Origin of the sequence: Sphingobacterium sp. UBA1897 (assembly GCF_002337775.1) — a bacterium.
GTDB classification, from domain to species: Bacteria; Bacteroidota; Bacteroidia; order Sphingobacteriales; family Sphingobacteriaceae; genus Sphingobacterium; species Sphingobacterium siyangense.
Genome location: NZ_DDGR01000021.1, coordinates 1 through 57,671 on the forward strand (window position 1 = coordinate 1; position 57,671 = coordinate 57,671).

Annotated in this window: 48 protein-coding genes, 1 tRNA gene and 2 pseudogenes (1 of these 51 running past the window's edge); 30 read left to right on the forward strand and 21 right to left on the reverse strand. The window is 40.1% G+C overall.

The annotated features are described in order from the left end of the window. Nucleotides 1-656: class I SAM-dependent methyltransferase (locus tag B4N43_RS12310; protein ID WP_286734981.1), on the reverse strand; the 656-nt coding region annotated here is incomplete at its 3' end. Nucleotides 657-1,043: 387 nt separating this feature from the next. Next, a complete protein-coding gene (locus B4N43_RS12315; RefSeq protein WP_157625828.1) occupies nucleotides 1,044-1,394 on the reverse strand; it encodes a hypothetical protein in 351 nt (116 codons plus the stop codon). 638 nt (nucleotides 1,395-2,032) lie between these two features. Between B4N43_RS12315 and B4N43_RS12320 the strand changes: the two genes are divergently transcribed. The 9 genes from B4N43_RS12320 (at nucleotide 2,033) to B4N43_RS12355 (ending at nucleotide 12,419) form a co-directional block, all read left to right on the forward strand. After that, nucleotides 2,033-3,490, forward strand: coding sequence for an IPT/TIG domain-containing protein (locus B4N43_RS12320; RefSeq protein ID WP_286734985.1), 1,458 nt, complete (start codon nucleotides 2,033-2,035; stop codon nucleotides 3,488-3,490). Nucleotides 3,491-3,508: 18 nt separating this feature from the next. Continuing rightward, on the forward strand, nucleotides 3,509-6,634 hold the full coding sequence (locus B4N43_RS12325) for a SusC/RagA family TonB-linked outer membrane protein (RefSeq protein ID WP_286734986.1): 3,126 nt from the start codon (nucleotides 3,509-3,511) through the stop codon (nucleotides 6,632-6,634). Nucleotides 6,635-6,646: 12 nt separating this feature from the next. Continuing rightward, the gene (locus B4N43_RS12330; RefSeq protein WP_286734987.1) at nucleotides 6,647-8,704 is read left to right on the forward strand and encodes a RagB/SusD family nutrient uptake outer membrane protein; all 2,058 of its coding nucleotides are present in this window, start codon (nucleotides 6,647-6,649) and stop codon (nucleotides 8,702-8,704) included. A gap of 85 nt (nucleotides 8,705-8,789) precedes the next feature. After that, complete coding sequence (locus B4N43_RS12335) at nucleotides 8,790-9,773, forward strand: DUF4973 domain-containing protein (RefSeq protein ID WP_286734988.1); 984 nt, start codon at nucleotides 8,790-8,792, stop codon at nucleotides 9,771-9,773. 56 nt (nucleotides 9,774-9,829) lie between these two features. After that, complete coding sequence (locus B4N43_RS12340) at nucleotides 9,830-10,576, forward strand: aspartate/glutamate racemase family protein (protein ID WP_286734990.1); 747 nt, start codon at nucleotides 9,830-9,832, stop codon at nucleotides 10,574-10,576. Between the two features lie 98 nt (nucleotides 10,577-10,674). Then, on the forward strand, nucleotides 10,675-10,911 hold the full coding sequence (locus B4N43_RS25435; RefSeq protein WP_312461475.1) for a pirin family protein: 237 nt from the start codon (nucleotides 10,675-10,677) through the stop codon (nucleotides 10,909-10,911). Then, nucleotides 10,847-11,389 (forward strand): pirin family protein, encoded by a 543-nt coding sequence (locus tag B4N43_RS12345; protein WP_312461476.1) that lies wholly within the window; start codon nucleotides 10,847-10,849, stop codon nucleotides 11,387-11,389. The genes B4N43_RS25435 and B4N43_RS12345 overlap by 65 nt, the downstream gene beginning before the upstream one ends. Before the next feature lie 85 nt (nucleotides 11,390-11,474). Further along, nucleotides 11,475-12,119 (forward strand): MgtC/SapB family protein, encoded by a 645-nt coding sequence (locus B4N43_RS12350; RefSeq protein ID WP_088159788.1) that lies wholly within the window; start codon nucleotides 11,475-11,477, stop codon nucleotides 12,117-12,119. 105 nt (nucleotides 12,120-12,224) lie between these two features. Continuing rightward, nucleotides 12,225-12,419: a hypothetical protein gene (locus B4N43_RS12355; RefSeq protein WP_286734992.1), complete on the forward strand. Its 195-nt coding sequence runs from the start codon at nucleotides 12,225-12,227 to the stop codon at nucleotides 12,417-12,419. Here B4N43_RS12355 and xseB read toward each other — a convergent pair whose 3' ends face one another. Both xseB and xseA read right to left on the reverse strand, forming a co-directional pair. Continuing rightward, the gene (gene xseB / locus B4N43_RS12360) at nucleotides 12,420-12,641 is read right to left on the reverse strand and encodes an exodeoxyribonuclease VII small subunit (protein WP_075990493.1); all 222 of its coding nucleotides are present in this window, start codon (nucleotides 12,639-12,641) and stop codon (nucleotides 12,420-12,422) included. A 42-nt stretch (nucleotides 12,642-12,683) separates the two neighbouring features. Further along, nucleotides 12,684-13,970 carry an exodeoxyribonuclease VII large subunit gene (xseA, locus tag B4N43_RS12365; RefSeq protein WP_286734994.1) on the reverse strand — a complete coding sequence of 429 codons (1,287 nt, stop codon included), beginning with the start codon at nucleotides 13,968-13,970 and terminating at the stop codon, nucleotides 12,684-12,686. A gap of 196 nt (nucleotides 13,971-14,166) precedes the next feature. On the opposite strand from xseA, the gene B4N43_RS12370 reads away from it, so the two are divergent. The 3 genes from B4N43_RS12370 to radA all read left to right on the forward strand — a co-directional run bounded on the left by B4N43_RS12370 (nucleotide 14,167) and on the right by radA (nucleotide 18,672). Continuing rightward, on the forward strand, nucleotides 14,167-15,891 hold the full coding sequence (locus tag B4N43_RS12370) for a serine hydrolase domain-containing protein (RefSeq protein ID WP_286734997.1): 1,725 nt from the start codon (nucleotides 14,167-14,169) through the stop codon (nucleotides 15,889-15,891). Further along, a complete protein-coding gene (locus tag B4N43_RS12375; RefSeq protein ID WP_286735000.1) occupies nucleotides 15,888-17,048 on the forward strand; it encodes a dipeptidase in 1,161 nt (386 codons plus the stop codon). The genes B4N43_RS12370 and B4N43_RS12375 overlap by 4 nt, the downstream gene beginning before the upstream one ends. A 238-nt stretch (nucleotides 17,049-17,286) precedes the next feature. Then, a complete protein-coding gene (radA, locus tag B4N43_RS12380; RefSeq protein WP_075990497.1) occupies nucleotides 17,287-18,672 on the forward strand; it encodes a DNA repair protein RadA in 1,386 nt (461 codons plus the stop codon). A 153-nt stretch (nucleotides 18,673-18,825) separates the two neighbouring features. Here the strand turns inward: radA and B4N43_RS12385 are convergent, their stop codons facing one another. Further along, nucleotides 18,826-19,509 (reverse strand): peroxiredoxin family protein, encoded by a 684-nt coding sequence (locus B4N43_RS12385; protein WP_286735004.1) that lies wholly within the window; start codon nucleotides 19,507-19,509, stop codon nucleotides 18,826-18,828. Between the two features lie 72 nt (nucleotides 19,510-19,581). Between B4N43_RS12385 and B4N43_RS12390 the strand changes: the two genes are divergently transcribed. The 3 genes from B4N43_RS12390 (at nucleotide 19,582) to B4N43_RS12400 (ending at nucleotide 25,452) form a co-directional block, all read left to right on the forward strand. After that, on the forward strand, nucleotides 19,582-20,730 hold the full coding sequence (locus B4N43_RS12390) for a methionine aminotransferase (protein WP_286735007.1): 1,149 nt from the start codon (nucleotides 19,582-19,584) through the stop codon (nucleotides 20,728-20,730). Nucleotides 20,731-20,871: 141 nt separating this feature from the next. Further along, nucleotides 20,872-22,800, forward strand: a complete 1,929-nt coding sequence (gene nagB / locus B4N43_RS12395; RefSeq protein ID WP_376749062.1) for a glucosamine-6-phosphate deaminase — start codon at nucleotides 20,872-20,874, stop codon at nucleotides 22,798-22,800. Between the two features lie 162 nt (nucleotides 22,801-22,962). Continuing rightward, nucleotides 22,963-25,452 (forward strand): TonB-dependent receptor, encoded by a 2,490-nt coding sequence (locus B4N43_RS12400; protein ID WP_286735009.1) that lies wholly within the window; start codon nucleotides 22,963-22,965, stop codon nucleotides 25,450-25,452. Between the two features lie 189 nt (nucleotides 25,453-25,641). Here B4N43_RS12400 and B4N43_RS12405 read toward each other — a convergent pair whose 3' ends face one another. Further along, nucleotides 25,642-28,158, reverse strand: a complete 2,517-nt coding sequence (locus tag B4N43_RS12405) for a family 20 glycosylhydrolase (RefSeq protein ID WP_286735011.1) — start codon at nucleotides 28,156-28,158, stop codon at nucleotides 25,642-25,644. Between the two features lie 140 nt (nucleotides 28,159-28,298). On the opposite strand from B4N43_RS12405, the gene B4N43_RS12410 reads away from it, so the two are divergent. Together B4N43_RS12410 and B4N43_RS12415 are read left to right on the forward strand one after the other, a co-directional pair. Continuing rightward, nucleotides 28,299-28,370 (forward strand) — tRNA-Glu (locus B4N43_RS12410). 308 nt (nucleotides 28,371-28,678) lie between these two features. Then, a complete protein-coding gene (locus tag B4N43_RS12415) occupies nucleotides 28,679-29,989 on the forward strand; it encodes a site-specific integrase (protein WP_084825397.1) in 1,311 nt (436 codons plus the stop codon). A 320-nt stretch (nucleotides 29,990-30,309) separates the two neighbouring features. Here B4N43_RS12415 and B4N43_RS12420 read toward each other — a convergent pair whose 3' ends face one another. Both B4N43_RS12420 and B4N43_RS12425 read right to left on the reverse strand, forming a co-directional pair. After that, nucleotides 30,310-30,978 (reverse strand): tetratricopeptide repeat protein, encoded by a 669-nt coding sequence (locus B4N43_RS12420; protein ID WP_286735023.1) that lies wholly within the window; start codon nucleotides 30,976-30,978, stop codon nucleotides 30,310-30,312. A 312-nt stretch (nucleotides 30,979-31,290) separates the two neighbouring features. Beyond that, nucleotides 31,291-31,986, reverse strand: a complete 696-nt coding sequence (locus tag B4N43_RS12425) for a hypothetical protein (RefSeq protein WP_286735029.1) — start codon at nucleotides 31,984-31,986, stop codon at nucleotides 31,291-31,293. A 410-nt stretch (nucleotides 31,987-32,396) separates the two neighbouring features. Here B4N43_RS12425 and B4N43_RS12430 point away from each other — a divergent pair, with 410 nt between their 5' ends. From B4N43_RS12430 to B4N43_RS12445, 4 genes are all read left to right on the forward strand, one after another. Further along, a complete protein-coding gene (locus B4N43_RS12430) occupies nucleotides 32,397-32,783 on the forward strand; it encodes a DNA-directed RNA polymerase subunit alpha C-terminal domain-containing protein (protein WP_286735031.1) in 387 nt (128 codons plus the stop codon). Nucleotides 32,784-32,908: 125 nt separating this feature from the next. Continuing rightward, complete coding sequence (locus tag B4N43_RS12435) at nucleotides 32,909-33,841, forward strand: helix-turn-helix domain-containing protein (protein ID WP_286735034.1); 933 nt, start codon at nucleotides 32,909-32,911, stop codon at nucleotides 33,839-33,841. Between the two features lie 230 nt (nucleotides 33,842-34,071). Continuing rightward, on the forward strand, nucleotides 34,072-34,542 hold the full coding sequence (locus B4N43_RS12440) for a MauE/DoxX family redox-associated membrane protein (protein WP_286735036.1): 471 nt from the start codon (nucleotides 34,072-34,074) through the stop codon (nucleotides 34,540-34,542). A 116-nt stretch (nucleotides 34,543-34,658) separates the two neighbouring features. Beyond that, nucleotides 34,659-35,021 (forward strand): hypothetical protein, encoded by a 363-nt coding sequence (locus B4N43_RS12445; RefSeq protein WP_286735039.1) that lies wholly within the window; start codon nucleotides 34,659-34,661, stop codon nucleotides 35,019-35,021. 71 nt (nucleotides 35,022-35,092) lie between these two features. Here the strand turns inward: B4N43_RS12445 and B4N43_RS12450 are convergent, their stop codons facing one another. Genes B4N43_RS12450 through B4N43_RS12460 form a run of 3 tightly spaced genes read right to left on the reverse strand, consistent with a single transcriptional unit; the run spans nucleotide 35,093 to nucleotide 40,502 of the window. After that, nucleotides 35,093-36,487 (reverse strand): RagB/SusD family nutrient uptake outer membrane protein, encoded by a 1,395-nt coding sequence (locus B4N43_RS12450; protein ID WP_286735041.1) that lies wholly within the window; start codon nucleotides 36,485-36,487, stop codon nucleotides 35,093-35,095. Between the two features lie 10 nt (nucleotides 36,488-36,497). After that, nucleotides 36,498-39,698, reverse strand: coding sequence for a SusC/RagA family TonB-linked outer membrane protein (locus B4N43_RS12455; protein ID WP_286735042.1), 3,201 nt, complete (start codon nucleotides 39,696-39,698; stop codon nucleotides 36,498-36,500). Nucleotides 39,699-39,710: 12 nt separating this feature from the next. Then, nucleotides 39,711-40,502, reverse strand: a complete 792-nt coding sequence (locus B4N43_RS12460) for a TlpA family protein disulfide reductase (RefSeq protein WP_286735044.1) — start codon at nucleotides 40,500-40,502, stop codon at nucleotides 39,711-39,713. Nucleotides 40,503-41,238: 736 nt separating this feature from the next. On the opposite strand from B4N43_RS12460, the gene B4N43_RS12465 reads away from it, so the two are divergent. From B4N43_RS12465 to B4N43_RS12475, 3 genes are all read left to right on the forward strand, one after another. Beyond that, nucleotides 41,239-41,703, forward strand: coding sequence for a hypothetical protein (locus B4N43_RS12465; protein ID WP_286735046.1), 465 nt, complete (start codon nucleotides 41,239-41,241; stop codon nucleotides 41,701-41,703). A gap of 459 nt (nucleotides 41,704-42,162) precedes the next feature. Further along, nucleotides 42,163-43,371 carry a hypothetical protein gene (locus tag B4N43_RS12470; RefSeq protein WP_286735049.1) on the forward strand — a complete coding sequence of 403 codons (1,209 nt, stop codon included), beginning with the start codon at nucleotides 42,163-42,165 and terminating at the stop codon, nucleotides 43,369-43,371. Nucleotides 43,372-43,579: 208 nt separating this feature from the next. After that, the gene (locus B4N43_RS12475) at nucleotides 43,580-43,987 is read left to right on the forward strand and encodes a hypothetical protein (RefSeq protein ID WP_286735050.1); all 408 of its coding nucleotides are present in this window, start codon (nucleotides 43,580-43,582) and stop codon (nucleotides 43,985-43,987) included. Between the two features lie 219 nt (nucleotides 43,988-44,206). On the opposite strand, the gene B4N43_RS12480 is transcribed toward B4N43_RS12475, so the two are convergent. The 10 genes from B4N43_RS12480 to B4N43_RS12525 form a co-directional block, all read right to left on the reverse strand. Beyond that, nucleotides 44,207-44,644, reverse strand: coding sequence for a hypothetical protein (locus tag B4N43_RS12480; RefSeq protein ID WP_286735051.1), 438 nt, complete (start codon nucleotides 44,642-44,644; stop codon nucleotides 44,207-44,209). A gap of 648 nt (nucleotides 44,645-45,292) precedes the next feature. After that, nucleotides 45,293-46,270, reverse strand: a complete 978-nt coding sequence (locus tag B4N43_RS12485; RefSeq protein WP_286735052.1) for a DUF5712 family protein — start codon at nucleotides 46,268-46,270, stop codon at nucleotides 45,293-45,295. Between the two features lie 5 nt (nucleotides 46,271-46,275). Beyond that, nucleotides 46,276-46,830: a BfmA/BtgA family mobilization protein gene (locus tag B4N43_RS12490; RefSeq protein WP_286735054.1), complete on the reverse strand. Its 555-nt coding sequence runs from the start codon at nucleotides 46,828-46,830 to the stop codon at nucleotides 46,276-46,278. After that, nucleotides 46,823-47,140 carry a hypothetical protein gene (locus B4N43_RS12495; protein ID WP_286735055.1) on the reverse strand — a complete coding sequence of 106 codons (318 nt, stop codon included), beginning with the start codon at nucleotides 47,138-47,140 and terminating at the stop codon, nucleotides 46,823-46,825. The genes B4N43_RS12490 and B4N43_RS12495 overlap by 8 nt, the downstream gene beginning before the upstream one ends. Beyond that, nucleotides 47,133-47,411, reverse strand: a complete 279-nt coding sequence (locus B4N43_RS12500) for a helix-turn-helix domain-containing protein (protein WP_286735058.1) — start codon at nucleotides 47,409-47,411, stop codon at nucleotides 47,133-47,135. Before B4N43_RS12500 ends, B4N43_RS12495 begins: the two co-directional genes overlap by 8 nt. 135 nt (nucleotides 47,412-47,546) lie before the next feature. Beyond that, nucleotides 47,547-48,299 carry a hypothetical protein gene (locus B4N43_RS12505; RefSeq protein ID WP_286735059.1) on the reverse strand — a complete coding sequence of 251 codons (753 nt, stop codon included), beginning with the start codon at nucleotides 48,297-48,299 and terminating at the stop codon, nucleotides 47,547-47,549. A 182-nt stretch (nucleotides 48,300-48,481) separates the two neighbouring features. Beyond that, entirely contained in the window at nucleotides 48,482-48,889 is a 408-nt protein-coding gene (locus tag B4N43_RS12510) for a hypothetical protein (RefSeq protein WP_286735061.1), read from the reverse strand. After that, nucleotides 48,882-52,124: a hypothetical protein gene (locus B4N43_RS12515; protein ID WP_286735062.1), complete on the reverse strand. Its 3,243-nt coding sequence runs from the start codon at nucleotides 52,122-52,124 to the stop codon at nucleotides 48,882-48,884. Before B4N43_RS12515 ends, B4N43_RS12510 begins: the two co-directional genes overlap by 8 nt. Beyond that, complete coding sequence (locus B4N43_RS12520; protein WP_286735065.1) at nucleotides 52,111-52,554, reverse strand: hypothetical protein; 444 nt, start codon at nucleotides 52,552-52,554, stop codon at nucleotides 52,111-52,113. The genes B4N43_RS12515 and B4N43_RS12520 overlap by 14 nt, the downstream gene beginning before the upstream one ends. 2 nt (nucleotides 52,555-52,556) lie before the next feature. Next, nucleotides 52,557-53,552, reverse strand: coding sequence for a hypothetical protein (locus B4N43_RS12525; RefSeq protein ID WP_286735067.1), 996 nt, complete (start codon nucleotides 53,550-53,552; stop codon nucleotides 52,557-52,559). A 701-nt stretch (nucleotides 53,553-54,253) separates the two neighbouring features. On the opposite strand from B4N43_RS12525, the gene B4N43_RS12530 reads away from it, so the two are divergent. The 6 genes and pseudogenes from B4N43_RS12530 to B4N43_RS12555 form a co-directional block, all read left to right on the forward strand. After that, nucleotides 54,254-54,850, forward strand: coding sequence for an RNA polymerase sigma factor (locus B4N43_RS12530; protein WP_167450433.1), 597 nt, complete (start codon nucleotides 54,254-54,256; stop codon nucleotides 54,848-54,850). A 48-nt stretch (nucleotides 54,851-54,898) separates the two neighbouring features. Continuing rightward, nucleotides 54,899-56,089, forward strand: a complete 1,191-nt coding sequence (locus B4N43_RS12535; RefSeq protein ID WP_115046027.1) for a FecR family protein — start codon at nucleotides 54,899-54,901, stop codon at nucleotides 56,087-56,089. Nucleotides 56,090-56,199: 110 nt separating this feature from the next. Further along, nucleotides 56,200-56,823 (forward strand): annotated as a pseudogene (locus tag B4N43_RS12540) (type I glyceraldehyde-3-phosphate dehydrogenase); the annotation flags it as partial. Nucleotides 56,824-56,921: 98 nt separating this feature from the next. Next, complete coding sequence (locus tag B4N43_RS12545; RefSeq protein WP_021190864.1) at nucleotides 56,922-57,080, forward strand: SDR family oxidoreductase; 159 nt, start codon at nucleotides 56,922-56,924, stop codon at nucleotides 57,078-57,080. 101 nt (nucleotides 57,081-57,181) lie between these two features. Then, nucleotides 57,182-57,520 (forward strand): annotated as a pseudogene (locus tag B4N43_RS12550) (conjugal transfer protein TraG); the annotation flags it as partial. A 108-nt stretch (nucleotides 57,521-57,628) separates the two neighbouring features. Further along, a protein-coding gene (locus tag B4N43_RS12555) for a hypothetical protein (RefSeq protein WP_115046024.1) crosses the window boundary here: on the forward strand, nucleotides 57,629-57,671 show its start. 353 nt of this gene lie beyond the right edge of the window; 43 of the gene's 396 nt are visible here — the first part of the coding sequence; its start codon is at nucleotides 57,629-57,631; its stop codon lies off the right edge, out of view.

A 57,671-nucleotide genomic window follows, 5' to 3' on the forward strand; every position in this document is an offset into this window, starting at 1 on the left:
GCAGCAAATTTTTCAAATTCCCGTTCTGACACCTTATAGATAAAGTTTCCCACCGTTTCATGGGAGAACCTATTTTTCCAGATCTTATTGATCATCCTGTCGTTGATCCTTCCCAGCAGGTTGGCTAAATATAATAAGGCAGGCATCTTTGATATCGGATCCTGCGGTTCAATAATTATAATGGCTTTTCTGGCTACCCGGATCATTTCGTAAAGAGCTGCGTAGGGTCTTGGAAAATGATGGTAGCTTTCCTTACAAAGTATATAATCGACACTATTGTCTTCCAATGTTAATGATTCAGCATTTTGGGCGGAGAAATCCTTGATAAACTCTTGTTCATGGGAAACTTTAAGGAAACTGTCATCTAGGTCACTAGCGGTAACATTATGGATATTTTGGTCAAGCAGGTAGCGGGCGTCATGTCCATAAGCATCACCAAGGGTAAGCCATTTCGCATTCTTATCCTTGGTGAAAGGTTTCAGGCATCTGAAAAAAAGCTCCTGGAGCCAGTGATTTATACTTCCTTTATAGCTATTTAGTGACTTGATTACTTTTATTTTTTGTTCTTTTTCTGGATATAGGGTATTATACCAATTGGCATGGAGGTCATAGCTATGTTCATTGAATTGATCCTGTTTTCGCAAATTATTTTCCATGATTAAGTTTATAGTAGTTGCATCATCTGATATTGATCAGACAAATAAATATTCTTTTCTTGAGCTTAACCTTTCTTTAGTCTTATTTATATAAACGGATAATTATTTACGAACGCTACAGTTAAATTAAAATACTGGAATACAATTTATAATTATTGAGATATCGGAGCTATATATATTCGATGGTATGCTTGCTTATAGGGCATTTATCTGGATAATTAGCCTATTGGATATATAGCTTATCGCTGTTAAATTCAAATCTGGTTTAAAGTATACTGGGCGGTATACTAAAAAGAGGCTTAATGGTGTCATTAAGCGAAGAGAGTATCCCCGGAGGATACTCTAACCCCATTTTAGGTAAATAGGGCAAGAAAAGTAGGGCTCTGCCTAGCTTCTGCTTGCTCTATGATAGGTCCTAAAAGGATTTTGAATCTTAGGCGAGATAAAGTTTTTGAGCTGCGGGTTTAGTTTTATGCCTAAAAGAATCGGTGAATTAGGCATTTGCATTAAGCCTTTGCCCGGCAATGTTTTGTTGTTGTGAAAGTCCTTGAAGATATGCGATATATATTTATCGAATTTTACAAAGACAATATCACTTCTTACCATCGTCCGTTTATCTGTAGAATAGCCATTAAAATGAAAATTTTCTCCAAAATAATAGTCATTCCCCTGAGGGTCTTGTGCTGAAGCTCTGAATATGTGAATTAATAAAAATATTAAGAGTAACCTTTTCATCATTTATAGTTTATAAATCGAAAATGCTCAACATATATTGAAACTGCGAATAAGGTTGAGGGATTGGAATGATTTGCTGAGTATTCGGAAAATACACAGTTTAATAGCATCACTTTGTTGATACAAATAAGCAGTTTATTGAGATAATTCTATAGTATCAGAATCTTTACAATCCCTAAATTTGAGTAATCAATTATAGAAAGAAAACCTTAGAGAAGCATTTAGAAAGTCAAGATAGAATTTATCCATTCATTTCCTCGGTAAAAAGAAGAGTAGACAAACCGTCGAAATGAAAAAGGATTAAGGTCGACAGCTATTGTTAGTTTAAAAAAGAAAATAATTAGAAAAGTAATTTTGAAAACAGGAAGACTTTGAAGCAATTGTCATAAAGTCTTTTTTTAGCTTAAGAGGGCTAATACCATTTAGCTTTATATAAAAGTAACCAATTATGTGGAAATTAAAACAAAGTGTTCGCCTGATAATAGGGCGGGTATCGATCCGTTCGTCCTAAAACTATCCTATACATAGCAGTGATGTTAAGGAAATTTTAAGGAATATATCGTAAAGTCAGTGAATCGAGATTCGACGACGCTGATATAGTAAAGTTTATAGAATAAATTCTAACCAATATATAATATCTTATGAAAACTAAACAAGCAGCGGGCTTTAGCTGGCTATTGTATCGATTAATCTGGGCTGTTGTCGGGCTAAGTTTAAGCGTTGTAAGTTGTAAAGATGATAAGCCTGTCAGTGTCAACGAGGGGATCCCTTTTGATCCTTCCCAACCTGTTGTCGTTTCTGATTTTATCCCAAAATCAGGGGGTATGGGACAGCGGCTGGTGATCTATGGAAAAAACTTTGGAAATGATCCAAAAAATGTAGAAGTTTTTATCGGTGGCAAAAAAGCTGTCGTCATTAACGCTTTAGGCGAATCTTTATATTGTCTAGTGCCTAAACAAGCTTTTAAAGGAGACGTCGAAGTGCATGTGGGCGGAGTAGAGAAACCCGTCATTGGCAGAGCTAACACAATGTTTGAGTATCAACGAAAGTTGGTTGTGTCAACCCTTGCTGGTTATAGAAATGCCCGTGGCGATGAACCCTGGAAAGATGGGAAGTTTAAAGATGTGGACGAAAACAAGATGGCAAGCGGTTTTTGGGAACCTTCATTTATGAAGTTTGATCCCGCTAATCCAAAACATCTGTGGATAACGTTTGATAATAATAATGGACTCTACTTAGTCAATTTTGAGGATAGTACGGTTACCAAAAAACGTTCAGACTTTGATCGCCCCCGGAGTGTTGACTTTACCTTGGATCAAAAATACATGATCATTGCGGAAGATAGGGGTGGCGAAAATGATAGGGCTACTTATCTATTGTCCCGTGCTAAAAGTTGGCAAGACAGAGAAATATTGACATATGGTAAACAGTGCAACGGTGCGTCTGTACATCCTATTAATGGTGAGATGTATTACAATAGCTACGCAAAAGGGGAATTCTACCGATTTGATCTGAACAAATATTTTAGTGAAGGACCTGGTTCTACCCCGGTTGAACAGTTATTCCTCATCCAAGATCCTCAATGGGAGTATAAGACGATCATTCATCCAACTGGAAATTATGCGTATATCATTGTAATCAATCAAGGCTATATCATGCGCGCGGACTATAACTGGGAAAAAAAGAGATTCAATCAGCCTTATTTGTTCTGTGGTCAGGTCAGGAGCGCCGGATATAAGGATGGTGTGGGGTCTTCTGCACGGGTAAATCAGCCTTATCAAGGTGTATTTGTCAAAAATCAGGAATATGTCGAAGCGGGGAAGCCAGATCTCTATGATTTTTATTTTACGGATCAGATGAACCATGCCATACGCAAATTGACTCCCGAGGGAAGTGTCACCACATTTGCAGGTCGCGGAAGTGCAAGTCTGAACAGTAATCCATATGGGTATGTCGATGGGGATTTGAGAGATGATGCAAGATTCGATCGTCCATCGGGAATTGCCTATAATGAGGCGGAAGGAGCATTTTATATCGGCGATCAGTCAAACCGGCGTATCCGTAAGATCGCTCTTGAGGAAATGGAAGAAAATAATTGAGATTAATAAGCGAATAGTATGATAAACAAAATACTACTTATATGTATGTTGCTCCTAGGGGTAACTTATACATTACAGGCACAAGAGACGTTGGAAGTGACAGGAGTTGTAACGGATAATCAGAAAATGCCAATCGTGGGTGTTAGCGTATCTGTAAAGGACGCTCCCGGGTTGGGGTCTGTGACCGATAGCAAGGGACATTATAAAATTAAAGTAGAACGATATAAGACATTGGTATTTTCTTCTGTTGGTTACAAGAAGCAGGAAGTTTTGGTGAAAGACATCGCTGTACTGGACATCAGGCTACAGGAAGCCGAAACCAGCGTATTGGATGAAGTCGTGGTAACTGGTACCGGCTCCCAGAGAAAATTGACCATGACTGGTGCCGCAAGTTCTGTAGATGTCGGAACAATGAAATCTAATCCGACATCTAGTTTGTCCAATGCGCTAGCTGGGAATGTACCGGGCGTGATGGCGATGATGCAATCTGGACAGCCCGGAAAGAACATCTCAGAATTCTGGATTCGGGGAATTTCCACCTTCGGTGGTGGAACCTCTGCCCTTGTACTTGTTGACAATATTGAGCGCGATATCAATGATATCAATATTGAAGATATTGAATCGTTTACGGTTCTGAAAGATGCCGCAATGACAGCAATATACGGATCCAAAGGTGCAAACGGAGTTATATTAATAACGACCAAAAGAGGTAAAGAGGGTAAGATCAATATTAATTTTAAAGACGAAACGATCTATAATACACGTACTATCACTCCTGAATTTGAAGACGGTGTTTCTTATGCCAACCTCATGAATGAGGCCCGTATAACCCGCAATTTTGAGCCAGTTTATAGCGCTGAAGAATTGGAAATATTGCGCTTGGGGCTTGATCCTGACCTTTATCCAAATGTCGATTGGAAGGACCTATTATTGAAAGATGGTGCCATGACCTACCGCGCAAACTTAAATATGACCGGAGGGGGGGCAACTGCGCGCTATTTCGTGTCTGGAAGCTATATAAATGAGGCGGGGATGTACAAAACCGATGAAGCATTGCGCAACGACTATAATACCAATGCAAATTATAAACGTTGGAACTTTCGGTTGAATACGGATATTAATGTAACTAAGAGTACGATATTGAAAGTTGGCGTTGCAGGATCGCTCGATAAAAGAAATAGCCCCGGATTAGGCGACGATGATTTTTGGGGCTCTCTTTTCGGATACTCGCCTATCAGCACACCTGTTTTATATTCTAATGGACGTGTTCCCTCCATCGGTAGTGGCAATAAGACCAATCCTTGGGTAATGGCAACACAAACTGGCTTTAATGAAAACTGGACCAATAAAATTCAAACAAACGTATCGATAGAGCAAAATTTTGACTTTATTACCAAAGGCTTACGTTTTAGAGGAATTGTAGGCTACGACACCTATAACAATAATAATATTCAACGCCGGAAATGGCCTGAACAATGGCATGCTGAAAGGGCGCGTAACGAAAATGGAGATTTAGTTTATACGCATATCTCCAATCCGCAAGAAATGACTCAAGGGAGCTCCTCTGATGGAAACCGACGTGAATTTTATGATATGATGTTTAACTATGATCGAAGTCTGGGAGATCATAACATTGGAGCGGTAGCGCGTTTTACGCGTGATGCTTTGACAAAAACGGTTGATTTGGGGAGTGATATCAAAAGTGGAGTGGCCAGACGAAATCAGGCCTTGGCCGGAAGGGTGACGTACAATTGGAAGTCTCGTTATGTCACTGACTTTAATTTTGGCTATACCGGATCGGAGAACTTTGCTACAGGAAAACAATACGGCTTCTTCCCGGCTGTTGCTGCTGCATGGAACATATCAGAAGAACCTTTTATAAAAGAAAATATCAAGTGGATAAACCTATTCAAGGTTAGATTTTCTTGGGGAAAAGTAGGCAATGATCAGTTAAAAGTTGATGGTAAAGACGAGCGTTTCCCGTATTTATATACCATTAATGAAATCGGTCATTATAATAGCGAGGGTAAGTGGATTGCTGAAGGGGGGTATCAATGGGCAGATTATGGTCTTGATCGCTATTACGGTGGGATAAAATATAGTCAAATTGCTTCTCCAAACGTTAGCTGGGAGATGGCAACAAAGAAAAACTTAGGATTCGATGTCGCACTTTTTAAAGATAAAATAGTCGCCAATTTAGATTTGTTTGATGAGGAGCGTACTGGAATATATATGAAAAGGGAGTATCTGTCGGCAATGGTGGGATTGGAAAGTACACCCAGAGCCAACGTCGGGGCCGTAAAATCGAGAGGATTTGATGGTCGTTTTGAATACAAACAGAAATTTGGTGAGGTTAATTTGACCGCTCGGAGTAATATCACTTATAGCAAAAATGAAGTAACAGCAATCGACGAAGAGAATAATGTATATGCTTACCAAAATAAGAAAGGATATCGTGTCGATCAGGCTGTCGGATTGATTGCCATGGGGCTCTTCAAAGATTATGATGATATCCGCAATAGTCCAACTCAGACTTTCGGAACATATCAGCCGGGAGATATTAAATACAAAGATGTTAATGGAGACGGTGTCATAAATGATGGCGATCGCGTCGCTATCGGAGCGACGAGACGTCCTAATCTGGTGTATGGTATAGGAGCTTCATTGAGTTGGAAAGGCTTAGACTTCAGTGTGCACTTTCAGGGATCTGGAAAATCAACATTCTTTATCGAAGGAAAGACTGTCCAGGCTTTTAGGGAAGGGGAATGGGGACAAGTGATGAAAGGTGTAATGGGAGACAACAGGTGGATTTCGGCCGATATTTCTGGGAACCCGGCAACTGAAGACCCAAATGCTTCTTATCCACGTTTGAGCTTCGGAGATAATAAAAATAACTTTAGAGAATCGACATATTGGCTCCGAAATGGACAATATATTCGTCTCAAAACATTAGATATAGGCTATACCTTACCAAAGGCATTGACCAATAGAATCAAAACAAATAGTATTCGGATATTTCTGGTGGGAAGCAATCTACTGACCTGGTCCAAGTTTAAACTGTGGGATCCTGAGCTGGCTACATCTCACGGCGAAGATTATCCATTGCCTAAATCATTGACGTTCGGTATTAATGTTAACCTTTAAAATAGAGAGAAGATGCAAAAAAGAAACTTATATTTAATCATGCTATTGACGCTCAGCGCGACAATGATCTCTTCCTGTAAAAAAGATTATTTAAATCAAGATCAATATTTCAAAGACGGACTTACTGTCGATAAAGTATTCAAAAGCAAGGTTTATTCTGAAGAGTGGCTAGCACATGTTTTTGAGGAGTTTAAAGGCGAAAATGCCGATGTTGCCAGTAAAGGATTAACCCCGCATTGCTTTGCCGATGATATGTTTTATGGGGATAGAGATCATGATTACGACCCCTCGAAAACCGAACTGTCCTACAATATGTTCAAGATGGGGGAATATACCGAAAGTGATAAACAAGGAAGTTGGACACAATCCTATCGCGGTATTCGCAATGCCTCAACCTTCATTCATAATATCTATATGAATACCGAGATGTCCGAGAAGGAAATATCGGATTATAGAGGGCAGGCACGCTTTGCTCGGGCTTATCTCTACTGGTTATTGCTCCGCAAATATGGGCCAATACCACTATTACCGGATGAAGGTCTTGACTATACCGATAGTTATGATAATCTCGCTATTCCACGGAGTACGTACGAAGAGTGTGCTAACTATATAAGTGAAGAATTATTGCAGGCAGCTAAAGAAATGGAGGCGCTAGGGATGAAACGAGGTCAGGACGGTTCAGCCCGTCCTACTGTAGGAGCGGCATTGGCCGCGCGTGCCAAAGTATTACTTTATGCTGCTAGTCCGTTGGCTAATGGCAATAATTCGAGCTACGCTGCATTGTTGGTCGACAATAATGGTAAACGGCTGCTGGCGGCGGAGTATAAAGAAGAAAAATGGGCAAAGGCCGCTGCTGCAGCGAGAGATGTGATAGAATTGGGGGTATATCAACTTTATACCGTGCAGTTTCAGGAAACCGGCTCCGATGCAAGTATCAAACCGCCGGAGGATCATAATTTTTCTGATAAAAGCTGGCCTTCGGGCTGGGCAGATATTGACCCTGAAAAATCATATGCTCGGGTGTTTGACGGAACGCTACAGCCCTCAGGCAATCCGGAATTAATTTTCACCCGGGGCAATAATCAAACAAATGAAGGGATAGATCAGATGGTAATCCATCAACTGCCCCGCTCTGCCACAGGCTGGAATACACATGGCCTCACACAAAAACTGATCGATGCTTATTATATGAATGATGGTACTGACGCGCCAGGTAAAGATAAGGAGATCGGTCGTGGTAATGGTTCTAATAGGGTAACTGGATACGTAAGCCAAGAAGATTATGATACAAAAAAATATAAACCTTTGCGCCCAGGTGCTTCCTTGCAATATGCCAATCGTGAACCTCGTTTCTATGCATCGGTTGCTTATAGTGGTAGCTTTTGGACCCTATTGAATGAAACAAAAACCGAAAATCGAAACCAACAGGTGTTTTATTATAGTGCTGATGCCAAAGGGAATGGATTTAATTCTGCAAATGCTTATTGGTTGCGTACTGGTTTTGGTATCAAAAAGTTTGTGCATGAAAGCGATACATATGAAGGTGGAAATATTTCCAGGGTCGTTGCTAAGGCTGAGCCAGCGATCCGCTATGCAGATATTTTGCTCATGTATGCCGAAGCGCTGAATGAATTAAGTGGCTCATATAGTATGCCGTCCTGGCGTGGCGGAACTTATATGATTAGCCGTGATATGGCAGAAATGCAAAAAGGGATACAACCAGTAAGGATCCGTGGCGGAGTACCTGATTATACTACGAGTGTCTATGGTAATAAGGATGAGTTGCGAAAAACCTTGAAAAGGGAACGCTTTATCGAATTGATGGGCGAAGGGCAACGGTATTATGACTTGCGCCGATGGATGGATGCACCTATTGAAGAAGCACTGCCGATCTATGGCTGCAATGTCCTCATGAATGAAGCAGAAAAGGATCTTTTTTACCAGCCTGTGGCTGTGTGGGCACTTAAGACAACCTTTGCGGATAAGATGTGGTTTTGGCCGATAAGTCATACCGAACTCAAACGCAATAAGAAGCTTACGCAAAATCCCGGATGGACTTATAATGATTAGTAAAATATCAATAATTAGAAAGTTCAACTAGGAATTACGATATCAATGAAGACCCTTGTTTAATAATTATTTACGTATGAATCTTATGAAAAAATCATATATACAACTCTTGTTTTTCGCGATGTTCATCGTTTGTAGCTCCTGCAATGATGAGTGGGCTGAAGAACAGTTTGAACATTATGTCTCCTTTAAAGCTCCATTGGACGATAAAGGTGTGTCAAATATCTATATCCGTTATAGAGAAGATGCTCAAACCACCTTTTTCCAGCCTCTTATAGTAAGTGGTTCGACGACAAATCCCAGCGATTTGAATGTACATGTTGCGGTAGATCCCGACACTTTGGCTATCTTGAATTATGAACGCTTTCAGAATAGAGAAGACTTTTATTATAAAGAACTCTCCAGTTCCTATTTCAATATCCCCGGCACTGTCAATATTAAGGCAAAAGAGGATGTAGGACTAATGGCTATTGATTTTTCACTAAAGGGAATTGATATGGTCGAGAAATGGGTGCTGCCACTGACGATTGTAGATGATCCTGCATCAACATATAAAGTCAATGGCCGAAAGAATTATCGAAAGGCACTTCTGAGGATCAACCCATTCAACGATTATTCGGGAGTGTATAGTGGTACAGGGATGAAAGTCGTGATGGATGGTCATGAAAACGAAACCCCTATCGTGAGAAGTGAGATCAAAAGCTACGTGGTCGATGAAAATACGGTATTCTTTTATGCAGGAAATATTGATGAGGAAAGGCAGGATCGACGCAATTATAAAATTTATGCAACCTTTAGCAATACAGGGGCAGTCACATTCCGAGCCGAAAATCCGAACATGAAATTTGTGGTCAATAAAGACGCGAGTTATACAATCTCTGAACAAATGGATGATGTTCGACCTTATTTGTTGCACCGTTATATCACTATTAACAATGTAGATTATGAATTTACCGACTATACTATGGTTTCTACGACAGCTATTAAGTTCAAGGTTTCGGGCTCATTGATCTTGGAACGTCAATTGAATACGCAGATTCCTGACGAAGATCAGTCCATAGAATGGTAATTTCTACAAACCATTTGTAAGACTATTGGTTATATCTATGATATAAAAATAGTTTTATGATTGGAATAGTAGGTGGACTAGGCCCTTATGGAGGCTTGGATATTACGAAGAAAATTATAGATGAGACGGCGGCAAGATCCGATCAGGAACACTTGCCGCTCTTGTTATTCTCATGTCCAAATTTGATCTCTGACCGAACGGCATATTTATTGGATAAATCCAATGTTAATCCCGGTAAGGCTATTGCTGCAATTTTAAGACAACTTGAAATGGCCGGAGCGACCATTGCGGCGATTCCGTCCAATACGGCACATGCAGAACCAATTTTTTCTGTTGTTCAAGATGAGATGGCCCGTATGGGGAGCACGTTGAAGCTATTGCATATCGTCTATGAGACTGTCCGATTTGTAGACGAAAACTATCCCGACACGACAGTCGGGATTTTGTCTACCGCAGGAGAACAGATCTGCAGTTTATATCGGGAAGCATTTATTCGAAAAGGTTTCGTTGTTGTCGAGCCGGAAGGATCGCAGCAAGAGAAGGTAAATAATGCAATCTATGATGAGGATTATGGAATAAAGGCCCAGCCCGTACCGATTGCGAATAAAGCAAGGGAAGATCTATTGTTGGTCATGGATGATCTGAAAAAGAAAGGAGCGCAGGTCATTATTTTGGGTTGTGCAGAGTTCCCTTTGGCTATCCCTGAACGGGATTACAATGGGATGACTATCATAGACCCGAATAGAATTCTCGCGCGTGCACTTGTTCACGCGCTAGCTCCGGATAAATTAAAGCCACTGTAGTCCTCTCTTTTGACAAATTGTCAGCTTTTGGGTTTATATTCCTGTTGGTATGGGTTTTGTCCTTGATAGTTAGAAGCTTATGCAGTAAGGAGGACAACATGCAAAAGATTATACATCGGGAAGGTGATCGTGGCCACGTCGATTTCGGCTGGCTGAAAAGTGCGCATTCATTCAGTTTTGGACAATATCTTGATCCCGAAAGGATGAATTTTGGTGCCTTGAGGGTATTGAACGATGATCAGGTGGAAGGTGGTCAAGGTTTTGATCGGCATGGACACGATAATATGGAAATTGTTAGCATACCACTGGAAGGGGGCGCTGGCGCATCAAGATAGTATGGGCAATGGCCGTACGATCAAAACAGGAGATGTGCAGATTATGTCTGCAGGTACTGGTGTGCAGCACGCCGAGTTTAATAACGATCAGAAGAATCTTGTTAAATTTCTACAAATTTGGGTAATCCCCAACGAAATAGGGTTGGAGCCTAGATACGATCAGAAATCCTACCTTCAATTAGATCGGCACAATAAATTTGCAACGATTGTTTCACCGGATAAAATGGATAACAATGCTGTACACATACATCAGGATGCATATTTTAACTTGGCAGACATCGAGGCGGGTAAAAAGATAGAATATACTGTTCATTCGGAGCAAAATGGGCTTTATCTTTTTGTTTTGGAAGGAAAGATCGCCGTAGCAAATGAAATGCTATCAAGAAGAGATGCCATTGGTTTATACGGAACTGAAAAAATAGCGCTTGAAGCTTACTATGATACATCATTACTGCTAATTGAAGTACCAATGTATTAGGTCGAAGAAAAGCTATTCTTTAATAGGGAGATCATTTGATAGATCTCCCTATTTTTCTTAAATTGGATGAAGAAGAAATAAACTCATGGATAGCCTATTACAACCTTTTGAATCGCGTGACGTTTTACTTATCATGTTATCAGTCTTAATAGGTCTGCTGATTGGGATTGAACGTGAATATCGCAATAAATCCGCGGGTTTGAGGACGTTTATATTGGTGAGCTTTGGATCTTGTCTTTTTACTATTCTTTCATTAAAAATTGGATTGGCAAATCCAGATCGATTGGCGGCAAACATTATTACTGGTATCGGTTTCCTAGGAGCAGGCGTGATTTTCAAAGAAGACAATAAAGTAAGTGGTATAACAACCGCTACGACAATTTGGGCTGCAGCTTCTTTGGGTATGTGTGTTGGTGCTGGATATATATTTTTAGCGTTTATTGGTGTAGGCTTGGTTCTGATGATTTTAGCGCTGCTAACTTATTTGCAAACCTATATTGACAATTATCACAAGATAAAAGACTATGAACTGCAGACCTCATCTGAGGCAGATTTTGAACATACCGAGCAGTTAATCAGACGGATGGGTTTTAAGGCTGTCATTGTAAGTCAACGCTATAACAAAGAAAGTTTGAATACCATTTGGCGATTGACGGGAAATGTGACCAAACATCGGGAGTTTGTAGAAACAGTACGCCGTGATAGGCAGGTCGTGGCTTATCAATATTAGCAAGCTTTAGGATGAGCTGAAATGTATTAGGAAATGATGTCTATATTATGAGTACAGTTAAAATTGAAAAAGGACAGGCTTTTTGGTTAGCGGATCCCCAGGAACATGACTTCCCCGCCGCTTCCTGATACCAATCGCCAAGTCAAGGAAAATCTAAGAAAGATCAAGAAGAAAGAAAAGCTATCTCCAATTCTGTTGGTTCGGGCAAATGGGAAACTTATCATAGCAGATGGTTACCACCGCTTATGTGCCAGTTATTATTTTACCGAGGATCTTGATGTGCCTTGTCGTTTGGTTTAACTATTCGTCATCATCCGTTTCCTGAGCAGGGGATATTTTCTGTAATAAACTGTTTACCTCGTCCTCCGTCGCTGTTAACTTGGCTTTGCAGACTTGAATGAGGTCGGAAGCCCTTTTGATTTTTCCCGCGAGCTCATCAATATTTGTTGTGCCATTTTCAATTTCCCTTACGATTGTTTGCAACTCGTTAAAGGCGTCTGTATAGGTATAATTCTGTTCCATTATGATATGCTTTCTTTAAAATTTTGTGTACCGATGGCCAAATTAAGCCTGGTTCGCATCCAGACCTTCTTTCGGAGATTTATCCGTTACAGTACTGGTAAGTTCGCCATATTCGAGTATCGTCTGTATCACATCGCCCGGTGATACCTGTGTCACCGACTGCAGTAGTTTTCCGTTAACCTTAGTAATTGAAAAACCTTGTTTCAATAACCGAATAGGATCAGAGAGTTGAATAATTCGCTCGGTATGAGCCAAAGCCGTCTTGTGCTCGTAAAGCCGTAATTTTATTAAGGAGTTCAGCTCATGTTGAAATTGCTGAACAGCGGCTCTCGAGGTCTGAATTTCCCTTTTGCCAATCCATTGTATATGTGTTGCGAGCTGAGATAGTACATTGCGCTCTTCTTTAAAACGAGTAAGAATGAGTTGCTGTATACTTTCCGCTGCCTTATCAACCGGAATAGCAAAGTTATGAAACTTCTGAATCAGAAAATCGGCGAGCTCACTGGGAGTGATCGCGTTTTTATAGGCGACCATTTCGCTAACCGTGTAATTCGTCGAATGTCCAATGCCTGTCAATACAGGGATTGGGAAGATAGCGATAGCACGTGCCAATAAGTAGTTGTTATAACTGGAAAGCCCAACCTCACCACCCCCTCCACGTATGATGGCGACGACATCGTATTTGTCGATTTTTTCAGCAATAACTGCAAGCTGATTGATAATAGAAGGTACTGACTTGTCTCCTTGTAATAATGCCGGAAAGAGCGTGCATTCTATGCGGTGACCCCAAGGGTTTTGATTAATAATTTTGTAAAAATCAGAAAGACCCTTACTTGTTTCCACTGAAATAATCGCCAATCTTTTGGGAACCACAGGAAAGCCCAATAATTTATTGGATTCATATATACCCTCTGCTTTCAGCTTTCGAATACTGTCTAACTTCTCCTTTTCAAGTTCACCTAAGGTAAAAGTCGGATCAATATCAACAATGCGCAAACTTAATCCATACATGGGGTCATAGGAAATACTTGCCTGAAATAACATCGTGATCCCTTCTCGCAAAGGTTCTTGGGCGACTTTAAGAAAATTGTTGTTGATACGATTGTAATCAGCTTTCCATAAGATGGACCGAATTTCAGCGACAATTTTACCATCCTGTTTCTCAACCAGCTCAGGGTAACAGTGGCCAGAATGCGTATAATGATTGAGCTTGTTCATTTCGGCTTTGATCCAGTACAAACTCTTATACCGCTCTGCAAGTGTCTTTTGGATACTGCGGCTGACTTCCAGCAAGGAAAATATTGTCTTATCTTGAATCAATTCTGGCATTAGTCAAACTTACAGAAAAAACCTTCATGATGCAATCCGGGGATGGTTGAATCTGCTATGACCAAAGGGAGACAGAATTTATTAACCCCGATAGTCAAGTCGAGTAACAAAATTGATTTTTTTTCGAGCGAGTATATTCCTTCGTTATTTAATTCGTATTTTTATTTGATAGAACCTAAAAAACGATAAAAGCAGAATGAAAAAACGATTTTTTGGGGCTTTATTTGCAGGTTTGTTCTGTATTAGCCCCCTGTTTGCTCAATATAAGTCTACGATTAAGAACGAGACGATACTGTTTAATAACCTCGATCAGTTGCTGCCTTTAGAAAACCTGGATCAACTTCGTATTGCAGTTGTCGTTCCTAACGCTGCAAAATATGCGACGTTCACAGAACAGTTGGCCCGCTATGCAAACACCAAAATTTTTGATTTTAATAAATTTGATGAGGACATCAAATATTATAACACCATTATTGTTGCTGGAAAGGAAGATGACTTAGATGCAGCTTGTCTCGCACAGTTGAAGCAGGCCGTATTAAACAATAAAAAAGTTATCCTTTGTCATTTTTTTGAAAATGAAAAGAGCAAAAAGAGTTTATCGGAGCATCCTCAGTCTGATTTGATCGAATTGCTTGCTCCTTTTTCAGAGATTGGACAGCGTCAGATGGCAATGTCTATTTTTGGTGGGATTCCTATAACCGTCGGTCATGTCAAAACCACACAGACAAGGCTGCAATATGGCGCTGCATCAAGTTCTAATCTGAACCTGTCCAAATTGACGAAGAAAATTGATGCCATTGCACAAGAAGCCATCGATAAGCAAGCAACACCGGGAGCTGTTGTCATGATCGTGAAAGACGGGCAAGTACTCTTGGAGAAATCTTACGGATTTCACACATATTCCAAAGATATTTCCACAAAAACAACTGATATTTTTGATCTCGCATCTGTCAGTAAGATTGCCGGTACTACTCCTGTGATTATGCGTCTTACCGAGCGGAATATTATTAATTTGGATAGTACCATGGGACATTACCTATGGCAGGCAAAGTATACCAATAAAAAGGATATCAAGCTTCGTTCCGTCATGTTGCATGAAGCAGGATTTACACCTTTTATTCCCTTCTATAAATATCTGAAAGTTGGAGACGTTGCTTCAGTCCGCGATGATAACCATCAAGTAAAAATGGCCGACAATAGCTATATCCTCAACAATTATTACCGCGATGTCATGTGGCCCGAGATGCTAAAATCACCTGTAAAACCCACTGGAAATTATGTGTATAGTGATATCAGTATGTACGTGATGAAGGAAGTTGCAGAACATCAGACCGCTGAACCTCTGCAAGATTATGTGCAGGAGAACTTTTACAGGCCATTGGGGATGACGCGTGCGGGTTACCTTCCCCGAGAGCGTTTTGCAAAGGATGAAATCGTTCCTACCGAGCAGGATACCTCCTTTCGGAAAACATTACTAGAAGGCTATGTCCACGATCAGGGTGCGGCAATGGCTGGCGGTATTGCCGGGCATGCCGGATTATTTGCTACAGCAAATGATTTGGCAATCTATGGTCAACTGTTATTGAATAGAGGAGAGTACGGGGGGGAGCGCTACTTTAAAACCGAAACAATAGATTTATTTACCTCCAGGCAATCGACAAGCAGTCGTCGGGGCTTAGGTTTTGACCGTTGGGATCCAAACCCAAAAAATGAATATCCAGCTAAGTTAGCAAATAGCTCTGTATTTGGACATACTGGCTATACAGGGACATGTATCTGGATTGATCCACAAAATCAACTGATCTATATCTTTTTGTCTAATCGGGTACATCCTCAGGTGAGTACTAGGCTGTTGGATCTAAATATCAGAAGCAGGATTCAGGACGCTATTTATGAAACGATCAATGAAAGTCAAAAATGATAAAAGGCCTGCTATTACTTGGACTAGCAATGACGACACTCAACAATGTTGGATATAGTCAAGACTATAAACAGATACACCAAGATTTGGTGATCGTCGACGGACACAATGATGTGATTTACGAATCCATTTTCCCAGGGAAAAATATTGGTCAGCGAATAAGTACGGGAGCTACTGATTTACCGCGACTGCGGGAGGGAGGTGTCGATGTGCAGGTATTTGCTGTGTGGTCCGATGATGCGAAGTGGAAATCCGGGGCATTTAAGCACGCCAATGACCAGATAGATGCATTGGAAAAGATGATTGCGGCGAACACCGATAAAATAAGTTTGGCAAAATCTTCACGTGATATCGATTCGATCTTAAAAACGGGAAAAATAGTCGCTTTGATTGGGGTTGAAGGCGGAAATATGATTGAGGGAAGTGTTGATCATTTAATGCGACTCTATGAGCGTGGTGCCCAATACCTCACTTTGACCTGGAACTACAATTTGTCCTGGGCGAGTTGTGCAGCAATGGAATCAGGTCGTATGAATCCCAAGGATAAAGGGTTGACGGCAAAAGGTCGAGCAATTATTCGGAAGATGAACGAATTAGGTATGATGGTTGATCTGTCCCATGGAGGAGAGCAGACTTTCTATGACGTGCTGGCGATAACGACCAAGCCGATCTTGGTTTCCCATAGCAACGCCTATGAATTATGTCCACATTTCCGTAATTTGAAAGATGCACAATTGGAAGCTTTGAAAAAAAATGGGGGCGTTGTTGGCGTCAATTTTTATTCAGGTTTTTTGGATCCAGCCTATGAAACAAGGCTTAAGGATTTGTATGTGGGTAAATTTGGTGATAAGGGGGATACAAAATTGAGTACTTGGTCTATGTATGAAAAGTTGCCAAAAGAACTTCAACGGCAAGCCGATGCTCCACTGTCGAAATTATTGGATCATATCGACTATTTGGTCAAAAAAGTGGGTATTGATCATGTTGCAGTAGGCTCGGACTTCGATGGCATAGAATCCTCACCCCAAGGTCTGGAAGATGTTTCTAAATTTCCACTACTGACCAAAGCGCTGTTGGAGAGAGGTTATACAAAGACAGATGTTGCGAAGATCATGGGACAAAATTTCTTGCGGATCTTAAAGGAAAATGAAGAATAAACACTTCCTTTCTTTAAAGTTTGTCGGTAAGGTTCCAGTATACACACAGCAGTGTTGACGTATTGTTAAAATACTGATGTGGTATCTAGTAATGTAATATACTGTATATTGACTTAAGCCGCCATAGAAGTAGCATTATGGAAAGGCTGATCAGTCCTTGCGTAATATCCTGGGTAATATAATACGTATGGGGCATGATATTACGCTTTTAACAGCTATAAATTTGTAATTTCGTAGCATGGCAAAATCAAAATCAGCATACTTCTGTCAAAACTGTGGCTACGAATCTCCCAAATGGATGGGACAATGCCCTTCTTGCAAGCAATGGAATAGTTTTGTTGAGGAAGTCGTCGAAAAGACGAGTTCAAAAGTGCCCGAATGGCGTAGTTCTACCACAGGCGGAAGCACGAAAAGAGCGAATAAAGCTGCAATCATTCACGAGATTGTCTATCAGGATGAATTACGGATATTGACTCCTGATCAGGAGTTTAACCGGGTTCTTGGTGGTGGTATCGTTCCGGGTTCATTGGTACTTATCGGAGGCGAACCTGGTATTGGGAAGTCTACGTTGATGTTACAGCTCGCTTTATCGATCCCACAAGTCAAGACACTTTATATTTCTGGGGAAGAAAGCGAACAGCAAATTAAGATGCGGGCAGAGCGATTGTCACAATCTTCTAAAGCAAATTGTTATATCCTTACCGAGACATCTACTCAAAATATTTTCAAGCAGATCGAGACGGTACAGCCGAACGTCATTGTAATAGATTCTATACAGACTTTACATTCCGCACAAATTGAATCGGCACCAGGGTCGGTTTCTCAGGTACGCGAATGTACCGCAGAATTGCTGCGGTTTGCAAAGGAAACCAGTACACCAGTTTTTATTGTAGGGCATATTACCAAGGACGGATCTATTGCAGGCCCCAAGGTTTTAGAACATATGGTGGATACGGTGCTTCAATTTGAGGGTGATCGTCATCATGTATACCGAATTTTACGGGCCGTAAAGAATCGTTTTGGATCTGCTTCAGAACTGGGTATTTATGAAATGCAGGGGTCGGGGCTTAGGGAAGTGTCAAATCCTTCGGAGATTATGATTTCCCAGCGCGATGAACCTGTTAGTGGCGTTTCCATTGCGGCGATGCTCGAAGGAGTGCGCCCTATGATGATTGAAGTGCAGGCACTGGTGAGTAATTCGGCGTTTGGAAATGCTCAGCGCTCTTCTACAGGTTACGATACGAAACGATTAAATATGCTGCTGGCTGTTTTGGAGAAACGCTTTGGCTTTAGGTTAAGTGCACAGGATGTGTTTTTGAATATTGCCGGTGGGTTACGTGTCGAAGATCCTGCGATCGATTTGGCTGTTGTTGTTGCAATTATTTCTTCACAACAAGATATCGCGATTCGATCCAATCTGACTTTTGCCGGTGAGGTTGGTTTATCGGGTGAGATAAGGGCCGTAAATCGTATTGAACAGCGTATACAGGAGGCCGAGAAGTTGGGCTTTGATGGTATTTTTATTTCTAAATTCAATACCAAAGGATTGGATGCTAAAAAATATAATATTGCCATTCGTCCGGTTGCCAAATTGGAGGACATCTTCAGTGCTTTGTTTGGCTAAGCGACAAAAAGGGGGAATCAATCGTTTAATATCCTAATTTACTGGGATCATCTTAAAATAGATTTTTTCAGAAAAATGGCCTTCTTCAAAGAATAAAAATTAAAAGACCATGCTTTTACTAAAACATGGTCTTTTGTATGGATCGCCTATAGTTTACTTTTTCAAGACTTCTTTCAATTTTGCGCGTAAAGCATCACCATGTAAATTCTTGGCGACGATTTTCCCATTAGGATCGATCAGTACATTCTGAGGAATAGATTTTACGCCATATAATGTTCCGATATCATTTTGCCAACGTTTGAGATCCGAAACATGACGCCAGTGCAATTTATCTGCATGGATGGCTTTAATCCAAGAATTGCGATCCTTATCAAAGGATATACCCAATATTTCAAAGTTTTCACCTTTAAATTGTTGGTATGTTTTTACAAGATCTGGGCTTTCGACACGGCAATCCGGACACCAAGATGCCCAGAAATCAAGGAGAACATACTTTCCTTTAAAGTCCGAAAGCTTTACAGGGTTACCAGTAGTATCATTTTGCGTAAACGCGGGAGCTGTTTTTCCAATTTGAACCGTTTCCAATGTATTTAAGTAGTCTTGGAACTCTTTCCCTTCACTTGAATTCTTAACATTTTTGCTCAAGGTATTATAAAGCGCCTGAAGCTCGGGGTATACAGGGTCATAACCGCCGACTCTACGCAAGTCAACCAATGTCGATATAGAATCCGGAGCGGCCTTAACGCGTGCAATATACTCCTCTTTGGTAAGTTCTTTTTTTTGTGCAGAACCAAAGAATGGCAGAACTAAAAAAAGTAGTGTGATGTATTTTATCATGTTATTATTCTTATATATATTTACAAATATAAGAAAATCCACTAATTTAGTAGATTAATAAAATGTCAAAAAATGAACTTCAACCTAACTTCTAAACTTCCACATGTCGGCACGACGATTTTTACCAAAATGACGATGCTCGCTAATGAGCAGCAAGCCTTAAATCTGTCGCAAGGTTTTCCTGACTTTGAGACTGATCCGAAGTTGGTTCAATTAGTGTCTAAGGCAATGGAACAGGGGCATAACCAATATGCGCCAATGATTGGGGCACAGGCATTACGTGATACTATCGCTAAAAAATATCGTGAAGTTTATGACGTGGCGGTTGATGCAACAGCGGAGCTTACTGTGACATCCGGCGGTACACAAGCAATTTTTACAGCTATTGCCACAGTTGTTAAGCCACAGGATGAGGTTATTATCTTTGAACCGGCATACGATTGTTATGCGCCGACGATCGAATTGTTCGGCGGTAAAGTTGTTCCCGTGCGATTATTGGCTCCTGATTTTCAGATTGACTGGGATTACGTAGCTACGTTAATTAATTCCAAAACCCGTTTAATCATCATCAATAATCCGAATAATCCAACAGGCAAAGTACTTGGTAGAGAAGAATTGATTAAACTTGGGGATTTGTTATCAGGTAGCAACGCATTGTTGCTGAGCGATGAGGTATACGAGCATATTGTGTTTGACGGAGCTTCCCCACAATCGGTACTGGAAATACCCACCTTGCGGGAGCGAAGTTTTGTTATAGCTTCTTTTGGAAAGTTATTGCATACTACGGGTTGGAAGATTGGTTATTGCATTGCCCCGCCGCAATTAACTCAAGAATTTAGAAAAGTACATCAATTCAATGTATTTAGCGTAAATACGCCCATGCAATTCGCTATCGCAGCATATCTGGAGGATATAAGCTATGTCAAAGGCCTATCGCATTTTTTTGAGCGGAAAAGGAATTTGTTGAAGGACGGATTAAGGGGATCCCGGTTTAAGATTCTTCCTTGCGAAGGAACTTATTTCCTTAATATAGATTATAGTGCTATCAGTCAGGAGAAAGAATTTGAGTTTGCTTGTTCGTTAACCAGGCAACACAAAATTGCAACAATCCCACTTTCGGCGTTCTATAAAGAAGCTACAAATCAACAAGTTTTGCGGGTCTGTTTCGCTAAAAAGGATGAAACGCTATTAAAAGCCGTCGAGATTTTGAATAAGGTATAATCGTATTATTGACCTAAAAGAATAGCTAAAAGGTTTTATTTAAAATATTGCTAAGAAAGAACCACTTTATTAAAATTTTACTTCAACTTGAGGTACTAATTTTATAAATTTGTAATTCACGTTTATCAACATACCCATAAAATGGCTAGATTAAATTTATTGGAAGAAACGCGCTTCGAAAAAGTCCCTGTGAGCGTCTATCCAGATCAAAATTCAGCTTCGAAAAACGTTGCAAATCGTATTGCTGAAATTATTCGTGCAAAGCAAGAGAAAGGTGAGAAAGCTGTTCTGGGCCTTGCTACTGGTGCCACACCGGTAAAAGTCTATCAAGAATTGATTCGTTTGCATAAAGAGGAAGGTTTAAGCTTTAAGAACGTGATTACCTTCAATCTTGACGAATACTACCCGATGCAACCTGATGCTGATCAGAGCTATGTGACCTTTATGAACAAAAACTTGTTCGACCACGTAGATATTGATGCGGCCAATGTAAATATTCCAGATGGTACCTTAGCTCCTGATCAAGTAAATGCATTCTGTGAGGCGTACGAACAGAAGATTACGGCAGCAGGAGGTTTAGATATTCAATTATTAGGTATTGGCCGTACAGGCCATATCGGATTCAATGAGCCAGGTTCTGCACCTAACTCTGGTACACGTGTGGTAACGTTGGACGATTTAACTCGTCGCGATGCTTCCCGTGCTTTTGGTGGAAAAGAAAATGTACCAACAAAAGCGATTACCATGGGTGTAGGTACAATTTTCAAAGCGAGAGAGATCATTTTGATGGCTTGGACCGAAACAAAGGCTGAGATCATTAAAAAAGCAGTTGAAGGTGAAATCTCCTCAGAGATTCCTGCAACTTATCTACAATTATCGGATAACGTTGAATTTATTCTTGATGAAGCTGCAGCTTCATTGTTGACACGTTTTGATCTTCCTTGGTTGGCAGAAGATGTTACTTGGACACCTTCGTTAATTAAAAAAGCAGTTGTTTGGTTAGCTTTAGAGATCAAAAAACCAATCCTGAAACTTACCGACGAGGATTATAATGCACACGGAATGGCGAAGTTGGTTACAGAAACCGGTCCGGCATATAATATCAACATCCGTATATTCAACGAACTTCAACATACGATCACGGGATGGCCGGGAGGTAAACCCAATGTTGACGATTCACAACGTCCTGAGCGTGCCAATCCAGCGAAGAAAAATGCAATTGTATTTTCTCCACACCCGGATGATGATGTCATCTCGATGGGGGGGACATTTATTCGTCTGGCAGACCAAGGACACAATGTCCATGTTGCTTATCAAACTTGTGGTAATACAGCTGTTTGGGATGATGATGTGGTACGTTATCTGGAGTTTGCTGAAGATTTAGCAAAACAAATAGGGGCAGAGGCGGAAGCTTCTCAGATCGGTCGAATTTATGATGAGGAAAGAGCAATTTTTGCGACAAAAAAACCAAATCAGATCGATACTGAACTTGTCCGTAAAATCAAAGCATTGATCCGTAAGGGTGAGGCGATCGCAGGAGCTCGTTTGGTTGGTTTGCCAGATGAAAATATCCATTTCCAGGATCTGCCTTTCTATGATAGACAAAAGTTTTCAAAAAATGTATCTTTTGAAGATGATATTCAACAAACAATGGAATTGTTGCGTCAGGTAAAACCACATCAGGTATTTGCTGCAGGTGACTTTGCTGACCCACACGGTACGCATAAAGTATGTTTCGATATCTTGTTTGAAGCATTGAGCAGATTGAGCAAAACAGATGAATGGACCAAAGATTGTTGGTTATGGTTATACAGAGGCGCATGGCATGAATACCCAATCCACGAGATCCAAATGGCCGTTCCATTATCTCCGCAAGAAGTTTATCGCAAACGTTTAGCTATCTTCAAACACCAATCTCAAAAAGATTTACCTGTATTCCCTGGAGATGATCCACGTGAATTCTGGGTACGTGCTGAAGACCGTACAAGCGAAACCGCAGCTTTATATGACCAATTAGGTCTTGCAAATTATGAAGCTATTGAAGCGTTCGTAAGATGGAAATTTGACTAAAATAACTGTCTGACTATAAAATAACTGTCTGACGAGATAAAAAAGTCCTGAGCCCGAGGTGGTTCAGGACTTTTTTATTTTTAATCATTCTAAATAGGTTATTTTTTATACCTTTGCGATGTTATTTAGAATAATTAAAAATAATTACCCAAAATTATTAACATGGACAAACACTTACTAGCTCTTGCTTCTACATTTTTAATCGGAGGTGCAGTATATGGTCAAACCTCGGGAATCGTCAAAGGTAAAGTCGTCGATACACAAAATAATCCTTTAAGTTCAGTAACCGTTTCAATCGGAGATAAAAAGGTCCGTACAGACCATAGAGGTCATTTTAGACTACATGGCATCGACCAAAATACGGTGATTAAATTCACTTATATGGGCTACCAAACAACCGTTATTGATTATGTTTTTAGCACGAAGAGCCCTGAAGTGATTATTGATCCAATTACCCTGGTGAGCAATGAGCAGGCGATTGATGAGGTGGAAGTGTTTGGTGAACGCAACAAAAAGCCAAAAGGCTTGGAAATGATTACACGTATGCCATTAAAACCTTCGGATCAAATTCAGAGTATTTCCGTCATCTCCAATAAGGTAATTCAAGATCAGGGTATTCTTACGTTGACGGATGCTGTAAGAAATATTCCGGGTGTAACCTTATTCGGTTCTTATGGCGGTGTTAAAGAATCTTTGTCAACACGTGGTTTCAGAGGGGTACCTGTCTTGAAGAACGGTGTGCGGATGGACTCTCAATTTCAGACTGCATCTGGAGTCGTTGATATGCAAGGTGTGGAGTCTATTCAAATGATTAAAGGGTCTGCTGCGGTTACGCAGGGTGTTATTACGGATATCGGTAATGCAGGAGGGGTAATTAATGTGGTCACTAAAACTCCTAATTTCACGAATTCTGGAGAGATTGGTGTCCGTGCGGGAAGCTGGGGGCAATTCCGCCCAACCTTTGATTTCCAAACGGTACTGGATAAGAAAGAGACCGTTGCTTTTCGAATGGATGGCGCTTATGAACGTAGCGATAGCTACCGCAAAAGTGTATCCTCTAACCGTGTTTATCTAAATCCATCCTTAGCTTGGAAACCAACGGATAAGACGACAATTACTTTGGAGGGCGATTATTTTAATGATAATCGCACGCCGGTTAATTCCGCAGTCAATTTAAATCCTTCACAAGGGGTGAATGCGCTATATGTTATCCCGAACAATAAGTTTTTGGGCTTCAATTCCGATAATAATAATACAGAGATGAAGAGCTTTATGGCCCAGATCAATCATGAATTGACCGATCGATGGAGCATCAGAGCTTCTATTGCAACGTCCTCTTATCAGGTTGATAATCAGTCATCTTCTTCTTCATTGATTAAAGACGATGCAAAACAATATAACACATTCTCGCGCTCAATGAGCAAAAGCCTGCGCGATGACAAGAATAAAACTTTTCAGTTTGACTTGATCGGAAAAGATCTTTATACGGGTAAAGTAAAACATTTGGTTCAGGCAGGGGTGGATTATCGTATCGCTGATGCGACAACAACTTCTTTTGCAGGAAAATTAAGTCCACTGGAGAAAAATGTTCTTTTGAAAAAAGCCGATCAAAATAGTAATGTAATTGATATTATTGATATTCACGGCGATTGGGTAAATGATCTATCCGAGGTTGTCTATGTCGATTCTTTGGGAAACCAGCGAAAAGGAAAGCAAATCGCCTACACAGCTGGAACGCCTGTGCGAAGTTATTATTCTTCTATAGGATTTATGGGGCAGGACGTTATTGAATTTAATAAATACATTAAGGCTGTATTAGGTTTACGTTATTCCGAAATTACAACAAAAGATTTCACATCAAACGGTAATAAAAGGGAGTCTGCATGGAATCCAATGGCGGGGGTGATTTTTACGCCATTTGAGAATTTTAATGTATTTGGGTCTTATACAAACTCAACGAATTTAAGGAATGCTGCGAATCCATTAACCGATGGTACAGCAGCAGGTGCTTCTAAAACCGAACAATTTGAAGGGGGGATTAAATCCGATTGGCTGAATAATCGGTTACGTTTCAATTTAACCTATTTCCATATTTATACCTCTAACTTGACCAACGCTGAGTATACACCGGGCACTAATGTTGCTACAGGATTATACTTTAAGGCAGGGGATCTGGTACGCGATGGTATTGAGGCTGAGTTGAACGGTCGTGTATTGGAAAATTTAACAGTGATGTTGGGTTATGCCTATTTAGATGCGCGATATAAAAATTCACCTTCCTATATGGATGGATCGGCACCGATGAACGCGCCAAAACATACGGCAAATGCATGGATACAATATGTATTTAATCAAGGAGCTCTTCGGAATCTGAGTTTAAGTGCGGGTGTTTATTATGTTGGAGACCGACCTGTCAATGAATATAGCTTAACACCAAATGGACATGGTGAATATTATGGTACAGAACCTTTCAATATGCCAGCATATACCACATTAAATGCACAGGTGGGATACAAATGGCGCAAATTTGATGCGAAAGTCTTTGTAAATAATATCACCAATGAGATTGGATTGAATTCATACTTCCGAGGTGGTTTTATTAATCAGATCGATCCGAGAAATGCTGCTGTTGCATTGAGTTATAAGTTTTAAGGATACAATATCTATCTAAAACAGAAGGGTTGTCCAAAGAAGTTGGACAACCCTTTTTTTATTCTATTTTGCCTTTATCAGCTTAAGTGCCAGTTCAAACAGTCGATTTTTGAAGTGACTGATGTTATTTTATGTAGCTTTTTTTTATTGCCAACGCCAATAGCGTTTATCATTTTGCGTGCAAATGAATTAATAGCTGATTACATCACCTGATCGTCCTTTCGCATCAAAGACTTTAAATAAGTATTTCTTTCCAGTCTGGAATGGTATTGGACCATCCACTAATTTAGATTTCAATGTTGGTGTACTGCCGTTGTCGCTGTAATAGACTTTGAAACCAGGATAATCGGTATTGATAAGGAGTTGGCTACCTTCTTTCTTGATTCCAATTTTAGGAAGTCGATAGGTATAGCCTCCATTTACCCCATCCAGTTTTCTCAATTCATCCTCACCTAATTTTTTGATAAAGGAGGTATACGATTTACGGTAAGTGGCCTCGTCAAAAGAATTTCCTTTTTCCCAGGTTTGTTCGGGGGCCCATGCGCGATCAGCAATCGCTATTAAACGTGGAAATATCATTTCCTCAAGGCGCTGGTCAGTAGATACCTTTTCTGCCCATAAGGCCCCTTTGATACCGAGGAGGTTTTTTTTCCCTTCCGCTGTAAGCTGTTCTTTATTGGTGTATGCCTCAGGTCTAAGATCTTTTCCGGTGTCATCCTTGCGCAGATTGATGAAGAAATTTTCAGGAGAAAACGAATAAGTTCTATTCAGATTAACCGTACCAACCCAACTGTGTCCTGGATCCGCAAAATCACGGTCCCAAGACATGTCCAGGTAGTTGTTTGCAGCACTCGTATAAACAACTTTATATCCTGCATTTGCCAATCGATAAGCGAGGTCTTCCTGTCCCTGGCCAGGGAGATTGTTCCATACGTTCAAATGGATGCCGGATTTTCCTAGATCGGCATTTACAACCATGCCTTTTCCTTTATTGCGCATACCCATTTCTTCCCATCCAGACATCGTTAACCCTTTTCCTTGAACAAGGGTATTAATTTTGGTAATATACAGCGGCCATACGTCGAGTACATTGGCGATATTATTTTCCTTCATAAAGGCCAATACCTTTGGCGATTTTTCCCAAACACCACTTGGCGTCTCGTCGCCTCCCAAATCGATAATTTTCAACGGAACTCCAGCTTGATCATGCATCGCTTTGATTTCATCGATCACCTTGCTCAGGAAGTGATAGGTTGAAGGTAGGGCAGGGTTCATGACATTGTCATTCCAGTTTTGTGCAGAATTGTAAACGGATTTGTCCTCTGCATCGTCAAGCAGGAATTCCTCCGCTTTTTGTTTATCACCAAGGTTTGAATAATGTGCAAAACGCGCACGCATTGCTTTGATTGCAGCACGCGCATGACCAGGAGTTTCTACCTCGGGTATGACATCGATATGTCTTGCCTGTGCATATTTTAAAATTTCGATATAGTCAGCAACACTGTAGAATTGATGCGGTTTGGCCGTAGCGCCAGATCCATAAGCAGACTGTATTGCCTTTCCATCTTCAAAATTGGCCGAACGGTTGGCTCCGATAGCCGTTAATTCGGGTAGGGCTGGGATTTCCAATCGCCAACCTTCGTCGTCAATGAAGTGGAAATGGAACTTGTTCAACTTGTAAGAAGCCATGAGATCCAATATTCTTAAAACCTCGGCTTTGCTATGGAAATTACGGGCAGCATCCAGCATAAATCCACGGTACCCATAGCGCGGGCTATCTTCAATGTTGCCGAATGGTAATGTGATCGATTTTATGCCTTTATTCCATTGACTGTGATTGATCAACGATTTTAACGATTGTATGGCATAAAATGCACCAGCTTTATCTGATGCTTCTATTCGCACACCTTTCGCACCAATCGTCAAGTGATAGGATTCGGGCTTTAAGTTGTTTGCTTTGACAATCTCAATGCCGCCTTGTGGACTGGATGAAGCTGCTAGCTTAACGCCTGAATAGCTGGTCAGGAAATCTGTCAGAAAGCCTCCTTCGCTAGCAAATTCATGGTCAATAAAAAAATTGGTACCTGTCGATAAGTTGAATTTTTCGTTATTATTGATGCTGATATTGCTTGGTAAAGGGATGATATACTGTGCTGCTATACCCTCTACCAGCTTATTTTGATCGTATTTATAAGCAAAGTAAGCTGTTTTTTCAGCGTCCGACTGGGGAGCAATTTTAACCGCAGCATAATCCGAAATATTTGTTGCAAGCCCAGTCTTATTATTTTTTAGGTATAGACCAATTGGTCCATCCGTATAATTGACCAGTCCAGTCGTGATAAAATCGATGTGGATTGTATCTTGCGCATTTAATAAAAAGTTATTTTTCTTAAAGCTAACCTGAAAGAGATCTCCGTTTCGGTGGTCTATCGCAAAACGTTTGTCGACCTTTTCTGGATCGATAGAGCGAATAAAATTAAACCAGATGCTCCAGTCGTTGAGTTGAACAGCACTTTTCCCCTTGTTTTTTAAAATTAGGGTGGATACCGGATTTTTACGGATATTCTGTCCGTCTTTGACCTTCCAGGTGAGTTGCAGTTGATCTGCGATAGCGCTCGATTTCTGGGCATAGGCTTCCTGACTTAATAAAGCAAAGCCTAGTCCGGCATAGAGTAGCGGTTTTTTGATTTTTTTAAAATTAGTCATGTTGGTTACTTTTTCAATGACTCTAAATATAGCTATTCTAGAGGGGTTTATGATCTATTTCAAAAAAAATGAATAAAAAAAAGATAAAAATTTTGACACATTTATAAATATTTCTATATTTGCACACCGAAACAGAAAACGGCCCGTTCGTCTAGGGGTTAGGACGCAAGATTTTCATTCTTGAAACAGGGGTTCGATTCCCCTACGGGCTACACATCTAAAAGTCAAAACATACAAAAGCCTGCAAATTAAACATTTGCAGGCTTTTTTGTTTTTCAGTATCTACAAAACCTATAATAATTCCCAATAAAAAAGTGAGTCATTCAGTGAGTCATTTTCTTGGAGTTGACTACTCACTGAAATATATTTAAAAGTTTGATTGTCAATGTGTTCATAATTTAAACATCTTGATCCGTTTTCGTTGCAAGGCTAATTTTGCATCGCTGAAATCTGTTTTTCAGTGGTGATGCAGAGCTCGCCACAAAGGCGGCTCGGTTTGTTTCACTTAAATGATGTTGTCATGAGCACAAATTATTCCTTGCTCTTCTACTTGAAGAAACCAAAAAATTATGTTAACGGCCCCAAACCAATCTACATGCGGATTACCGTAGATGGTATCCCAAAAGAAGTCTCCACAGGACGGGAATGCGATCCGTCGAAATGGAACTCTAAAGCCAGTCGTGTGAAAGGCACAACAGAAGCTATCAAGACCCTTAATAGCTATCTTGATGCCCTAGTCAGCAAAGTAAGTACAATCCATACCGCTATGACGGCTGCCGCAGAGGAAATTACCGCGGAATCCATCAAACTTAGGTATCAGGGGAAGGATATCAAGCGAAAGCAATTTCTTGATGTTTTTAGGGAACACAATATCCAGATGAAAGCATTGCTCGGCAATGGATTCAAGCCCAATACGCTTAAAGGTTATAAGACCTCCTTATTACATGTTTGTGGATACCTTGAGAAAGAATACAGGTCGCAGGATATTGACACAAGAAAGATTGACCATGCCTTTGTTACGGGATATGAATTCTTTCTGCGTGCCACAATGGGCTGTTCAGCCGTGTCGGCGGCAAAATACATGAAACACCTTCGTAAGATCATCAAAATCTGTATTGCACATCGATGGATAATGGATGATCCATTTGCATTCTACAAGATCAAGGCGAAGGCTAAAGAGAAGGAGTTTCTGACAGATGCGGAACTTCGAAGGATAGAGGAAAAGTTGTTCAAGATCCCAAGGCTTGCACATGTCCGCGACATCTTTGTTTTTTGTTGTTACACCGGACTTTCCTATGCGGATGTGAAGAAACTAAAATGGACAGATATTGCCGAGGGAGTGGATGGAAAACTCTGGATCTTCACCAGCAGGGAAAAGACTGAAACCTCATCAAATATTCCACTGCTTCCAAAGGCACTTGAGATAATTGAACGGTATCATGATTATCCACCATGTATGACAAAAGATATGGTACTACCTGTTCTCAGCAATCAGAAAATGAACAGTTATCTAAAGGAAATAGCGGATTTGTGTGAGATAACAAAAGAACTCACATTTCATAAATCACGCCATACGTTCGCCACGTCTGTAACACTTGCCAATAGCGTTCCGATCGAAACCGTTTCCAAGATGCTCGGGCATACGGACATCAAGACCACACAGCACTATGCGAAGTTATTGGATAATAGAGTTGCGGTGGATATGGAAAGACTGGAAAGAAAGATCGAGAATAAACCGGCGCCTGCAAATCAAGCTAAAATAGCTGAGCTATGTACCCCTCAAGCATTTACATTTATAAAGACAGACCATAACGGAAGAAATATTGCTTGATAACAAAAGGAAGCGGTACATCGTGTATCGCTTCCAGATTAAATAAAAAATATGTTATCCGCCCTTACCAAAAGCTAGTTTCCTTCAAGCCGATCATAGTATTTTTTTGGTAATATATAGGCTATATGGGTCTAGCGGTCGGATTTTTATAGAATCAGGACAACAAATCAATTCCTTAAACAGCCAAAGGCGAGAACGGCGCAGGGAAAGACCTGAGGGGTTTCGCAAGCCACTAAGGAGCGGTGGAAAATACGTAACTTGATTTTGAGTTTAATTTTAGCGCTATCCGCTAAACAAACGAAAATCTGGCCTCACTGTTTTTATTTACAATACTTGTCCAGAAGGTCTTTTGCATCTGGGTCTCCTAGTTCCATAGCCTTGCTTAAATCTTTACACCCCTCATCTTTCATCTTGTAGCTTAGATAAATCAGGCCTCTCCAATAATAGCAATCTGATAAATTGTAATCCTTGCGGATTACAAAACTAAAATCATCGAATGCCTTTTTTAGATTGCCTATCTTATAGTAGGCTATTCCGCGTTCGAACCTGATCTCCTCTATCTTAACATCATATTCAAACCCTGTTTCAACGTAGGGGTCTTCAACTTTGTCAACATAAATTAATTCGTTCCCCTTAGTGTTAATTGCCTTATCGAAATCGGCTATCGCTCCCTTGTGATCTTCAAGCCTTTCTTTGTTTTTTCCTCGGTTCAAAAAGGCTAGACTATTGTCAGGGTCCAGCTCGATAACTTTTGAATAATCGTCAATAGCACCCTTGTACTTATTTGTATAGGATTTGTCGACAGCCCTGTCAAGTAAAGCGTTGATATTCTTTGGGTCTTTTTCAATGCCTTTGTCAAGAAGTAATATTGCTTCTTTAAATTTGTTTTCTTTTTCAAGTTTATTCGCCTGCTCGCGATAATATTCCGATGATCTGGTACCACATCCAATCAGAATAATAAGTAATAATATGGTCTGTAAAAACTTCATCTTGAATTGCCCACGCTTATTTATGACTATCATAAAATCTCTCCGGCACAGTTACCATTATTGGACGTTATGCTACTTATGTGAGAGAATACTACTATTACTAAAATACGAAAAAAGCCAATGCAGTTAACATTGACTTTCTTTAATTCCATCATTTAGAATTCGGATCTGATTCTTGCTTTCTCCCGTTCAGTCTGTCGGTTAGATTTTCCACAATTTCCTCTACCTTTAAAATAACCGGTACTCTTATAAATTAATTAGGACATTCTTGAGTGTACAAAAGCATGGACCTTTATTTTCTAATCCATGAATTTACTTTTGTTCTGCATTTTTGTCCGAGGAATCAGGGGCCACCAATTGCATATAAGGCGTCGTATCCGTTAAATTTGTCCGATCTCCGGGATCGACCGTTGGAATAACCCTCACAGGTTGTGAAGGCTGCGTTGTTTCGTTTTCTTTATTGCTCATATCAATAAGATTAGTGATAATTAAAATAATTGTTGATGCGATGATACTGATCAATGTAAATTTAATATTAAAATGAAAAATCCTGTCAACCTTTTTTATTTTTATCATATTGTCATCAAAAGAAGATCTGTTTGCCCCGATCTCATACATTAGTATTTCTTCATAACTTCTGTTAGCCAGATCCTGAAATTTATTGGTATGGAATCCAACATCAAGGGATTTGGTCTTTAGTATCTTGACAAAGTTTACCAGGTTTACCGTTAGTATTGATAACGGCAGAATAGAGATCAGCTTTATCCAGAAGACACTGTTCTGAAGACCGCTTATAAAGAATGGAATAAAGATAACGATCACTGTGATTATTGTTCCGGAAATAGTGGTTTTGTTGCGGTAGCTTTCTACCTGCTTCTCTATAAAATAATTTGACTTTTGGGCGAGAAACTCGAGATCCCTTAGATCCACCTCAGTTTTCTCGGGCGTATCCCGAATTGATTCTTTTTTGTCGAATAAGGATCGTATCACATTTTTTAATATTCCCATGGTAAAAATCAGCATGTCATTGTTAATACAAAGCTGTTTAAATTTCAACCAAGAAACAATAGATTAAGGCAATTCAAATCTGAAGTGGTAAAAAACACACCTTTTAACCCTAAATTTTGTATAAAATCATAAAAATTTGGTGTGTTTTTTCCTACCTGAACACCATTTATTAAGCCGAACTTTATTTAAAATACTATCGGGATGAGTGATAACAGAACAGTTTGAAGTCCTGAGAAATAAGATATCGAGGAAACAGGCAAGTTTGTCGAGGTCGAAATGGAGTTGGTCTAAAAAATTTTTAAAAGCTCTTGAAAAACCTCAATTTAATCTTTAGAGATACGCTAAGTGCGACAAAATACGATCAGTGATACTCTGAATAAATATTTCTGACCAGATAACCATGAGAACCTATGAAAGAACTTGAAATAGATGTTTTCATCAGTGGAAAAAAGACACGATTTGACCTCGGTGCGATGGATATTGACTCGCTCTATCGTCTTTCTATGAAGCTAAGGCAGCTACTGCGGGACAATGAGTTTATCCTATCCCATATCAAAGAAGCGGATCTCTGGGAGCTAAAAGCCGAACTTGGCAGCAGGACGATCAATATCCTCTATAAGAACGGGATCAGTACTGTCGCCGGACTTCTGGCAACATCGTACAATGATCTTGAAAGGATGGAAGGAATGGGAAGAAAATCGCTCGGGGAGATCAGGGTTCTGTTGACTGAAATAGGAAAAATGGAAACCAGTAAGTCATCGTATCAAGGTATCGGCAGGAATTCCTTCCTATTTTAGCTGAATAGATTCTCAATTTGTCCGCTGAAGGAACTGTTAACTGACAACTGGCCGAGGTTTTGGGCTCTTACACCAGTAGCACTATTAGCCATCAATTATGGCAGTTATAGGAAAAATGCAGCGATATGACAGATGACTATGAATTGTTTTTTAACGAAGAACCACTGAATATCCGGGATGTCACGGATTTTCCGCCAGCTTCATGCCTACATCCATTGAAAAATGCCCCTATTTCCCTGCAATATAATTTTACGGGAGCAGTGCTCCACCGCCAGCGGTTTATCCTTAAACAATTTCAAATGGAGCTGCTGCAGCTGGATTCCGATGGAACCTTCCGGTTTGGCTGCCGCACCCTAAAGAACAGGCTTTTTATTTTATTCTGTTTGGATGGTGAGATCAGGTTTACCACCGAACGTCAGCAATTGATCACAGCAGCCAGAAAAGGATATTTCTATATATCCCGTGGCAATGCTGGAACATATCATGCACACTTTCCCAGCCCGGGCACAAGCCTTGTGCTCGCAGTTTCGATATCTCCTGCCTGGGCTAAACATAAAGTTAAATCCTATCTCAGACTAAAGGAAGCACTGGCCCTGCTCATGGAGTCCGATAGATTGTTCGGTGTCATGCCCCATTGCGAGATAGGCGACGACGTGCTGATCTGGTTGCGTTTTCTGGAACGATTCGCAAATTCGATAAAAAAGAATTTTCCAAAACTGCTCAGGGACCTGTTGGTCGGTGCCCTTGGATATTATGAAAATATGCTGGAGCAGCGGAGCAATGAACCCATCTATAAAGTTAAGGAGTATATAGAGCAAAATTACAGCGACCCGAACCTTACAGTTTACAAGATCGCAGACCGGTTCTGTTTTCAGGAAAAAACCCTACGAAGGAAATTTATCACGGAGTTCCATGTGAGCCCAGTAAAATACATTACCATGGTGAGACTGAAAGAAGCCAAAAAGCTCATTGATGGTGCCGGACTCCCCATGTCTGCAGTCTGGGCAAAAGTCGGCTATAATGATATCGAAACTTTCCGCCAGGCGTACGGAAAATAGTATCTTGATCGCGGGCAAAATCCTCAATTATTATTGCATTTCGACAAAAACCTGAAATTTGGACAATTTTATGCCTAAAAACAGCCAAAAAATTGTCCAAAATCCACGAAAAAAATCAGGATTCCCATTTTAATTTTACCAGTATAGAATCAGGGTTTAAAAGAAGATTACTAAACATTATCATTTGCTCCCATTTTTACAAGGAGTAGAGATATAAGACTAACAGGGACATGAAAAGAGAGAGGATAATAAAAGTCACCGGTCAGTACAGCTTTATATTGCTGTGGGGGATCACTGCTGCATTGAAACTCTCGGGCTGGGAACAGACCAAAAGTGAGATGGCACTGCAGTCATTCCCGCAATGGTTGGAACACAGCCTTCTGTGGGGCCTCCCGGCTCTGTATATAGTCTTGACCGTATTGCTGCTCTATAAATCCACAGTACAGCTCGGGGTCAGACTATCTACCATCGTGATGACTATTTTCACGCTATATCTACTGTTCGGCGTGTCGGGGGTACTCGGTTATACGCCCTGTGCATGTGCAGGTATCTGGCCAACAAATAATCACTGGTTGCATATTGTACTCAATAGCCTGTTTATTATTCTTGGTTTAATATACTGGATATTGGCCCATAGAAGCCATCTGGGAAAAGACGTCATTTCCGGATTTGGCAGAAAGGAGGATACGGTCTTATCATAACACGGCTGAACGTGCAGGGTAAAGGTCTCCCTGCCATAATCTGCAAATCACCCCAAAACCGGGACCTCGGGAAGGTATAGGGGCAGGCCATGCAATGGGCCTGATGAAATCAGCGCATGCTAATCCTTAAATTTTTTGTTATGAAAACATTACTTAAAAATTTGAACTTCGGTGCACTGTTGGTTCTGGCATCAGTTGTGACTCTCACCGTTTCCTGGAAAAACCATGAAAGCAAAAAGGCAACGCCAACATGGTATCAGGTGAGCCTGATCAATCCTGCAGGTGGAAATATTGCGACCAATCAAAAGATTGACGGTTTATATCCGGGCGGAGCGCCAAGCGGCAGCTGTAACACTTTGGCAGGAGCTACCTGTGCTGTTCAGCTAAGCGACGCCCTTGATCCTGCTGATATGCCCGCGACAGTCAAGGAAGCAAACGATGACGGTTTCACTTCCGAAGCTTTCCGCCAGCATCAATAGCATCTGTTAACTGACTAAAATTCATTAATTTGGGCAGTATCCAAAAGGGAGGCAAATTTTGCCTCCCTTTGCTATCTTTCGTTCTGCAGGATGCCACTGGCATCAATTTCCGACTGTGGAATAGGCCAGACCCATTTTTTTTCATTTGGAGCAAGTGTATATTTTACCCCATCCAGTATTCTGGAAAAAGTGACCGGATATTTCCCTTCAAGGTTGAGCCTTCGCGCATCCTCCCATCGTCTTCCCCGCATGAAAAGTTCTTTTCTCCTTTCATAAAATATATATCCCAAAAGGTCACTAATCTCCGCAAGACCAAGGTTTCTATATGCACTATTACTAAATCTATTCCTTCGTAAAAGGTTGATTTCATCCAATGCAATTTGTTCCGATCCGGCGCGTGCAGCGCATTCTGCACGGATCAATAACATTTCTTCAACACTCAGGCCTGTGAAGAACTCATTTCCTCCGTAACCACAATATGAACCGGTATAAACTTTTGTTCCTGATGGCCTTGTAAAAAAATATATTTTCCCCCTGAGATCCTCCTGCTGAATAGATTCGGTGAAAAGAGTGTCTATATTTTGCATTGTAGGCATTATGATTCCCCCAACGGCAGCTGCTGAATAAAAAATAATAGCGGGATTATTTTTTCCATAAGGCTCAAAATAGCTTCCATAAATATCAGTGACTGATCCCGTCAGCTTATTGTAATCTACAAGCGTATTCTTTTTTTTGAGCACGATATCTGCATACCGGAGTGCCATATCAAACTTTCCCTGCCCAAGATAGACCTTCGCCAAAAGAGCCTGCACAGCTGTGGTGCCCGGCATATAGGGGTTAGTGTCGTCCATTATTGGTATATTTTCTGCCTCCGTCAGATCGTTTATTATCTGGTCGTAAACCTCTTTCAATGATGACCGGTCATATCTGACTGAAACATCATAATCCAGCCGTAGGGGTAAACCTGGATCTTTGTCGGCAGTCTGTTCATTATATGGCCTGCAGAACAGCTGCGCGAGCTGGTAAAAATTCCATGCGCGGTGAAAACGGGCGGCCACCCTTGCCCTGTCCCTGTCAGCGATCTCACCCTGACCGGATGGGGCAGATTCAACATCCAGGGCGAGATTGGCGTACATGATCCTTTCATACGCTAAATCCCAGTCCTTGATATTTCTCTGGGTGCCATAGGGGTTGTCCTGCCAGGTATAAGCATACTGGTGGAATGGTGTGTACCGTGAGCCCGCAACAAGATCTGCGGAATTTTTGACGTAATATTCGTCCGCTCCAAGGTAAGCCAGATCGCTTGAAGTATAATACATGTTATCCCGGCTCAGGATCGCCAGATAATCTTTGACGGTCTTTGGCACAACCTGATTGGATGTCCTCTTTGCATCCAGAAAATCTTTGCCACAACCTGTCAAAATAATGGCAAGGCAAAAAATCAAATAGTTTCTTAAATCTTTCATAGTCTCCTTATCAAAAGTCCAACCTCAGGCCAAAAGCAAAACTTTTTGGCGCAACATACTCTGCATTAGGATAATCTGGGTCTAAACCATATCGGTTAGCTTTCCAGATTATCCCCAGGTTCCTTGCATATGCATAGAACTGTACATTCTTAAACACCGATTTCGGTAACATAGATGCAGGGAAATCATAGGAAAAGCTTAGATCTTGAAACCGCAGATGGCTACCGCTGGTCACAAAATTTTCATACTGCTCAAACATGCTGTACATATTGTCCGAAGGGTTCTGGGATGTTGCCGGGATCTCTGTCCAGTGTTCGTCCCCCGGATTTTGCCATCGTTTTAGATAGTCCATATGATACTGCAGCCTATATTCTCCATCGGGAACAGTTGTCGAGCGCCTGAATACATGCCCCATTTTCCATGAAATAAGGAAAGACAGACTCAAATTCTTCCATCTGATCTCATTCCGTAAGGAACCGTAAGTGGTCGGAACGGTGATCCCTGTGCCGATGAGATCACCCGGCGAAAGACTGTTATAATATTCCACTCCGTTCCTGGTACGCTGACCATCAATGAACATCAGCACTGTGCCATCAGCGGGATCGAGCGAGTATTTAGGTAACGCATATAAAATATCCTTGCTTTTTCCCACAACAGGAAAAGAAGGTGAAAGCAGATAATTGTATAATCCGATATTATTATCTGCGGCATATCGGGTGACTTGATTATGGACAATGTTGAAAAGAAGCGCACTGTTCCAGTTAAAAGCCCCACGGATATTTCGGCTGCTGAGCTGTAAATCCATTCCTTGTGTTTTCAGGTTCGCATAGTTGACAAGATTCGAGTTTTCAGCAAAGCTTTCCGGATAAATTCCGGTACTGGGTGGAAGTACGCTGGCTCCGATCAGGTCATTTGCATTTTTTACGTAATAATCGGCGCTTACCGAAATACGATTATTGAGCAATCGGATATCCAGACCCAGGTTAAATGTTTTTACCTGTTCCCAGCGCAGGGATGGATTTCCGATACTTCGCACAATCGCCTGTGGACGCCCGGTGTTTTCATTGGTCGCAGCATGTTCGATAGTTGGAAGGGAACTTACATTTTTGTTTACATTTCCTGCGACTCCATAAGTTGCCCTCAAGCGCAGATAATCCATGGCAGGCAATTTGAACCAGGATTCTTTGGTAAGTTCCCAGCTTGCTCCTACTGACCATAATGGCGTTCCTTTTTGGTTGGTTTTCACACCGAACAGATTTGATCCATCCCATCGGAGTGAACCGGAGAGAATATATCTGGTTTTATAGGTGTAGCTTGCATTTCCAAAATAGGACAGGTAACGGTCGGTAAGCTGCTGTTTTGCAGACGGAGGGGCAAGGAGTCTTGATCTTCCACTGGGGCGTGTCCTATAGTTCTCGGTATAGTTGTAATTGTTGTCCCCGATCATCAGATCGGGATCATAATTGTAGAGCGTATAGCCCGGGTCGGTAAGCTGTATCATTTCCCTGATCTCAGCACCTGCCAGTGTCGTTATCTCATGTTCTTCGCTAAATTTCTGTGAGTAGTCCAGCTGTGCGCGTGCAGAATGGCTCCGCGAAAAATTGGACGGCAGCTCGCGGAATACTCCGCCATAGGGGATAATCCGTGTGCCATCGGCCTGTGTGAAGCGGTTGACGATATTGCGCGCGTAATAGCTATCTTTATCATACTCGGCCGTGCTGGATGAGCTGCCCCTGATATATTGATAGGTAGCGTTGATGTTGAAATGCCTGAAAAAATTATACCTCAGCCCAAGGTTGGCCCTGAGCTCGTCACCGTTTCCCCGCCTGTCCATAAGCCCCCGTTCCTCAAGCGGACGATACTCCCAGTCCAGTAAGCCATTAGCCCCTGCCTGGTTCACATAAGGCTGTCTGTACTCTTTTATGACAGATGCAGGATTTCCGTTTTCATACATTAGTCTTGTGTAAGGAGAAAGACCTATATTGGTGGCATTCCCCCTGAGATCGTCCAATGTGATCTGGTTATTCTGATTTGTCTGTCTGCTGTACCAAAGCGCCGTGGACAGTTCCAGCTGGGGAAATGGCCTGAATGTATTTTGTAGGTTGAGATTTATCCGGTCATTGAAGGCTCCGACTTCGCTGGAGCGGTTTTTGTCATATCCTCCCGAAGCATAATAAGTAAAACTTTCACCGCCCCCACGTGCATTAAGCGCATACTGCTGGTATACGGCGGGCTGGTAAAGATACTTCATCGCTTCTTGGCGAACTTCCGTATTTTTTAAAATGGCTTCCTGCCGGGCAAATTCTTCAGGGCTTAGCGTTCCCTTATCCCGCGCGATCAGCATTTCCACATACGCAGGAAAAGCAGTCTGCTGTGCATTTTCCAGATAATACCCGCCTTTTTCGTATTTCTCTTTTTCAATCGCCATGACAGTTTCAGATGGTAGACGGTTCCGGCTGTACATCAGGTCGGGTTTTTGGCCAATAGTCACATTGCTATTGATGGAAAGCTGGTCTTTCTGTCCATATTGTCCTTTTTTTGTCGTGATCACGATCACACCATTTCCCGCACGTGCTCCCCATATCGAAGCGGCTGCACCGTCTTTCAGGATCGTGATGTTATCAATATCATTCGGATTTATGGAGCTGATATCTCCGTCATAGGGAAAGTTGTCGACAACAATGAGCGGGCTCGCATCGGACTGTATGGTCGCCAGTCCCCTTACCCGGATGTCGGATGCTTTGGTGCCATTTGGTGTGACAAACTGAACTCCGGAGGTCACGCCGTCGAGTCGCTGTAGGATATTTCCACCCACCGAACGGTTCAGCAGTTTATTGTCAACGACAGTAAAAGATCCCGTAGCCCTTTCTTTTGGAACACTGTAGAACCCGGTATTGACAACCTGCACCTCTTCAATGGTATGGCTGTTTTTCTGTAGCATAATAGTGAGGTTACCATTGGCTGAAGTAACCGCCATTCTCCTAGTGCTGTACCCCATAAAGCTGACCGACAGGCTGTCCGGTAGCTCCATTTTACCAAAAGAAAAGAAGCCGTTTTTGCCTGTCTTTGCCGAAATACCTGACCTCTTTAGTGTCAGTGTGGCACCGTGCAGGGCAGCACTGTTCTCATCCCTTACGTAGCCCGAAATCTGGGCATCTGCAGTTAGGATGGACAGTATAAATAGGATAGTAATAATAAAATACTCTTTCATATTCCCTCCCTGTTAAAATGGTGATTTCCACATATACTTCTGGGGAATGGAAGTAATTTCACCAGCGATCATTTTTTCGAGAATAGGCTCGATATTGGTTGTTGCATCAGTGATACCGACCAAGGTTCCGTTTTTTATCCATACCGAGGGGCCTGTAACCGGTGTGCCGCAGAAATAGGCATTTAGCAGGTATACCTCGGGGCCTATAAGCTGTGGCGAAGTCCAGTTCCTTTTTCTGGTAGTGAGTTCCGCTTTATAATCATAGTCGAGCATGAGACCGACAGACTGAACATGATCGCCATACTTTGGCTGAAGCTCTTTCCATTTATCCATCGAAGCCAGGCAGGGTGCACACCAGGTTGCCCAAAAGTCCAATACGAGCATCCTGTCTGCAGAAAGTTTCCTTAGCGTGACACTGTCTCTTCCGTATCTATCGCCAGCTATGCGTATAGGTAGATCCATAATATCATCCGGTACCTTTTGTCCTATTTTAAGCGGAGATATCCGGTCCATCTTCACATTATATTCAAACAATGGGTATTTGCCCAGATTGGCATCGGGGTTAAAATGTAATATCTGCCCCCGGATATCATCCTTATCAGTGGTCGTAACGAAATAAGGGATAGTCTCCCGTGTTATCTTCGTGGTAGTCTGCCTGGCATCAGCCCGTGTTTTCACGGACTGTGCTGAGCATAAACTAAACATAGAAACGAAAATTGTGGTGAACATCTTTAACAGGTTGTTTCCCCTGTAAAGGTGTGTTTTTAGAATATCTTTTAGTATTAATAATATGAGTGTGATCATAATCGGGTCTGTTTATAGTCGAAAAATCAGGGCATGGTATATCCGTTACGCCGATAGCGTTCATTTTTTCGATGAAAATTGGTCTGTTTTTAGGATTATAAGAATAGCCGCTCCCAGCCCCTTGGAAAATTTATGACGGATTCGGTCGGGACAGAAAGGGAGCGGTATAGGGTTATCTCACCCGATTATTCGGGTGGGCAGGCTAATTTTTGAAGCAGTTGCTTTTTGCTAGAGAAAAAAACAAAATAAGCACTATTGGTGCCATTCTTCGATGACATACAATAATGCTTATTTTGTATACTTGTTGTTTTCATCAGTTCTTATTTCTAAGAACTCTCGAAAAGCTAAAAGTAGGTTGACTACTTGCCTTCCTTTGCATCTGAGGCTTTGGCGAAACCTTTACTCATTACTCTCAGGGAAGTAATTTTCAATGTATAACCCGAAGGTTATATTGCAATGCATGGTCTAAGCAAGCGTCAACCCTACCCTGAGAAAAGATTTCTCAAAGATAGGAAAATTGACGCAGTACTCACACTCGCATTGCAAATCGCCAAATTCAGATACGAGAGTTCGTTAACTTCAATTAATCCAATCTTATTGATTTAATTCTATTTTACTCCATTAAAATCAATAAAAAAATAGTTTTACAAACACTATATATTACAAATATAAACAAAAATCAATATAAATCAACTTATTTTCAATTTTATTATCAACATAAAGCCTGCGTATCTTTATGTCAATTGAGATAATAGTTTTTGTGAGAAAAAAGAATAGCAAAATAACTGATAAAGAATATACAGGGAGAGGATTGGCATTATATATCGCAGTGTCGTTGAGTACAGATACGAATGAGAGTATCGCTCAAAGAGCTGGTTATAAATCTAACACATTGTACAATCATTTTAAAAAGGAATTTTTATCCGATTCAATCATGATAAAATATGGGAAGGCTATACCTCATGATTTCTCTATTGATTTCCCTGAATTGGCACCCTATTTTCGATCTAATCCAGTTGGAGGAGAGAAGAGTTATTCAGACTTGAAATTACAGTTTGAAGGAGTTCAACAGAAATATACTAATCTGCTTGAAAGTCATAATGAATTGTTAAGAGCACATACAATTTGCAGAGAGGAATTATCTGAGGCAAATCGAACAATAGAAGAGTTGAAAAAAGAGATTCGATCTTTAAAAGGCTGATTAGACAATATCTTCATTTCAAGAAATTTAAAATTGAGAACTTGGTCTCTATCTCTCGGGGTGGGGGCCTTTTTTCTTTACTGGGCATTAGCTTATCCGATCAGTGCTTTGCCAACTTATCTGCTTACCTGCCTAATAGCAAAGGTACCTATTATTGGGCTAGCTTATTGTTACTGCTAAAACTGAACATTTCTAGACAATAATTTAATTTAAAAAACTAGCGCTGTTCTTCACAGGTTCAATGGTAATCTTGATCTTACGGTTAATCTCATATTTCCCACGTTATCATTTATATTTAAACACCTGTCTCAATCCTTAGGGGGAGTCAATTTGACCGAAGCCCATTTTTCAACCTTTAATAGTTGGTATTATACCTATATTTTATTAACTTAATGAATATTTATATCACTCCATAAGTGAAAAATAAGCTCTCTGTATGACAGATAAAAAGAGATGTGTATGAGTAAATCCAGCCACAGAAAGACTAATTATGGCCAAAAGGAACAGGCCCGTCGGCAGGTGTTTTACCATCGGTTACGCATTATCTGTGAGAAATTGGTCGGTAAGGGATATTTCGAACTACTGCCAGAAAGTAGCCTCCGTCTTTTATACCTATATCGTTATCCCGATATTCGGGTGATACCCCACGGCAAGCGTGTCCTGAATGCCGAAGAACTGAGAAACTATAAACAGACTTTGGCTGAGCTGCTCAGTGGTCAACATATCGAGACCTTATTGGGCGAGAAGATTTCCTATGCCCGATTTCTGACCGATGCATTGGTACTCCTGCATTATATCCAGTATAGGGTCGGTGGCAGGATAAAAGGATTTTCCAGATTAAGGGAAGTTTTCGCACCCTATTTTACCACTACCGAATGGTTTGCCGAGCAGCGGATGAAGATCATCCAGATCATGAGCCTCAATGACCTGCAGCTCTATGATTTTTATAAAGGAACGGTGCGGTTCAGTTTTGACCGGATGGCGGTTGAACAGTTCGGCGGGACTAACGAAATCCATGTGCATAGGTTGTCCCATACCACCGCTCTGCAGGATGTTGACGGAAAGAAGAGAACGGTTGTCCGTATGGGAGTGCCGTCAGCGACCAAAGTAGATGAGTTTGACTGGATCTCCATCAGACCGAGCCAGCTGGGATTAATCAATGTCGACGATGATATCGCTCTACCGATATACGCCCAGCAGCATGCACTTGAACGTTTCGAAGAGCGGGCAGTTTTTTGGCGGGGATATGTGCAGGCCTATATTGGATATGTTATACGGGAAGGCACAGTGAAAACCATTGTAAAGAAGGATTACGTACTGCTGGAATGTTATCTTGCCACCTACAAAGTGGGCTACTTTGTCATTTCACTCCAACGGGACAAGTGGCTGATCCGGACTTTTCTCTTCCTGACCAATTCGGGAACACCGGAGGGCAATAGGCTTGAAGAAATGACAAAATTGAAACTGCTGGACAGAAAACACCTTATGGTCGACTGCATGGATGCTTTTCTGCTTTATGATATTTCAGGGGATAAAGGTCTCCGAAAACTCTTTAATAAAGCAGGCTGCGGGTTACTGATGCAATATGCCGACCAGATCAATAAATATGGTAAAGAGCGGCTCAAGAGCCCCGATTTTATATACCGCTATATGTCACAGTTGAGATAAAACGAATTAATGAACCTGTCTGAAATACTATAAGGAAGCCTCATCAATGTTAATTTCCTCTAGGCACATTATTTCACCCAAAATAATACAATGAATAATATGGCAATACTGTACCGGGAAAAAACAAAAGATTACGAGTCCTTTATTCTGGATCATCCAGATTGGTTTAAACATTCTATTTGTCGCGGGATTTATAGTCCAGGTTGTATTGGGGCAGCCTTTTGGCAATGTTCCTGCCGGTAATATTCTTTTTATTGCAGGTGCCCCGTTGTCAGTCCTCTTTACCGTTTATTTTCTTCTGATCAAAATGGAATTACGGATCACATCCAGGGAGATTCAATTTCGGTTCTTTCCGTTAGACCGACATTTCGCCATTATACCATGGTATGCGATAAAAGAAGCTTATCTGGTGGAACATAAACGAGCAAAATTCTATCGGATCTATGGTCTGGATCTGCTCCGGAACAGAAACTATTTTGTTCTTCAGGGGCGATATAGTTTAAGGGTTATCCTAAAAAATGGAGAGATTCTTTATCTGGGGACAAAAAAACCAAAAGAGTTAAATCGCATTTTAGCTGATTTTTCGGATTGTTTGAGTGTCACAGATGATGTATAAAATTGAAGAATTAAGAACTTGGGCCAAATAGGTTGGGACAATCTATACTATTTTTCATCGCTAAGGCAACCAAAAGGTAAGTGGGTATAATATAACAAAAAGCGATCCTTGCGATTAATTTATAGAGATACGAAAATGAAAAATAAACTATGTTTAATGCGCAGTTTTCCGCCAAAATCCTGCAACAAGGATGATATTTATCCGTATGCCAAACAAGTTTTAGTTTAAATTTGATTTAAGAAATGTTATCAAGGGTTCATAATATTTTGGCTTTTTAGTTACCCCGATATCATCACTGTAAACTCCATCGTTATTCACGCTAGCAGAACGAATTTTTTGTTTAAGGTTGGCCTGAATATATATCCGTGCGCCGTTATCTTGGTTTTCTCGTATCAGGAGATTATATTCGAGAATCTCTACCTTTAGCTTTGTAAAAACTTTGCTGTCATCGTTAACGATTTTACATTGTATAAATCCTGAGTGCTTATCCGCTGACAGGACAAAATAATCGCTCGAAAGAAAAAGCTGTAAGACGTTCTCAAAAGTCGTTTTCGGATCGGTTGAAGGTAGGTCGATAAAGTGGTTTTTGCCGGTTTGGGCATTGCAAATTCCTACTCCAATCAATAGGATAAATACTAATGATTTTAATTTTTTCATACTTTATGTTATTAATAAGTTGGTAGCACCAACTTAATCAGTGAAATGGAGCAAATAAATTTAATATACGATTTATTTGGTCTATTTGACATTTTTATATGTTGGGGTGTCTGTCTTTTTTATTGCATTCTCTCTATCGGTCTTGACCATGGTCAGCTTTATAAAAATAACATAGCCTATTAACCCATTTTTGATTGTTTCTTTGAGAATAGCTTATTACTGTTCTGATAAATACATATTTACTCCCCCTCCCTTGTCGCCGGATGGTCGGGACACACCATTCCATCCTCACCGCTTAGGCCACCAAAAGGCAAGACGGCACAATTGGGTCAAGGGCGCCGGCTAGGGATGAGTGCGTAGGGGCGTTTAGTATACCCTTGACCTTTGTGTCATCGTGGGTAAATTTGCAGAAGCGGTAACGATGGATATCCATATCAGTAGCTATATATACCAATAGATATATATTTATATCTTTTACTGTATATAAGTTTTGGTTATATTCAGTAAACCATATATCTATCCTACATTTACCGAAAAAATGAAGCGTAACGGCTCGGGGAAAGCCGAAGCAAAGATCCGGCAGATAATTTTTATGTCATGCTGGATCATTGTTCTATACCACTTTCATAATTATTTGAATAGTCTTTTTTACCTTCGCTGTCCCCGTTTTTTCTTTTTGCGCTTCCTCTTTCTTTCTTCCTCATCAGTGACCGTACTCTGACCGCTAAACTCCTGAACGGGATCAAGAAGGATATCCAGGAGTCCAAGTCCATTTGTGGCAAAGGAAGATAATATATCCCGCAGTATGGTAGATCTGTCCTGAGCGGGGTTAGCAAGTATCCGATCTGTCCAGCCTTCTTCCATTTTTGGAATAGCCCCTCTTTCCAGAAGCCTGTCAAAGGTATGAAGCCGTGCTTTCTGTTCCGCATTGCCATTCTTCATGATATTCGCATACTGCAAAGTTTCTTTCAGTTTTCGGTCAAAACCGAACATCCTATCAAATACAGATTCCCCGCACTGCTTAAAGGCCATCTGGTCAAACTGCCCGAGCTTTTTGGAATGCTCCACATTCCTGCCCCGTGATTTGTTCTGCGGGCTCAGTTTGATACGGTTAGTAATGTCCTTTCGACTGACAATGACCTGAACGTGCATCTGTGGACCTTCCTTGCGCTGGCCTTCTTTTTTCGTGCCATTTTTGACCTCTTTATCTTTATGGCTATAGTACCGGTAGTTTTCAAGTTTGGCGAACCATAACAGATCCTTGTTGTTTTCTATTCCCGGGCGTTTAAAATTTCGGGCATATTCATCCATGATCTTGGAGGCATATTCCTTTAATTTTTCTTTTGCCCCATCCTCGCCATAAGTAGTGAGCAGGAAATCGATCTCCTTTCTGCTGGGACTGATATTGAGCAGGAAGAATTTACTGTCCTCCCTGCCCAGTTTGGCAATATTGCCATCAATCCCGATGCGCACCTCATGGGGTCTAATATCGTTCCGTTCGCCATTGAACCAGTGCTCCTGTTTTTTATTATCGGCAAGGCGGTTTTCTTTTTCCAGATAGGCGACAAGATCGCCACAACTTCCTTTATTGTTTCCTGTTTCGGAATCCGTGATATTGATATACATAGCGGCTAAAGTTTATCCAGTGCTTCCCTGACCTGTTTTGCCAGTTCCTCTTTTTTTGCGTTGGATACCGGCCATCCCAGTGTTTCCCGCTGGGCAATGTAATGTTCAAGGATCCTTCTGAAACCATCCTTTAATTCCTGTTTCTGTGTAATGCCCAAGAATATTTTTTTAAGGACTTTATCCAGACTCCCGAGATATTCCGTATTTGCTTTCAGAAATTCAGATGCCTGCTGCTGTTCATCGGAAATCAGATCAATTAGACCGGATTGCTGTTTGGTGACAGCACCAAGCTCGTCCAACATGGAATACAGGGGAACCAATAGGTCGGTCTCCTGTTTTCGGATAAAGGAAAGGATACGGCTTACCCCACTGGAAAGTTCTTTTTTCAGGACCTCGTCATTCAGGTCAGCAGGGTCTTTCTTGCTCCTATAAAAATAATCAACCATCTCCATCACCAATTGCCGCTTGGTCCTGCCCAGTTTACGGGAGAGCAGTGCCAGACGGCCATCCACTTCCACTGGGAAACGGACTGACCGTATATTCTCATCTGATCTAGCCATTACTGTCGGGATTATTGTCAATGATAAACCGGAACCGGCTGGCCTTTGTCGGATGCCAGGAGGGGATGTAATCCACGTAGCCATAAAGGATGAGATCGGAAAGGCATTTGTGATAGGTCGCAATGGACTTTATACGTGAAAAATGCATCAGCTTTTTACGGCTGGAATGAAAGAATTCCCCGGGACGTTCTTTCTGGTGATAATAAAACATTGCCGCAAGTAGTCCGATGTGCGATGGAAGCAACCTACTGTCTTTTGCGGTTTGCTCCAAATATGAACTAAAGTAATGATCCTGTATACTGTTATCCATTGCCCTTGCCTCCCTCCATCATTTTATCGACATCACTGCTGCGATAGTACATGCTGCCCCCGATCTTCTTAAAGGGTAAAATGCCCGTGATCCGTAGGTTCTGCAAGGTTCCGGGAGATATGTCCAGTTTCTTTCTTACCTCCCTGCTACGGAGCCATTCCTTATCTCCGCTGTTTCCTGAATTTTCTCGTTTTAAAACCAGTCTGATCTCTTCAAGTAGTTCTTTCTTGAACTGCTGTAAGTCTTCTTTTGTCAGGATGTCAAATACCATAAGCATACCAATTTTGTGAACAATACTGGCTCGGCATCTGCGCCTTGCCACCGGTACAAAATTGGATGCTGGGAGAATAGTCTGGATGACCATTGGAGTCCATTGGTCATGTTCAGTAGTCGAACAGGATCACTATTATCCCTGTTTTATTGGTATTATCTGGAACAGTTTTTTATCATCGGGGATTTTGACACCTTTCATGGAATCTTTTGGATCTTTCTGCACAAAATAGTTACGCACGGTATTGACCGGTATATCTTTGCCATTGTAGACGAAATATTTCGAGACCATTTTGTAATAAGGGCTTTCGTGGTCGCTGACCAGGAGCTTCCTTCCATTCGGAAGTGTCAGATTTCTCATCTGTTGCAGCAGGTCGATAAAAGTGGGAAGATGGTCATCCTGTACCATCGGTTTGACGGACACCTCGTATTTTTCAAGATCGGCCAGTTTCTTTTGCAGGGTTTCCAGTTTTGCTCGCAATTTCATGATCTCTCCGTCCTTCTCTTTTATCAGCATATCGTTTGGTCTAATGTTCCATTTATCCAGCGGTGCGAGAAAATCAAGGAATTCATTCAGCTTTCCAATATTGGAAATATAGAGCGGATGTTTGGAAGAATAGGGGCTCTGGCCTTTAAAATAATCAATTCTATCGGAAACGATATGCCATACATGGGAAAAGAATTCCTTTTCTGAACGGTTTTCACCGGAAAGATAATATTCCAGATGGTACTGATAGTAATCGTCAAATACCTCACGTTTTAAGCCATAGATCTTTAAAAGAAAATGATTGTCCTCATATCCGCTGGGGACTCCTTTTATCGTTCCGATTGAGAAAGGATGTGGCTTGAAATCAAGTATTTTTCTTGCTTTAAAGTAGTGTGCTGACATAGATTTAATTTATTACAAATGAATTTATATACACTTCCTTTCGTTTGGAAGAGAATAAATGCAGGCGGGTTTAGCACGAAAAAGGCTTTAGACTCTAGAGTATTTTTATCTTGTCTTTCCGAAAAGATCTCACAAGCATCTATATTCTTATAACAAGTCCTAAGTGATAAAAATTATATTCATCAATTCTCGATAAATTGTATTTTATTAACCATAAAAGGTTCAAAATTTTTGCCTTCGTATAATTCGTAAAATTCGCAATTTTCAAAGACACCCAATACAAAAGCACTTTTTGAATTGTTTTTAACTACTTTTCTGAAATTGTTGACTTCATTTAAATCACAATTTAAGTGCGCTCGAAATACATCTTTAGAACTTTTACTATCACTAGCTACTAGATCTACGCACATTCCTACTATATGAAGATTAAGAATAAAGTCGACATCCTCTAATTTCAGCAATTTGCTTGCGGTCAAAGGTAATTCTCGATTTGAAAATCCAATACCCAAAGTGGGGATTTCGTTTTTATGGGTTGGAGGAGGAATGAGCAAGTACATCGCTTGCTTGAAAATTTTATTTATATCATTCATAATCAGTTGAATTAAATGCTTCGTCAAGCTTGGAAAGATCAACATGAAAATCAGATTGGATTTCCGCCTGGCCAGAAATCATTGTATAATCATATAGATGAGCTATTTCTTGGCTTAAAGACTTTGTGTATTTCCAGATAATATTCTTTTTGGCATGGTGGAAATGTCCGATAAGTTCATTAATCAATGTTCGGATAAAGTAGAAATTACATTTGTTCTCTTCTTTTTCCATGAGATCTGAAAAAGACTCAAAGTCATCATTCACAACGACAAAAAGAGGTATCGTATAGTCCGGTCGATTTAAGATAGTTACTTGTATGAAATCATCAAAATTAAATGACGGCACCTTAGTGTTACCTAAATGGGATATAAGTGTAGAGTAGTTAATCATGTTAATCTTACAGAACGATTCCATTTTGTTCCCTTTAAAGCATAGACACTTTGGAAGTGAGTATAAAAATAATATAAAGTTAATAGTCAATTTTATGTTGGTCAATTCGTCTTTTAATACTCCTATTTCAATATTGAATCCTTCTTTCAAGCTTATTAAGAAAATTATCTCAAATTCTGTTTCCCTCGCAAAAAAGCCCTCTAACTGTTGGTCTAAAGATTCGATGATGTCCAATAAATCTTTCCGGTTTAATAAATTGCTTGATTGCTCGATGAGGACAGCAAGATTCGCTTTGATATATTTGTTTGTGTTTACATTCTTACTGAGTTGAAGTAATAAATTTTTAAAATCCTTACTGCTGACCAGAGGAGTTCTTTTGCAATATTTTAAATAATTGAGATATGACTGAATTAAATTTGGTGCATTTACTGACTCTGTTGCCTTTTTACCTATTCTGAGGAAATAATTATGTACATCGATATTGATTCTGTCGTAATCGGAAATCCCTCCAAGGTCGATGAAACGGCTGGTTTCCAAGCTATCCAATGAAAGATTTATAAGTCCTTCGAGCCGGTCGGACTCTTCGGATTCCATATAACATAAGATTGCATTCGTGAGACAATTTCTACTTTCCCTGACCATGTCGTCCATTGAATTGAATATATGGAATGCCTTCTCGTAGCTAGCACCGGCATCACTCATTCTCTTCATTTCTGAGAGTAGTGCTCCCTGTTCATCCAGTCCATGTGCCATTCCATAAAGATAATTGACCCTATCGGCCATCTTGATCGAAACCGCTATAAATTCTAAGCTTTTCGTCTGTTCGCCCTGTTCAGCATAGATACTTGATAAAATCCAACAAACCCTTGATTGTTCTTTAGGTAGATCGAGCTTAACACTATGTTCTAATGCCTCTTCATAGATTGCTATTGCTCCCGTTAGATCTCCGGTATCCCTAATTACATTCCCATAATTGGTAAGATTCAAAATTGCTTTTTGTTCAAGTTTATAATGCTGGCAAAGGTATACTGCTTCATACCCATACGTTTTTGCTGCTTCATAATTCCTGTTCTGACGGTTTAAGGATGTTAAGACATTTAGGACAATCAACTTTGTACCATAATTTATTTTTTCCAATGGGAGCTGGAGTAATTTCAGCGCATATTCCTCTGCAAGTTTTTTCTGGTCATCTGTACATCCCAATGCAGAGGCTAAATTTGAAAGGCTTGATATCAACCCATTGAGATGGTTTTCTTTTGCAAAGGAATCATAGGCTGTTTTTGCTGCAACCGCAGCTTTTTTGAATTGGTGGAGGTCAACATATATCTTGGAAAGGCTAACCAATAGCTGGCCTTTAAACAATTCATCTGAGCAGGATTTATCTGTTAGAATAGAATCTGCGAGATCGATTCCTGTTTGATGTTCTCCTCTTTCAATAAGGTCAATAGCCTTGCCCATTAATGCGCTTAAATAAAGTTTGCGGTCTCTTGCTTTTTTTAGAAGTTTCAGTGCTTCTTCGAGAATATCATCCGCCTTTCTTGCTCTATTCAGCAAGCGGAGATTCCCGTAAAGATGGTATTTAAGGTAGCCTGTAACATATGGGGATTGTTTTTTAGTAAGCAGGATATTTATGAGACGATTGGCAAGCTCAAGATCACCCCTGTTTACAAGCCCAGGTAAAGCTTCAAAACCAAATTCATGTATTGCATCCGGTTTCTCATCAATTAGAAGAAACGTCGCCTGAATATAGTCGTTCTCTTCCTGATAATATTCTCCTAGCCGAATTTTATAAGTTTTTAAAGTTGAAAATCTTGCCAGCTCATCTGAAATAAAATCTCTAAATGAGGGATGAAATATAGATAAATGCCCATCATCTGATATTGTTGCCAAGCGTAATCTGCTTATAAATTCGCTGGCTTCCTGCAAGCTTTCAAAAGAAACAAGTGAAACCAACGATGTAATTGACATGGGAAGATAAGAAAGTGAAATAAAGATGAGGCATTCTTTTTCCTTGTTAGAGAGACTTCCCCATATTGATCTGTGGTAGTTTGCAAGATCCTTAGGGAGAGGATTGACACTATATTGGCTATAGTAATATAGGTAAAGTGCATTTCCACATGAAACATCGTACAGCTCATTGAAAGTTAAGATATCAAGGATTAGCCCCTGTTGATTTAAATACTGTCGGGATTCCTCAATGTCAAATGTCCCAAGTGTAAAGATTTCAATTCTGCTATTTGTGAATGGCAGGTTATTCTGAGAAGTGTACAGAAATTTATTTTCAAATTTATTGAGCAGCAGTATTCTCTCAAATAAATCAACTGCTGCCTCGCACTCATCAAGAAAGAAGATCATTTTGCTTTTGATCAATAGGCTCTGCAATATTTCCAGACAAATATCAATATCATCTATAAAGGTTAGGGGCTGACTGTTGACTTCATTAATTTTATTGATAAAATACAGCAGGACTGTCTTGAGCGATTTATTTTTTAGATTGAGATAAACGACATTTACGTATGATTTTGATAGTTCATACATCATGCAGCTTTTTCCCACGCCGGGTTGACCGATTACAGCCAATTCCTGTTTCGTATCCAAAAGTTCTTCGATTTCTGTGCAGGCAGAACGTTTAATAAGATTCTTACCTTCAAAGTTTTTTTGAAGAAATGTGAGGTAATTTATATTGAATTGGACTTTCAGGGCAGATTGATCGGGTTGCGTAAATGCTTCTACTTGCTTCCCATCTACATTTAGATACACCGTATTGATGCGGAGCTCTCCTGAATTAATAAGATTTCCAGCAATGTTGACTATCGTGTCTGCTTCCTGTTTATTGATCTGCATCAGAATCCTTAGTAGCCCTGTAATCCCCCTGTATATTTATAATATCTCTTGCAGCATTTTGTACTCCGATATTAAAGCCGCTTGAATGAGAAATTTGTATGTTGTTTATATTTTCAATCGCGTGTTTATTCTCTTTAAGCCAGTCTACTAAGAGCGATTGTATATCCAATGGGGCTTGACTGCCCGTCGTTTCCTGGTACAAAGCCTTTATGTCACTCTCAACATTATTTGACGCAGGTCTTTCACATAGATTCTGTATGAAAATTTCGGTCTCTTTTTCACTTTTGAATAATTTCCCTATTTTAGTTTGTAGGCTCTTGAAATTAAGCGTGTTTTTTAGGAAATCATAAGAAGCACTGGCGATCACTGAACTGGCGATCCCAGTCGGATCCTGATTTAGAAAGGCAACGATTTCACTTAAAATTGTCATAATTATATATTATTAGTTTGTTTCTTAAAATACTGTTCATCAAGGCGTATCTGTTTTTCTATTTTTTGTTTATTGAATATACTACTGTCAGGAAAGTAACTATTAAAGGATTCATAATTTTCTGATAAATATTTGATTAATTCAAGATCATAGCCACTTCTAGCTGTGTCGATTTTTATTGTATCATTTTGTTTTAACCTTTCCATAAAAATTAAATTACTAACAGCCTGTATAATTTGATCCATTGAATATCGCTTATTGATTTCAGAGACAACTTCTGATAACCATCCTTCATTCCTTAATCTTTGATATGTTACAGGGAAAAAATATTTGAGCTTTTTATTCCTATTGTCAATGAATTCCCGATCATCCTTTTTTATTTTGGGTGGTTTCGATCGTTTGATGTTACGATTTAGTATGGGATTTAATTTAGATTCATCGTCTAAATTGTTTTCTATTGAAAATTTGAACTCAGTCTTCACAAAATATTTTTCACTTCTTTTTATAATCTGATTGTGTTCGTTTACAAGAAAATATCGTACAGCAATGTTTCTCCCCTTTAAATAGTTTTCTTTAAAATTTCTATAATTTTGGCTAATTTTCATTCCTCCTTTCCCCTGATACATCTGGACTACAGCTGGATCAACGTGGTCCCTAAGGTGGTCTGGAATTATACTTTCAATTAACAGCTTTACATTTGGTGATATTGAGAGAAGGTAATCTCCATTCTCGTATTCGAAAAATTCTAAATCTATAGCTCTACTATCGTCTAATTTCTCTTTCCAGGCAATTAATGAATTAAGAAATTTTTCAGCATACCGTTCTTCTTGCATCATAAAACCAAACTCGCAAGGCACTTCCTTTCCTGTGCTATCTGGACAATGGACGTAAACTAAGCCTTTGCATTTTGCTTTATCATAATTTTCTTGAAAACTGATATCTCCAATTATTCCGAATTTAGGCTTTAGCCCATAGTCTATTCCAAATTGTATTAGCATTCGTTAATGTTTTAATATAAATTTACTAAAAAAAATATCATTTCACAAAGTGTTTTGCATTGAAGAGGTAACTCTCAACTTCTAAGAATCTATTTAGTTTATTTTTTATAAAATTTGATATATAGCTATATGAATAAATGTAAGGCTAGATATATTGCCTATTTGATATACAGCCTATTATTTTCATGGTGGAATGGATTTAAAGTATACTGTCCAGTATACTAAAAAGTGGCTTGATGCGAGCATTGAGCGAAGAGAGTATCCCCGGAGGATACTCTAAACCCCATTTTTCGCAAATGGGGCAAGAAAAGTAGGGCTCTGCCCAACTTCTGCTTGCTCTATTGTATCGTCCTATTATAGGACATCACCACACATGTAACAGAAAGATTTCCTATAAAATATCTCCAAGTGTTCCTCCTCTAATCGCTAAGGTCAATTCCTCAGTAATATCGAATTTCGTCTCAAGCGTTGCAATTATACCAGAAATGGCAGATTTTGTTGTTCCAGTCACACTAACTATATAAGCCCTTTATATATGCAAGCTAAAATGACAAGCCTCTCCGGATTATTCGGTTGGTCTACTCTGGTTTTTCGAATAGAAATACACTACTGTAAAACTACAGGTGGATGAGATATTATCCTTAATATAAATTTAATAAACTGTGATATGATTCTTTGATTAGTTTTGTGGTATGAAACAGATGTCTGACCAAGAATTACTCTTCCTACTTCAGAAAGATGACCAGAGTGCTTTTTCGTGTCTGATGTATAGATATACGGAGATATTGGTTCGACATGTTTCAAGGAGGTTGAACTCTGTCACAGATGCTGCGGAAATTGTACCGGATATATTTTTATCCCTATGGAATAAACGCCGAGATATTTATACGGCAGAAGATTCACTTTATCCATATCTTTTTAAAGCGGCGAAATATGAGGTTATAAACCGAATGATAAAAAATAATCGTATGGTTGTTAACGAACAGCTCCTAGCACAAAGCTACAAGATTTCATACACTTCTTCTATCGAAGAAGATATGATAGCAGAGGAATTAAAGCAGATTTTATATCAAGCTGTTGAAAAAATGCCAGAAACGATGAAGACAATATTCTATCTGAGTAGGGAAGAGTGTTTAAGTGTAAAAGATATTGCTTTAACGTTGTCTTTATCCGAACAGACAGTGAAGAATAATTTGACTTCGGCCTTAAAACATCTCCGTTTTGTAATTCGTCGAAACCATTATTCTACCTTACTTCTGATAAGTTTTACAATTCATATTAATAATACTATTTCATAATAATTTCTTAACAGTACCTGTGTCACTTTTTATTGGTTATACAGGTGAATGGAAAAGAACAATACACAAAGTCAGGCAAAGGCTTTATTAAGAAAATATCTACATGGGGATTGCACACCTGAGGAAGAAATGAAGGTGTTAAATTGGTATCAATCCTTAGATAAGTTAAGTAATATAGATGTGTCCGATGTTGATTTTCAAATACAAGCAAAAAAAATCAAAAGGGACACCATTGAATCGTTAAGTCGGAAGCGAAATACTCCACTTCAGTTGCTGTTTCAAAGACATCGGTATTTCTTACGAATAGCTGGAATATTTGCTGTCTTTATTATACTAGGAATTATAACCTTTAACTATTATAGGTCATCACATATAAGTCAAACTCATGTAGCTTCAGCTGTTCATCCTGAAGCAAGAGATATATTGCTTCCAGTAGATAGCTTACCTTCGCTCAGGTTGCCAGATGGTCGGATTACCTATCTGGGTGGAAATTTATTGTTAAACGAGAAATCGATCGATGTATCGCTCATTAAGGAGGAAAATGGAACTATACTTTACAAAGTTCAACAAAATTCTAATGAGAAATATCTTTCTAGTTTAACCAGAGAAACTATCATATTTTCTAGCCCTAAAGGATATAAAAGTAAGCTTTTATTAGCTGATGGATCAACCGTATTTCTCAATAGCGGAGCTTCTCTGGAATATCCGATTGTCTTCAAAAAAGAATCTAGGAATGTCAAGTTAATTGGCGAGGCATATTTTGAAATTGCGCATGCTATGGATAGACCTTTCTATGTAGAAACCCAACAGGCCAAGATTAAAGTTCTTGGTACAAAATTTAATGTCAGGGCATATTCAGATGAGGTTACGACAACAACGAGTTTGATTCAGGGAACGATCCGGTTGATAACTCCAAAGAGTAATGTAATATTAAAACCAGGGGATCAGTATTCAACAAATGAAAATGGCTTTAGTATGTTAAATAAAGGAGTCGATCTGAGTGATGTAACCAGTTGGAAAGATGGATACTTTAGTTTTAATGATGCAAAAATTACAGATATTCTTGAGCAATTAGGACGATGGTATAACATTGAAGAAATCAACATTGTTAAGAATTCAGAAGAGAAAATAACGGGAACGTTTCAACAGAGTAACTCTTTACGCGACGTATTAGATCGGCTAGAAGAAGTAAGTGATATAAAGTTTGAAATTAAAGGAAGGAGGCTTATGGTCTTATAGAATAACGGTGTAATATCATTAACGAGCAGACCAATAAAAAGAGCCAAGAACAGGGGCAATCGTTCTTGGCAAAAAAGTGTTGGTCTTAACAAATAATTCATTGATTCGGAATTTTTATTATGGGGGTAAATGAAAAAAACTACAATGGAGAAATTTTTGTATCTAACGCATCCTGCACTACAAACTGCGTAGCACCGATAGTTAAAGTATTGAACGATAATTTTGGTGTAGAAGAAGCCTTGATGACGGCAGTTCACGCAACAACTTCATCACAGAAAACGGTAGATGGCCCATCCTCAAAAGACTGGCGAGGAGGTAGAGCCGCTTCAAACAATATCATTCCATCGGCGACAGGAGCGGCTAAAGCTGTCGGGAAGGTCATTCCCGAACTTGCTGGTAAAATTACCGGATTATCGTTTAGGGTTCCTGTACTAGATGTATCGGTAGCAGATATTACTTTCCGACTTAAAACCCCGGCTTCTTACGAAGAAATATGCAATGCCGTAATTTATGCTGCAGAAAATGGCATGAAGGGAATTGTCGGATATACAAACGAAGATGTAGTTTCTACGGATATGATTGGGGAAACAAGAACGTCTGTATTAGATATAAAGGCAGGTATTTCATTATCTCCGACATTTGTAAAATTAGTTAGTTGGTATGATAATGAATATGGCTTTTCCAATAAAATTCTCGATCTGGTTGCACATATAGACAAGGTTTCTTCTAATTAAAAATTGCCTGAAGGAAATAATTTTATTGCTATAATAACCGAAAAAGAATTTCCTCTTTTTACTCTTGTGCCCTCATATAAAAAAATGAGTTTTACAAAATGAGTTTTACAAATAAAAACGTAATAATTACAGGTGGAAGCACCGGCATAGGACTTGCTACCGCACCCCTTACAGAAGGGATAAAAAAAGCATTGATTGATTTTTCCGCATTATTAAAACAAAAGTCCTTTTTCGATTTGTGGAAAAAGCATTTTTGACTACAATAAATACTAATTCGGCTACTTTTCTCAAGGAGCTTTAACACAATACGGCAAGCTGGATGTCATGGTAAATAACGCAGGTGTGGCCCGTCTTAGCCTCCGCACAATTAGACAGCCTTATTCCTGCTTCCAAAATTTCTACCTTAACGCAGGGTATGTTCGTGGGTTCCGTATCGGATAACTTTGATGAACGTATCGAGCAAAAAATATTTCACGCTGAAATTGTGGTGGACAATGAAAAGGTAGCAGCAGAAAGCAAATCCTATCAGCAAATACCAGAAATCCTTTCTTTTGTAGATGAACACGACGAGGATAAGATGAAAAAGCAAATTGAAAGCAATTACCGTCAGATAAAATCTGATGTGTTGAATATCGTTCAAAACGAAATGGAGCGCATCAAGAATGACCCGAATTTACAGCATTTGTTTTCGCAGTAAGTAACACTAATGAGTTTAAATTTCGAAATTTTGCAAATTTTATATAGACACAGTATAAATTACGGTGAAATGTCATTTTGAATGTTAGTTTTCCGTATATTTGTGTATATGAAAAAAGTGCTCGCAATATTTTTTCTAACTACGTATCTTA

Excerpts from the sequence above, each read along its gene's own strand:
- B4N43_RS12315 (WP_157625828.1), bottom strand. The coding sequence starts at position 1,394 with ATGATGAAAAGGTTACTCTTAATATTTTTATTAATTCACATATTCAGA.
- B4N43_RS12320 (WP_286734985.1), top strand. The coding sequence starts at position 2,033 with ATGAAAACTAAACAAGCAGCGGGCTTTAGCTGGCTATTGTATCGATTA.
- B4N43_RS12325 (WP_286734986.1), top strand. The coding sequence starts at position 3,509 with ATGATAAACAAAATACTACTTATATGTATGTTGCTCCTAGGGGTAACT.
- B4N43_RS12330 (WP_286734987.1), top strand. The coding sequence starts at position 6,647 with ATGCAAAAAAGAAACTTATATTTAATCATGCTATTGACGCTCAGCGCG.
- B4N43_RS12335 (WP_286734988.1), top strand. The coding sequence starts at position 8,790 with ATGAAAAAATCATATATACAACTCTTGTTTTTCGCGATGTTCATCGTT.
- B4N43_RS12340 (WP_286734990.1), top strand. The coding sequence starts at position 9,830 with ATGATTGGAATAGTAGGTGGACTAGGCCCTTATGGAGGCTTGGATATT.
- B4N43_RS25435 (WP_312461475.1), top strand. The coding sequence starts at position 10,675 with ATGCAAAAGATTATACATCGGGAAGGTGATCGTGGCCACGTCGATTTC.
- B4N43_RS12345 (WP_312461476.1), top strand. The coding sequence starts at position 10,847 with ATGGACACGATAATATGGAAATTGTTAGCATACCACTGGAAGGGGGCG.
- B4N43_RS12350 (WP_088159788.1), top strand. The coding sequence starts at position 11,475 with ATGGATAGCCTATTACAACCTTTTGAATCGCGTGACGTTTTACTTATC.
- B4N43_RS12355 (WP_286734992.1), top strand. The coding sequence starts at position 12,225 with ATGACTTCCCCGCCGCTTCCTGATACCAATCGCCAAGTCAAGGAAAAT.
- xseB (WP_075990493.1), bottom strand. The coding sequence starts at position 12,641 with ATGGAACAGAATTATACCTATACAGACGCCTTTAACGAGTTGCAAACA.
- xseA (WP_286734994.1), bottom strand. The coding sequence starts at position 13,970 with ATGCCAGAATTGATTCAAGATAAGACAATATTTTCCTTGCTGGAAGTC.
- B4N43_RS12370 (WP_286734997.1), top strand. The coding sequence starts at position 14,167 with ATGAAAAAACGATTTTTTGGGGCTTTATTTGCAGGTTTGTTCTGTATT.
- B4N43_RS12375 (WP_286735000.1), top strand. The coding sequence starts at position 15,888 with ATGATAAAAGGCCTGCTATTACTTGGACTAGCAATGACGACACTCAAC.
- radA (WP_075990497.1), top strand. The coding sequence starts at position 17,287 with ATGGCAAAATCAAAATCAGCATACTTCTGTCAAAACTGTGGCTACGAA.
- B4N43_RS12385 (WP_286735004.1), bottom strand. The coding sequence starts at position 19,509 with ATGATAAAATACATCACACTACTTTTTTTAGTTCTGCCATTCTTTGGT.
- B4N43_RS12390 (WP_286735007.1), top strand. The coding sequence starts at position 19,582 with ATGAACTTCAACCTAACTTCTAAACTTCCACATGTCGGCACGACGATT.
- nagB (WP_376749062.1), top strand. The coding sequence starts at position 20,872 with ATGGCTAGATTAAATTTATTGGAAGAAACGCGCTTCGAAAAAGTCCCT.
- B4N43_RS12400 (WP_286735009.1), top strand. The coding sequence starts at position 22,963 with ATGGACAAACACTTACTAGCTCTTGCTTCTACATTTTTAATCGGAGGT.
- B4N43_RS12405 (WP_286735011.1), bottom strand. The coding sequence starts at position 28,158 with ATGACTAATTTTAAAAAAATCAAAAAACCGCTACTCTATGCCGGACTA.
- B4N43_RS12415 (WP_084825397.1), top strand. The coding sequence starts at position 28,679 with ATGAGCACAAATTATTCCTTGCTCTTCTACTTGAAGAAACCAAAAAAT.
- B4N43_RS12420 (WP_286735023.1), bottom strand. The coding sequence starts at position 30,978 with ATGAAGTTTTTACAGACCATATTATTACTTATTATTCTGATTGGATGT.
- B4N43_RS12425 (WP_286735029.1), bottom strand. The coding sequence starts at position 31,986 with ATGGGAATATTAAAAAATGTGATACGATCCTTATTCGACAAAAAAGAA.
- B4N43_RS12430 (WP_286735031.1), top strand. The coding sequence starts at position 32,397 with ATGAAAGAACTTGAAATAGATGTTTTCATCAGTGGAAAAAAGACACGA.
- B4N43_RS12435 (WP_286735034.1), top strand. The coding sequence starts at position 32,909 with ATGACAGATGACTATGAATTGTTTTTTAACGAAGAACCACTGAATATC.
- B4N43_RS12440 (WP_286735036.1), top strand. The coding sequence starts at position 34,072 with ATGAAAAGAGAGAGGATAATAAAAGTCACCGGTCAGTACAGCTTTATA.
- B4N43_RS12445 (WP_286735039.1), top strand. The coding sequence starts at position 34,659 with ATGCTAATCCTTAAATTTTTTGTTATGAAAACATTACTTAAAAATTTG.
- B4N43_RS12450 (WP_286735041.1), bottom strand. The coding sequence starts at position 36,487 with ATGAAAGATTTAAGAAACTATTTGATTTTTTGCCTTGCCATTATTTTG.
- B4N43_RS12455 (WP_286735042.1), bottom strand. The coding sequence starts at position 39,698 with ATGAAAGAGTATTTTATTATTACTATCCTATTTATACTGTCCATCCTA.
- B4N43_RS12460 (WP_286735044.1), bottom strand. The coding sequence starts at position 40,502 with ATGATCACACTCATATTATTAATACTAAAAGATATTCTAAAAACACAC.
- B4N43_RS12465 (WP_286735046.1), top strand. The coding sequence starts at position 41,239 with ATGTCAATTGAGATAATAGTTTTTGTGAGAAAAAAGAATAGCAAAATA.
- B4N43_RS12470 (WP_286735049.1), top strand. The coding sequence starts at position 42,163 with ATGAGTAAATCCAGCCACAGAAAGACTAATTATGGCCAAAAGGAACAG.
- B4N43_RS12480 (WP_286735051.1), bottom strand. The coding sequence starts at position 44,644 with ATGAAAAAATTAAAATCATTAGTATTTATCCTATTGATTGGAGTAGGA.
- B4N43_RS12485 (WP_286735052.1), bottom strand. The coding sequence starts at position 46,270 with ATGTATATCAATATCACGGATTCCGAAACAGGAAACAATAAAGGAAGT.
- B4N43_RS12490 (WP_286735054.1), bottom strand. The coding sequence starts at position 46,830 with ATGGCTAGATCAGATGAGAATATACGGTCAGTCCGTTTCCCAGTGGAA.
- B4N43_RS12495 (WP_286735055.1), bottom strand. The coding sequence starts at position 47,140 with ATGGATAACAGTATACAGGATCATTACTTTAGTTCATATTTGGAGCAA.
- B4N43_RS12500 (WP_286735058.1), bottom strand. The coding sequence starts at position 47,411 with ATGGTATTTGACATCCTGACAAAAGAAGACTTACAGCAGTTCAAGAAA.
- B4N43_RS12505 (WP_286735059.1), bottom strand. The coding sequence starts at position 48,299 with ATGTCAGCACACTACTTTAAAGCAAGAAAAATACTTGATTTCAAGCCA.
- B4N43_RS12510 (WP_286735061.1), bottom strand. The coding sequence starts at position 48,889 with ATGAATGATATAAATAAAATTTTCAAGCAAGCGATGTACTTGCTCATT.
- B4N43_RS12515 (WP_286735062.1), bottom strand. The coding sequence starts at position 52,124 with ATGCAGATCAATAAACAGGAAGCAGACACGATAGTCAACATTGCTGGA.
- B4N43_RS12520 (WP_286735065.1), bottom strand. The coding sequence starts at position 52,554 with ATGACAATTTTAAGTGAAATCGTTGCCTTTCTAAATCAGGATCCGACT.
- B4N43_RS12525 (WP_286735067.1), bottom strand. The coding sequence starts at position 53,552 with ATGCTAATACAATTTGGAATAGACTATGGGCTAAAGCCTAAATTCGGA.
- B4N43_RS12530 (WP_167450433.1), top strand. The coding sequence starts at position 54,254 with ATGTCTGACCAAGAATTACTCTTCCTACTTCAGAAAGATGACCAGAGT.
- B4N43_RS12535 (WP_115046027.1), top strand. The coding sequence starts at position 54,899 with ATGGAAAAGAACAATACACAAAGTCAGGCAAAGGCTTTATTAAGAAAA.
- B4N43_RS12545 (WP_021190864.1), top strand. The coding sequence starts at position 56,922 with ATGAGTTTTACAAATAAAAACGTAATAATTACAGGTGGAAGCACCGGC.